Source organism: Micromonospora rosaria (genome assembly GCF_001567585.1).
Lineage (GTDB): Bacteria > Actinomycetota > Actinomycetes > Mycobacteriales > Micromonosporaceae > Micromonospora > Micromonospora rosaria.
Genome location: NZ_LRQV01000007.1, coordinates 1 through 57,671, shown reverse-complemented (window position 1 = coordinate 57,671; position 57,671 = coordinate 1). Strand labels below are relative to the sequence as shown.

The following is a 57,671-nucleotide window of genomic DNA, read 5'->3' as shown; positions in this document are numbered from 1 at the left end:
TCGCCCCGACCCTGCCGTACGTGACCGAGGAGGTGTGGTCCTGGTGGCGGTACGGCTCGGTGCACCGCGCCCCGTGGCCCACCACGTACGAGGTGGACCGGGCGATCCGGGGCACCGGTGACCCGGCCCTGTTCCGGCTCGCCGCCGACGCGCTCACCCAGGTCCGTCGGGCCAAGTCCGAGCGGAAGCTCTCCATGAGGGCGGAGGTCCCGCTGGCCGAGGCGCTCGGCCCGGCCGCCCTGCTCGACCAGCTCACCCTGGTCGTCGACGACCTGCGGGCGGCCGGTCGGATCGGCCGGCTCGACCTGCTCCCCGACCGCACCCCCGAACTCGTCGTCGCCTGCGCCTTCTGAGGTGTGAGGAGGGGCCCTTTGTTAACGCATTCTGCAGAGCAGGGGCCCCTTCCCAACACCCCGGCTCAGGTGGGCCGGGAACGCGGGGGGCGGGACGCGGGGTGGGCGGGACCACCAGCCGCGGGGCAGGTCAGCTCGTCTCACCGGCCACGCTGAACGAGCGGAGCCGGTCCACGGCGAGCACCGTGAAGCCGACGCTGACCAGCGCCGTCATCACCGCCGCCACCGGCACCGAGACCGTGGTGGAGAGCAGGTCGGTGGGGGCCAGCCGGTCGGCCAGCGCGATCACCCACTGCTGGATCGAGAGCACCCGGGTGCCGGTGACCAGGTTGCCGAGCAGCCCCTCCCAGATCAGCACGTAGACCAGGCCGAGCAGGACCGGCCGCCGGGTGACCAGGCTCAGCGCCAGGAACAACGCCGAGTACGCCAGCGCCCCCAGCGCCGCCGCCACGACCAGCCCCAGACCGAGGCGTACCGAGTGGGCGAGCACGGCCGCGACGTAGAGCGGGACGGCGACGGTGACCGCGGTGACCCCGGTCGCCACCGCCAGCTTCGGCAGCACGATCTGCCAGCGCGGCAGCGGCTTGGTCAGGATGTGCACCACCGTGCCGTCGTCGATCTCGGCGCCCAGCACGCCGGTGCCCACGATCAGCGCGACCACCGGCAGCACCACCGCCAGGCCGAGGCCGACCAGGATCGGCGGCCCCCACTGGCCCGGGTCCACCTTCAGCACGCGGGAGACCACCGCGAGCACCACCAACAGCAACGGCAGCGGAATCAGCAGCAGGAACCGCCGCCGGCCGAACAGCCCACGCGCGGTGATCCAGGAAACGGTCGACACCTCAGGCCTCCACCAGGTACGAGAAGACGCTCTCCAGGGACTCGTCCTCGGGCAGCAGCGCCCGGACCCGGACCCCCCGGGCCAGGGCGATCTTCGGCAGCACCCGGGTGAACGCGCCGTAGTCGCCGGCCCGCACGGTCAGGCCGGTGCGGTCCAGCTCCACGCCGGTGACCGAGGGCTCGGCCATCAGCGCGACGGCCAACGCCCGGTCGTCGGTGGACCGGATCGCGAAGACGTGCGGCCGGTTGGTCATCAGCCGCCGGATGGTCCGGAAGTCACCGGAGGCGGCCAGCCGGCCGGCGACCATCACCTGGACCGTCCCGGAGACCTGCTCGACCTCCTCCAGGATGTGCGAGCTGAACAGGATCGTCCGGCCGGCGTCGCCGAGCCGGTGCAGCAACTCCATCATGTGCAGCCGCTGCCGGGGGTCCATCCCGTTGAACGGCTCGTCGAGCAGGAGCACCTGCGGGTCGTGCACCAGCGCCGCGGCGACCCGGGTCCGCTGCCGCATCCCCTTCGAGTACGTGCCGATCCGCCGGTCCTGCGCGCCCTCCAGCTCGACCAGGCCGATCGCCCGGCGGGCTGCGGCGGCCGGGTCGGGCAGCCCGTGCAGCTTCGCGCTGGCCAGCACGAACTCGTACGCGCTGAGGAAGCTGTGCACCGCCTCCCGTTCGGTGACCAGCCCGAGCCGCCGGTACACCTGCGGGTTGCGCCAGATCCGCGTCCCGTCCAGGGTGACCGTGCCCCGGGACGGGGCGAGGAACCCGGCCATCATGTGCAGCAGGGTGGTCTTGCCGGCGCCGTTCGGGCCGAGCAGCCCGGTCACCCCGGCACCGAGGTCCATCGTGACGTCGTTGACCGCGACCACGTTGCCGTACCACTTGGAGACCCCGGCGAGGCTCAGCACGCTGGTCGCGCGGGCCGGCGGGGCGCCGGCCCCGGTCGTGTCCACCTGGTCGGTCACGCTCATCGGGTGGCCACCTTCCGGTATCGCAGCAGCAGCAACAGGACGGCGACGGCCACCAGGGCGACCGTGGCGACCGCGTAGAGCGGGCCGAAGCCGCCGATCGGCGGGCCGCTGGATCCCTCGAAGACCAGCAGGTCGCCCAGCGCCCACGCCCCGGTGGCGCCCACCAGCGTGGACGGGGAGGCGAGGAAGGCCAGCTCGTTGACCGTCTGGGACGGCATGATCGACAGGATGCCGACGATCGGGGTGGTCATCAGGAAGACCGCCACGATGCCGCCGGCGGCGAAGGCCCGCTTGCCGGTGAGCGAGGAGATCAGCAGCCCGATCGAGGCGAAGACCACCGCCCAGAGCCCGGCGTACAGCAGCCCCGGCAGCAGGTCCAGCAGCTCGTTCCAGACCCCGCGTATCCCGTCGTCGGTGGTGAACGCCGCACCGAGGAACATCACCAGCTGCGGGCCGCCGAGCAGCAGCCAGAGCGCGGTGACCAGGGCCAGCAGCTTGGCCAGCGCGTAGTCCTCGCGGGGCAGCGGGCGGGAGAAGTACAGCGGCAGCACCCCGCTGAGCAGGTCCCGGGAGACCAGCTCGGGGGCGACCACCGCGACGAAGAAGATGACCATCCAGCTCATCCGGTCGGCGAACTGGGCGTAGGTCATCACGACCTCGCCGATCTGGGTCCGCACGGCGGTGATCCCGGCCGCGGCGACGGCCACCACGCCCACCACCAGCCAGGGGAAGATCTTGGCCTTGGCGCTGCGGCCGAGGCCGAACGCGGTCCGCAGCCCGTGCAGGTAGAGCGCGCCGAAGACGTGCCGGCGGCCCAGCCGGGGCCCGGTGTACCGCTGGTAGCCGATGTCGTGGATGACGCCGGTCGGCTCAGGCATGGCTGGGCTCCCTCGGGGCGAACAGCTCGGCCACCCGGTGCCGGCGCTGGTCCAGCCGGTGCAGCGGCAGGTCCAGCTCGGCGACCGCGCCGAGGATCAGGTCGTAGGTGTCATCGTCGGCGAGCGGGACGAGCAGCATCCGCCCGTCCCGGCTCACCGGCAGTTCCAGCGCGGCGAGCCGGGCGGCCAGCAGGTCCGTACCCTCGCTGACCTCGACCGCGAGCACGTCGGTGGCGGAGGTCATCGCGGCGATGTGGTCGGCGCGCAGCAGCCGGCCGCCGTCGATGGCGACCAGCGTGTCGCAGATCCGTTCCACCTCGCCGAGCAGGTGCGAGCAGACCAGCACGGAGATGCCGAACTCGGTGCCGATCCGGTGGATCAGCGCGAGCATCGCGTCCCGGCCCGCCGGGTCCAGCCCGTTGGTCGGCTCGTCGAGCAGCAGCAGGTCCGGATCGTGCACCAGGGCCTGGGCCAGTTTCACCCGCTGTTTCATGCCGGTGGAGTAGCCGCCGACGGCGCGGTGCCGTTCCTCGTGCAGGCCCACGTGCCGCAGCGCCTCGGAGGCGCGTTCCCGGGCGACGGTGGGCGGCAGGCCGCTGATCCGGCCCAGGTGGGTGACCAGCTCGGCGGCGGAGAGATCCGGCGGCAGGGCGTCGTGCTCGGGCATGTACCCGACCCGGGCCCGCACGGCGGCGGGGTCGGTGGTCGGGTCGAGGCCGAGCACCCGGACCTGCCCGCTGGACGGTTCGAGCAGGCCGAGCAGGATCTTGATCAGTGTCGACTTCCCGGCGCCGTTGGCGCCGACCAGGCCGATGATCCCCGGCTCGACCGCGACGGTCAGGTCCGCCAGAGCGGTGACCCCACCCCCGTACGTCTTCGTCAGCGACTCGGTCGCGATCAGTGTCACGTCGCTCAGCGTAGGGACCCGGAGCCATCGGGGCATCGGGAAACACCCGGGGGAATCCCCCTGATTCCGCGCTCCGGCAGCTCGGGGTCACCACCCACCGCCCGGCGTGCCGGCGGCGACCGCGACGGACGGTGGCCGGCGGCGGTGGGGGTGCGGCCCGGGTGGGGAGTGGCGCTCTCGACCGATCGGCGGTCGGCTGAGAAACTGTGTGCCCGGCCGCGACGAGCCTGAGCGCCGGCCGGCGATCTGGGAGGGTGGCGGATGAGCAACGGGTGGGTGCTGCCCGACGAGGTGCTCCGGGACGCGCCGGCGTACACGCCGCGCCCGGGTGAGCTGGCCGACCTGGAGCTGCTGCTGACCGGGGCGTACGCACCGCTGACCGGCTTCATGACCCGCGCCGACCTGGTCTCGATCAGCCGTCGGGGCCGGCTGGCCGACGGTACGCCGTGGCCGGTGCCGGTGGCGTTGCAGATCCCGGCGGCGCTCGCCCAGGGGCTGGACGTCACCGACCCCGCGCGGCGGCTGCTGGTGCTCGCCGACGCGGAGGGCGCCCCGGTGGCGACGCTGGACGTCACCGACGTCTGGACGGTCCGCGACGGGATCGCCGGTGCCGGCGGGACGGTGCGCCGGCTCGGCGACGGCGGGCACGGCCCCTTCCAGCGGCTGCGCCGCGACCCCGAGGAGGTCCGCGCGCTGCTGCCCCCGGGCCGGGTGCTCGGCGTCGTCGCCGACCGGCCGCTGCACCGCCCCCAGCTCGCCCAGATCGCGCACGCGACGCGGACCCTCGGCGCGCACCTGCTGGTGCTGATCCCGGTCAGCGAGCAGCCCACCGGCGGGCTGCCGTCCGAGGCACTGGTGCGCAGCGTCTTCGCCGCCCGGGACCGGATGCCGCCGGCCACCATCGTCACGGTGCCGTTGGCCCGGCGGCGGGACGAGATCAGCGACGCCCTGCTACGCGCCCGGGTCGCCGCCGCGTACGGGGTCACCCACCTGCTCTCCACCGGCGAGTCGCTCTCCGGTGCCGGGCTGCGGGTGCTGGTCCCCCGGGAGCTGGCGTACGACAACCGGGACGGGCAGTGGCGCTGGCGCGACGACATCCCGCCGCGCAACCGGCGGCTGGCCTTCACCCAACAGGAGATCGACGACCACCTGGACCGGGGCTTCCCGCTGCCCGAGTGGCACACCCCACCGGCGGTGGCGAAGGAGCTGACCCGGGCCCGCCCGCCCCGGCGGTACCGGGGTCTGGTGGTCTTCTTCACCGGGTTCTCCGGCTCCGGGAAGTCGACCGTCGCCCGGGGGCTGGCCGACGTGCTGCGTGAGCAGGGCGACCGGACGATCACCCTGCTCGACGGGGACGTGGTGCGCCGGGAACTCTCCGCCGGGCTGACCTTCAGCAAGGCCGACCGGGACCTCAACGTCCGCCGGATCGGCTGGGTCGCCGCCGAGATCGCCCGGCACCGGGGCGTCGCCGTCTGCTGCCCGATCGCGCCGTACGCGCAGGCCCGCGCGACCGCCCGGGAGATGGCACTGGCGGCCGGCGCCGGTTTCCTGCTGGTCCACGTGGCTACCCCGATCGAGGTGTGCGAGCAGCGCGACCGCAAGGGCCTGTACGCGCGGGCACGGGCCGGTCTGCTCACCGGGATGACCGGCGTCGACGACCCGTACGAGGTGCCGACCGACGCGGAACTGGTCCTCGACACCTCCACCGGGACGGTGGACGAGGCGGTGGAGGCGGTCATGCACCTGCTGACCGAGACCGGCTGGGTGGAGCCGCGCCTGCAACCGGCCTGACCGCCGGAGCCCCACCCGGGGACCCCGGCGTCGGCCCGGCCGGCGGCCCCGGCTCTGCTCGCCTCGCACCCCCGGCGGCCCGGGGGCGCGGGGCGGTGCCCGGCGACCGGCCACGGATCGTCCGGCGGTCCGATGTGGACGCCGGAACACGCACCACCGGCCGACCACTCGGGGGCGCGGACCGGTCGTTCAGCCCACTACCACCCCCATCTCCTGCGCGCTACTGTTCGCACCTGTTGGAACGCGTCCGGGCGCGTGACATTCGTGGGGGTGTGGATGCTGGCACGGCAGCGGCAGAGCGCGATCCTGGACCGGGTCCGCACGGCGGGCGGGGTCCGGGTCGGCGAGTTGGCCGCCGCGTTCGGCGTCTCCGACATGACCATCAGGCGGGACCTGGAGACCCTGCACGAGCGGGGGCTGCTGGCGAAGGTGCACGGCGGCGCCACGGTGACCGGGGCCGGCTCGACCGACGAGCCCGGCTTCCGCGCCAAGTCGGTGCGCCAGCTCCCGGAGAAGGAGGCCATCGCGGCGCGGGCGGCCGGGCTGGTCCGGCCCGGCGCGGCGGTCGCGCTCTCCGCCGGTACGACCACCGCCGCGCTGGCCCGCCGGCTGGTCGACGTACCCGGGTTGACGGTGGTGACCAACTCGCTGCCGGCGGTGGAGATCCTGCACGCCGGGGGCCGACCGGACCAGACCGTGATCCTCACCGGCGGGGTGCGGACCCCGTCCGACGCCCTGGTCGGGCCGCTGGCCGTGACGGCGATCCGCTCGCTCCACCTCGACCTGCTCTTCCTCGGCGTGCACGGGATCAGCGAGCGAGCCGGGTTCACCACCCCCAACCTGATGGAGGCGGAGACCGACCGCGCCCTGGTCGCGGCGGCCGACCGCCTGGTGGTGCTCGCCGACCACACCAAGTGGGGGACGGTGGGCATCTCCTCCATCGTCCCGCTCTCCTCGGCGCACGTGCTGGTCAGCGACGACCGGCTGACGCCGGAGGCCCGCCGGCTGCTCAGCGACGAGGTGGGTGAGCTGATGATCGTGCCGGCCGGACCGGGCCGCACGGCGGACGGAGGGACGACCGGGTGAAGCGGACGAGCATCGAGCTGGCCGACGGCCGCGAGCTGATCTACTTCGACGAGCGCGACGACGCGGTCCGGGACCAGCCGGACCGGCGGGACCTGCCGCCCCCGTCCCCCGCCTCGCAGTTGCGGTACGACCCGCTGACCGACGAGTGGGTGGCGCTGGCGGTGCACCGGCAGACCCGGACCTTCCTGCCGCCGGCCGACCAGTGCCCGCTCTGTCCCGCCACCCCGTCCTGGGCCGGCGAGATCCCCGCACCGGCGTACGACGTGGCGGTCTTCGAGAACCGGTTCCCCGCGTTCGGCCAGCGGATCGCCGACGAGCCCACCGGGATCACCCCGTACACGCCGGTGCGGCCCGGCCGGGGGCGGTGTGAGGTGGTCTGCTTCACCGACGACCACCACACCTCCTTCGCCCAGTTGCCGCCACGGCGGGTCCGTACCGTGCTGGACGCCCTCGCCGACCGGACCGCCGCCCTGGGTGAGCTGCCCGGCGTGGAGCAGGTGTTCTGCTTCGAGAACCGGGGCGTGGAGATCGGCGTGACCCTGCACCACCCGCACGGGCAGGTCTACGGGTACCCGTTCCTGACCCCCCGGACCCGGAGCATGCTGGCCGCCGCCCGCCGGCACGCCGAGGCCACCGGCGGGGGCAATCTCCACGCCGACGTGCTCGCCGCCGAACGCGCCGCCGGGGACCGGGTGGTCGCCGCCAACGAGCACTGGACGGCGTACGTCCCGGCGGCGGCCCGCTGGCCGTTCGAGGTGCACCTCGCGCCGCACCGGGTGGTACCCGACCTGCCCGCGCTCACCGACGCCGAACGGGACGCCTTCGGGCCGCTCTACCTGGATCTGCTGGGCCGCTTCGACCGGCTCTTCGACGTGCCCATGCCGTACATCTCGGCCTGGTACCAGGCCCCGGTCCGGCTCGACCGCGAGCTGGCGTACCTGCACCTGCAGTTGTTCAGCATCCGGCGGGCGGCGGACAAGCTGAAGTACCTGGCCGGCTCGGAGTCGGCGATGGGCGTCTTCATCAACGACGTCGCCCCGGAACGCGCCGCCGACCTGCTCCGCGCCGCCGGCCGGTAAGGAAGGGCCCCCTGTTAACGCTTCCGGTAGAGCAGGGGCCCCTTGTTAACACCCAGGATGCCGGGCGCGGGGCCGGGCCGGGGGCGAGTGGCATGCGCGGACGCGGGCGCAGACAGGGCGAAGGGGCAGACAGGGCGCGGGGGGCCCGGGACAGGGCCCCCCGCAGGGAAGGGACGGCTGGCTGTGTGCTCGACAGCCGGGAAGGCTGGCTGATCGGCACTCGTGCCGCGAGGCGACCGCGGTCAACCTTCCTGGACGCGACTGGCATCACGTCCACCCAGCTCAACGATCCGTCAGCGGCACGGTGACGCCGACGGGCCCACCGGCACGGTGCGGCCGGTGGGCCCGTCGGGAGCGGTACGGAGATCAGGCGGCGAGCTTGCGCGCCAGGTTCTCGTCCAGGGTGTTCATGAACTCGTCGGTGGTCTGCCACGGGGCGTCCCGCGAGATGAGCAGCGCGAGGTCCTTGGTCATCTGGCCGCCCTCGACGGTGTCGACGATGACCTGCTCCAGGGTGGTGGCGAACTCGGTGACCGCCGGGGTGCCGTCCAGCTTGCCCCGGTGGGCCAGGCCCCGGGTCCAGGCGTAGATGGAGGCGATCGGGTTGGTCGAGGTCTTCTCGCCCTTCTGGTACTGCCGGTAGTGCCGGGTGACCGTGCCGTGGGCGGCCTCGGCCTCGACGGTCCGGCCGTCGGGGGAGAGCAGCACGGAGGTCATCAGGCCGAGCGAGCCGAAGCCCTGCGCGACGGTGTCGGACTGCACGTCACCGTCGTAGTTCTTGCAGGCCCAGACGTAGCCGCCCTCCCACTTCAGGGCGGCGGCGACCATGTCGTCGATCAGCCGGTGCTCGTAGGTGATGCCGGCGGCGTCGAACTCGGTCTTGAACTCGGTCTCGAAGACCTCGGCGAAGATGTCCTTGAACCGGCCGTCGTACGCCTTGAGGATGGTGTTCTTGGTCGACAGGTAGACCGGGTAGCCCCGGTCCAGGCCGTACCGGAACGAGGCGCGGGCGAAGTCCCGGATCGACTCGTCGAAGTTGTACATGCCCATCGCGATGCCGCCGCCGGGGAAGTTGGCGACCTCCAGCTCGACCGGCTGCGAGCCGTCGGCCGGGGTGTAGGTGATGGTGACCGTACCCGGGCCGGGGACCACGAAGTCGCTGGCCTTGTACTGGTCGCCGTGGGCGTGCCGGCCGATGATGATCGGCTTGGTCCAGCCCGGCACCAGGCGGGGCACGTTCGACATGATGATCGGCTCACGGAAGACGACACCGCCGAGGATGTTGCGGATGGTGCCGTTCGGCGACCGCCACATCTTCTTCAGGCCGAACTCCTCCACCCGGGCCTCGTCCGGCGTGATGGTGGCGCACTTGACGCCGACGCCGTGCTCCTTGATCGCGTTGGCGGCGTCGATGGTCACCTGGTCGTCGGTCGCGTCACGGTGCTGGATCGAGAGGTCGTAGTAGTGCAGGTCGACGTCGAGGTAGGGCAGGATCAGCTGCTCCCGGATCTGCTTCCAGATGATCCGGGTCATCTCGTCGCCGTCGAGCTCCACGACCGGGTTGTTTACCTTGATCTTCGCCATCGGCCGGCGCTCCTCTCGGGGGACACGTGCTCAAGCAGTACGAGCGTACTGGAAACGGGCCGGCACCCCCCACCCACCCTCACCACCGGGAGACACCGCCCCACCACCACCCTGCCCGCCACCCCCCTGCCCCGTCTCGTCGAGCAGGGGAATCGCGTCCGGAAACCGCGCCGCAGAACGCAGCTCCCCCGATCGACGAGGCGGGCCGGGGAAACCGCCGAGGGGCGGACCGGCTCAGCGCCGGCCCGCCCCTCGGCGGTGTACGTGGATCACATCGAGGCGACGTCGGCCTGCTTGGCGCGGACCGCCTCGGCGGCCTCCTTGAGGCTGGCCAACTCGTCGGCGTCCAGGTCGGTCTCGACGACCCGCTTGACGCCCTCGGCCCCGATCGCCGCCTCGACGCCCAGGTAGACGCCGGAGATGCCGTACTCGCCGTCGACCCAGGCGCAGACCGGCATGACCTCGCCGGAGTCCTCCGCGACGGCCTTCGCCATCCGGGCCGCGGCGGCCGACGGGGCGTAGTACGCCGAGCCGGTCTTGAGCAGCGCGACCACCTCGGCCCCGCCGTTGCGGGTCTTGACCACCAGCTCCTCGATCTGCTCGGCCGGCATGGCGTCGCGCAGCGGGGCGCCGTTCACCGTGCTCTGCGACGGCACCGGGACCATGGTGTCGCCGTGCGAGCCGAGGGTGAGCGTCTTCACCGACTTCACCGGCACGCTCAGCGCCTCGGCGACGAAGTTGGTGAACCGGGCGGTGTCCAGCATGCCGGCCTGGCCGAGCACCCGGTTGTGCGGGAACTGGGTGGCGATCTGGGCCAGCGCGGTCATCTCGTCGAGCGGGTTGGAGACCACGATGACGACCGCGTTCGGGGCGTACTTGGCGACGTTCTCGGAGACCTGGCGGACGATCTTGGCGTTGGTCTCCAGCAGGTCCATCCGGCTCATGCCCGGCTTACGGGGCAGACCGGCGGTGATCACCACGACGTCCGAGCCCTCGATGGCCTCGTAGCCCTCGCCGTTCGGGCCGGTGGTGGCACCGACGACCTTGGTCTCGAAGCCCTCGATCGCCCGCGACTGGTTGAGGTCCAGTGCGAGACCCGCGGGCTTGCCCTCCACGATGTCGGTGATGACGACGGTGTCGAAGACGTCGTACTCGGCCAGGCGCTGCGCGGTGGTGGAGCCGTAGAAGCCGGCCCCGACGACAGTGACCTTCTTACCCATGGTCGTCCCACTCCCTGATACCAGTCGGTTTTCCGGACCGTATCAGTCATCCTGGCACCGAGCAGGCCAGGGGCGGACGGATATGACGTCGCCGGCACCACTCTCGGTTAAGAAGGGGCCCCTGCTCTGCGGAATGCGTTAACAGGGGGCCCTTCCTTACCCGCCGGGCTTACCGCTGTTCGGCGCGCTCGACGACGTTGGTGAGGAGCATGGCCCGGGTCATCGGGCCGACCCCGCCGGGCATCGGGGCGAGCGCCCCGGCGACCTCGGCGACCTCCGGGTCCACGTCACCGGTGTACCGGCCCTTGCCGTCCGGGCCGATGACCCGGGTGATGCCGACGTCGACCACCACCGCGCCGGGCCGGATCATGTCGGCGGTGAGCAGGCCGGGCACCCCGGCCGCGACGATCACGATGTCCGCCGCCCGGGTGTGCGCGGCGAGGTCCAGGGTGCCGGTGTGGCAGAGGGTCACCGTGGCGTTCTCGCTGCGCCGGGTGAGCAGCAGGCCGAGCGGCCGGCCCACCGTGTTGCCCCGGCCGACCAGTGCCACCTTCGCGCCGCGCAGCGGCACGTCGTACCGGCGGAGCAGCTCGACGATGCCGCGCGGGGTGCAGGGCAGCGGGGCGTCGTACCCGAGCACCAGCCGGCCCAGGTTGACCGGGTGCAGCCCGTCGGCGTCCTTCTCCGGGTCGATCAGCTCCAGCGCCCGCTGGGTGTCCAGGTGCCCGGGAAGCGGCAACTGGACGATGTACCCGTGGCAGGCCGGGTCGGCGTTCAGCTCGGCCAGGACCGCGTCCACCTGCTCCTGGGTGGCGTCGGCGGGCAGCTCCCGGCGGATCGAGGCGATGCCCACCTCGGCGCAGTCACGGTGCTTGCCGTTGACGTACGCCTGGGAGCCGGGGTCGGCGCCCACCAGGACCGTACCCAGTCCCGGGGTGATGCCGCGCTCCGCCAGGGCCTTGACCCGGGTCCGCAGCTCGTCCTTGATCTCTGCCGCTGTCGCCTTGCCGTCCAGAACCGTCGCCGTCACGACTCCGATCGTCTCACGTCCGACGGGCACGCCCGCGACGACCCGGCAGACGGGACCGCCGCCGGCCAGGGCCACCGGGGCCGGCCGGACCAGCCGGCGGACCGACCGGCCGGCGGGGGCGGACCGGCCGGCAGATGACGGACCGCCCGGCACCCCGGGCGCGGTCGCGCGCCGTGCGGGTGCCGGGCGGTGTGGTCGTGCGCCGGGATCAGTGGAAGAAGTGCCGGGTGCCGGTGAGGTACATGGTGAGGCCGGCCTCCTTGGCGGCGGCGACGACCTCCTCGTCGCGGATCGAGCCGCCCGGCTGCACCACCGCGCGCACCCCGGCGTCGGCGAGGATCTTGAGGCCGTCGGCGAAGGGGAAGAACGCGTCCGAGGCGGCCACCGCGCCCCGGGCCCGGTCCGCACCGGCCCGGCTGACCGCCAGGTTCGCCGAGTCGACCCGGTTGACCTGGCCCATGCCCACCCCGACGGTCGCCCCGTCGGTGGCCAGCAGGATCGCGTTGCTCTTCACCGACCGCACCGCCCGCCAGGCGAAGACCAGGTCACGCAGGAGCGCCTCGTCGGCCGCCTCCCCGGTGGCCAGCCGCCAGGTGGCCGGGTCGTCGCCGGCCGCGTCCACCCGGTCGGCCATCTGCACCAGCACGCCGCCGCTGACCTGCCGCCACTCGGCCGGCGCCGGGCTCCAGGCCGGCGCGCGCAGCAGCCGCAGGTTCTTCTTGGCGCGCAGCACGTCCAGCGCGTCGGCCTCGAACTCCGGCGCCACCAGGACCTCGGTGAAGATCTCCGAGACCTGCTCGGCCAGCGCGACGGTGACCGGCCGGTTGACCGCGATCACCCCGCCGTAGGCGCTCACCGGGTCGCAGGCGTGCGCCTTGCGGTGCGCCTCGGCGACGTCCGCGCCGACCGCGATGCCGCACGGGTTGGCGTGCTTGATGATCGCCACGGCCGGCTGGTCGGCGAAGTCGTTCGCCGCCCGCCAGGCGGCGTCCGCGTCGACGTAGTTGTTGTACGACATCTCCTTGCCGTGCAACTGCTCCGCCTGGGCCAGCCCCACGGGGGAGCCCGGGTCGGTGTAGAGGGCCGCCGCCTGGTGCGGGTTCTCCCCGTACCGCAGGGCGCGGTCGGGACGCAGGGCCATCCCGGCGAAGCCCGGCCACTCCAGGTCGGCCGGGCCGAGCTGGACGGCGCACCAGTTCGCCACCGCGATGTCGTACTCAGCGATGTCGGCGAAGGCCCGCGCGGCCAGCGCCCGGCGCTGGGTCAGGGTGAACCCGCCGTCGCCGAGGGCGGCCAGCACCGCCGGGTACGCGGCCGGGTCGGTGACCACCGCGACGGAGGCGTGGTTCTTCGCGGCGGCCCGGACCATGGCGGGCCCGCCGATGTCGATCTGCTCCACGCACTCCTCCACGCCCGCGCCGGAGGCGACCGTGGCCTGGAACGGGTAGAGGTTGGAGACCAGCAGGTCGATGCCGGCGATGCCGTGCTCGTCGAGCTGGGTGGCGTGGCTCTCCTTGCGCAGGTCGGCGAGGAGGCCCCCGTGGATCTTCGGGTGCAGGGTCTTCACCCGGCCGTCGAGGATCTCCGGGAAACCAGTCACCGTCTCCACCGCGGTCACCGGCACCCCGGCCGCCGCGATCGTCGCCGCGGTGCTGCCGGTCGAGACGATCTCCACCCCGGCGTCGTGCAGGGCCGTGGCCAGCTCGACCAGACCGCTCTTGTCGTAGACGCTGACCAGCGCCCGCCGGATCGGGCGGCGCTGGTCCGCAGTGGCACTCACGGTACGGTGACCTTTCTTCCGGTGATCGTCCAACCACGGCGGACCAACCGACCGACCTGCTCGACGAGCTGACCGCGTTCGGCTTCCTTGATCCGCTCGGTGAGCGTCTCCTCGTCGTCGCCGTCGAGCACCGGCACCGCGACCTGCGCGACGATCGGACCGGTGTCCATCCCGGCATCGACGAAGAAGAGGGTGGCCCCGGTGACCTTGACGCCGTAGGCGAGCGCGTCGCGGGGGCCGTGGATGCCGGGGAACGCCGGCAGCAGCGTGTTGTGCGTGTTCAGGTACCGGTCGCCGAAGGCGGCCAGGAAGCGCGGCCCGACCAGCTTGAGGAAGCCGGCCGAGACGACCAGGTCCGGCTTGTGCTCGGCGACCTGCGCGGTGAGCGCGGCGTCCCAGTCCTCGCGGGTGGGGTGGTCCTTCACCCGCTCGACGAAGGTCGGCACCCCGACGGCGGCGGCCCGGTCCAGGCCGGCGATGCCGTCCCGGTCGGCGCCGACGGCGACCACCCGGGCTCCGTACGCCGGGTCGGCGCAGGCGTCCAGGAGCGCCTGGAGGTTGCTGCCGGAGCCGGAGACGAGGACGACGAGACGGGCGGCGGACGCGGGGTCGGTCACGCGGTCACCATATCGGGCGCGACGCGAGGTCCGTCGGCTGGGCGGACGACGTCGGTACCCCCCGAATGTCGCAACGACCAGGTACGCTGCCGGTCGCTCGGTATCCGACGTGGTGCGGTCCCGCTCCCGTGCTGCGCGCTCGGTGTCCTGGCGCGACCATGGTTCCGGTGGGGCCCACGTGATGGTCCCGGTGGGACCCACGTCATGGCTCCGGTGGAGCCCACGTACTGACAGTCACCAGCCAAGGAGCAGTCCGACATGCAGCCCGGCAACCCCGGTCAGGATCCGTACGGCCAGCAGCCCTCGTCGGGCCAGCCCTACGGCCAGCAGCCCACTTCAGGGCAGCCCTACGGCCAGCAGCCCACCTCGGGGCAACCGTACGGCCAGCAGCCCACCTCGGGGCAGCCCTACGGCCAGCAGCCCTACGGCCAGCCCGACCCGTACGCCCCGCCGCCGCAGGCGCCGTACGGCCAGCCCGACCCGTACGGGCAGCAGCCCGGGTACGGCGCCCCCACCTACCCGAACGCCGGGTACCCGCAGCCGGCCGGGCAGAACAACACCCTGGGCCTGCTGGCGATGATCCTCGGCATCGCGTCCATCCCGCTGGCCTGCTGCTACATGGGCATCCCGCTGGGCATCGCCGGCCTGGTGCTCGGCTTCCTCGGCAAGCAGAAGGCCGACCAGGGGCAGGCCGCCAACGGCGGTCAGGCCAAGGCCGGTCTGATCTGCGGCGGGATCGGCATCGTGCTCGGCATCCTCCAGATCATCGCGATCGTGGTGCTGAACGTGAACGCGCCGACCGGCGTCTGAGTCCACACCGACCGCGCGAGGGGCGTTCCGGCTCGTCCGGGGCGCCCCTGGCGCACGCCACCCCTGGGCACCCTCCCGCGCCACCGCTGGGCGCGGGGTCACCGCCGGGCTTGGGTCACCGCTGGGCGTCCTCGGCTCGGGGTGAGGGCGCGGGTGGCCGCGGCGCCGAGCACCGCGCCGACGGTGACGACGGCGGTGGTCACGGCGGCCACCTGCCAGGGCACCGGGCCGATCTCGGCGAGCCGGCCGGCCCCCAGCGAGCCGCCGGAGACCAGCGCCGCCGCCGCCAGCACCACGCCGGCCACCGGCCCGGCCAGCGCGGCCGGACCGAGCAGCGCCGGCCAGTCGAGCCGGTGCCGGTCCTCGGTGCCGGCCCGGCCGGAACCGAGCCGCTGTCCGGCCGTTCGCAGCAGCCGGCGGGCCAGCAGCCAGCCCGCCGCCATCGCGGCGAGGACCGGCACCGCGAGCAGCGCCGCGCCGAACCCGTCCACCGGGCCGCTGGGCAGCCCGGCCAGCAACGGGATGGCCGGCAGCCCGCCGACCGACACCTCACTGGTCCGGACCACGGTGCCGGTACCGACGGCGAAGCCGGGGCCGAGCAGGTAGCTGATGGACCAGACGGTGGCGTTCGGCGCGTAGCCGAGGCTGACCAGGGTGACCCCGGCCTGCCCGGCCACCCCGGTCCGGTAGGCCCCGATCATGTCGGCGGCGTCCCCGCCGCCGGTCGCCACCGCCAGTCCGGCCGCGCCGCCCCCCGCCGCGAGCAGCAGCAGCGCGGCGACCAGGCCGGTGCGGATCCCGTCGCGCAGCACCGGCGGCACGCGTTCGGCCAGCAGGGCGGTCACGTCCGTGGTCCGGGCCGCCCCGACCAGCGCCGCGAGGGTGCCGAAGGCGGCGAGGGTGAGCCCGGCCCGCACCGGTGACGCCCGCACCTCGCCGGTGCCGGCCAGCGCCGCCGCGAGCGCGCCGAGCAGGCCGTACCCGATGCCCACCGCGACGGCCACGGTGACCGTCCGGCGGGGCGAACGGCCGTTGCGGGCGCCGATCGCCCGGCTGACGTGCACCCCGGCCCGGACCAGCCGCCAGGCGGCGAGCGCGGTCAGCACCAGGGGGGCGAGGTGCAACGGGCCGGCCGGGGTGGTCAGCGGCACCCCGTGCCCGAGCAGCCAGCCGGCCAGCCCGGCGAGCAGCGCCCCGGCGACGGCGGCGGCGTCCTCGCTGAGCTGGGCCAGCCCGAGCACGAGCGCGACCGGCAGGTACGAGGTGAGCGCGGCCCAGCCGGCGGCGACTGCGGCGGCTAGGGCGAGCGGGGCCCGGCGGGGCGGCCGGGGCCCACCGGGCCGGGGCGCCGGCACCCGCCGTTCCCGCCCGGCAGGGTCGACCGGCCGGGCTCCGGCGTGCACGCCGGTGGAGCGGCGGGGCTGGTCAGGGGGGACGGAGGACATCGGCTCTACTCTGGCATGTCGCGCGCCGATCGGCAGTCCGGTATCTCCCGCGACGCCAACTCCCGCCCGAAAAGGCGGCGGTCCACCACCCGGCGGGCAGTTCCGCGATCTCCCCGCCCGGCGTACGGATCCGGTTTAGCCTCGGCCCAGGACGCGACCGTCACCGTCGCGGCACCGACCGCTCGGAGGAAGCCGTGAACGCTCCGTATCCGCCGTCGCCGCCACCGGCCGCGGGCCGGGACCGTACGACGCTCTGGGGTGTGCTGGGCATCGTCCTCGGCCTGCTCTGCTGCGGGGTCCTCGGCATCCTCTTCGGGTACCTGTCGGTCCGGGACGCCAAGCGGTTCGGGCAGTCGCCGGTCCTGGGCTACCTGGCGATCGCCTTCGGCGTGATCAACATTATCGGGAGCTGGGTCCTCCGGTCCACCGGCAACTACCCGTTCTGGAACCGCTGAGCAGGAGGCGAGCGGGCCGGACCGGGGTCAGGGAGGCCGGGGCCGACCGGGGCACGACGGTGGGCCGGAGACGACCGAGGGAGCCGACCACAGCGGTCGGCTCCCTCGCGGTGCGTCGTACCCGTTCAGCCGGCGGACATGATCTCCCGCATCAGCTTGGCGGTCTCGGTCGGCGTCTTGCCGACCTTCACCCCGACCGCCTCCAGCGCCTCCTTCTTCGCCTCGGCGGTGCCCGCCGAGCCGGAGATGATCGCGCCGGCGTGCCCCATGGTCTTGCCGGGGGGCGCGGTGAAGCCGGCGATGTAGCCGACCACCGGCTTGGTCACGTTGGCCTTGATGAAGTCGGCGGCCCGCTCCTCGGCGTCGCCGCCGATCTCACCGATCATCACGATGGCGTCGGTGTCCGGGTCCGCCTCGAACGCGGCCAGCGCGTCGATGTGGGTGGTGCCGATGATCGGGTCACCGCCGATGCCGACGCAGGTCGAGAAGCCGATGTCGCGCAGCTCGTACATCATCTGGTAGGTCAGCGTGCCGCTCTTGCTGACCAGGCCGATCCGGCCGGCGCCGGTGATGTCGGCCGGGATGATGCCGGCGTTGGAGGCCCCCGGGGAGGCGATGCCGGGGCAGTTCGGGCCGATGATCCGGGTCTGCTCGCCCTTGGCCACGTTGTACGCCCAGAAGGCGGCGGTGTCGTGCACCGGCACGCCCTCGGTGATCACCACGGCCAGCGGGATGCCGGCGTCGATCGCCTCGACCACCGCGCCCTTGGTGAACTGCGGCGGCACGAAGATGACCGTGACGTCGGCCCCGGTCTCCTTCATCGCGTCCGCCACCGAGGCGAAGACCGGCAGCTCGGTACCGTCGAAGTCGACGGTCTGCCCCGCCTTGCGCGGGTTGACCCCACCGACGACGGTGGTGCCGGCCGCGAGCATCCGCCGGGTGTGCTTGGACCCCTCGGAGCCGGTCATCCCCTGCACGATGACCTTCGAGTCCTTGGTCAGCCAGATAGCCATCTCAGTTCCCCGCAGCCGCCAGCTCGGCGGCCCGCTCGGCCGCGCCGTCCATGGTGTCGACCCGCTGCACCAGCGGGTTGTTCGCGCCGTCGAGGATCGCCCGACCGGCCTCGGCGTTGTTGCCGTCGAGCCGGACGACGAGGGGCTTGGTGACCTTCTCGCCCCGCTGCTCCAGCAGCGCCAGCGCCTGCACGATACCGTTGGCGACCTCGTCGCAGGCGGTGATCCCGCCGAAGACGTTGACGAAGACGCTGCGCACCGCCGGGTCGGAGAGCACGATCTCCAGACCGTTGGCCATCACCGCGGCGCTCGCGCCGCCGCCGATGTCGAGGAAGTTCGCCGGCTTGACGTCGCCGTGCCGCTCACCGGCGTACGCGACCACGTCGAGGGTGGACATGACCAGGCCCGCGCCGTTGCCGATGATGCCGACCTCGCCGTCGAGCTTGACGTAGTTGAGGTCCTTCTCCTTGGCGGCCTGCTCCAGCGGGTCCACGGCGGCCTGGTCGACCAGCGCCTCGTGGTCGGGGTGCCGGAACGCGGCGTTCTCGTCGAGGGTGACCTTGGCGTCGAGCAGCAACAGCCCGCCGTCCTTGGTCGTGGCCAGCGGGTTCACCTCGACCAGCGTGGCGTCCTCGGCGACGAAGGCCTGCCAGAGCTTGACCGCGACGTCGACCACCTGGTCGGCGACCTCGGCGGGGAAGCCGGCGGCGGTGACGATCTCCCGCGCCTTGGCCTCGTCCACGCCGGTGACCGCGTCGATCGGGGCCTTGACGACTCGCTCCGGGGTCTCGGCCGCGACCTGCTCGATGTCCATGCCGCCGGCGACGCTGGCGATGCAGAGGAAGGTGCGGTTCGCCCGGTCGAGCAGGTACGAGAAGTAGTACTCCTCGGCCACGTCCGCGGTCACGGTGATCATGACCTTGTGGACCGTGTGCCCCTTGATGTCCATGCCCAGGATGTCGGTGGCGCGGGCCACCGTCTCCTCGGCGCCCTCGGCGAGCTTGACGCCACCGGCCTTGCCCCGGCCGCCGACCTTCACCTGCGCCTTGACGACCACCCGACCGCCGAGGCGTTCGGCGATCGCGCGGGCCTCCTCCGGGGTCGTGGCGACGCCGCCGGCGAGCACGGGCAAGCCGTGCCGCTCGAACAGGTCCCGCCCCTGGTACTCGTACAGGTCCACGATTGCGCGTCCCGTCCCGTCTCCGCGGCGCGCCGTCGCGCCGCCACCAGCGTTGTGGAAAACATCCTGACGCCTGTCATCAGTTGAAGCAGGCCATTGGCGCAGCCTAGCGAGGCGGACGGCACCGGCAACCGAGCGGGTACACGGTGTGCCGTACTACACAGCGGCAATGTTCGGAACGGGTGCGTAACCCCCGGCCGGAGGCGTCGTTGAGTCAGATGTCGGAGCGCTGAGCACAGCGCGAGGACGGGAGCGGCCGATGCCCTGTCGGTCGAGGGGTGGCGGCGGGGCATCGTGCATAGAGGGGCCGGACGTGTGAGGGGTGCGTCCGGCCCCTCCCCCCTGTCCGTAAACCCCCGCCGGCTGTCCGGAGCCCGCCGGCTTCCCCACCCGGGCGTCGGGCCCGCCGGGCGTCAGGCGACCGGTTGCGCCACGTTCTGCCGTACCCACTCGACGATGGACGTGGTGGTCGCGCCCGGGGTGAAGATCTTGGCGACGCCGATCCGCGCCAACTCCGGCAGGTCGGCGTCGGGGATGATGCCGCCGCCGAAGACGACGATGTCGCGGGCGTCCCGCTCGTCGAGGAGTTCCAGCACCCGCCGGAAGAGCGTCATGTGCGCGCCGGAGAGCACGGAGAGGCCGACCGCGTCGGCGTCCTCCTGGATCGCGGTCTCGACGATCTGCTCCGGGGTCTGGTGCAGGCCGGTGTAGATGACCTCCATGCCGGCGTCCCGGAGGGCGCGGGCGACCACCTTGGCACCACGGTCGTGCCCGTCGAGGCCCGGCTTGGCGACGACGACCCGGATACGAGAGCTCATCAGCGCACACCCTTCCCGGTTCCGCGGCCGTCAGCCGGCCGAGCGGCCCTCACCTGAACGAACGGTAACCCGGCGGACCCGGTCCGGGGAATCCGGGAAGGGGCCACCGCGCCGGGAGCGGTCCGGCCCGACCCGCCGGGTACCGGGCGACGATTCGGACATCGACGTGGTCACGGTCACCGTGTGCGACATTCGAGCGGTAACGAGGCCCCCCAGTAAAGGTGACGAGATGCCACACTTAGGGGCGAATCTGGACATAACTGAACGGGGATTTCGGCGGTGCCGCTTGTGACTCCTGTGGCTGTTGGCTACCGTGTCCACGGTTGTCATCAGGTCTTAGGACGGGTGACGACGCGGCCCACCGACGTTCACCAGCGACACGAACCCGGGACGACCGCTTCGGATCCCCGACAACGGAGGGTGTGCGTGCGCCAGCGCCTGTCGTCTGAGCCGGATCGATATCGCGGTCGCCGCCGCGTACCCACCCCCCCGCGTAGCCGCTACGCAGCCGTCGTCACCACCGCCTTCGTCGGCGCCGGTGTGGTGGCCCTCGGCGCCGGCGCCCTGCCGGACGCCAAGAGCGTCAGCCCCTCCGTCCTGGACGAGCTGCGGCAGTCCTCGGCCCTCAGCGAGGACATCGCGGCCCGGGGCGAGTCCGCCGACCGGGCCTCCCGGGACAGCGGGCGCGGTGGCGCGGACGAGGCCAGCGAGGACGGCATCTGGCTGCTCCCGCTCCAGGGCTACGACTTCAACTCCCCGTACGGCATGCGCTGGGGGAAGCTGCACACCGGCGTCGACCTGGTCGCCCCGGAGGGCACCCCGTACGTCGCGATCCACGGCGGGAAGGTCACCAAGGCCGGCTGGTTCGGCGGCTACGGCAACGCCGTGATCGTCCAGCACCCCGACGGCAGCGAGGCCATCTACGGTCACTCCGCGGCGGTGAGCGTCAAGGAGGGCCAGCAGGTCAAGGCGGGCGACCAGCTCGGACTGGTCGGCAACACCGGCCACTCCTACGGCGTGCACCTGCACCTGGAGGTGCATGTCAACGGCAAGCCGCAGGACCCGGTGCCGTGGCTCCAGGAGCGCGGAGTGGACATCAAGCTGCAAGTCGAGGCATTTTACAGCGACGTAGCCGCCTCCTGACGCTCCGTACCGCCCGTCGACCGCCCGGATCAGCCGATCCGGGCGGTTTCTCGTGCGGACACCCGGACAGATATGTCGCTCGTCACAGCCGCAAAAGTGAGCAGCGCCACGTCGCATCATGATCACTTTTCGGGACGGAACGGTCTGACCTGGGACGTAACCGGACAGCAGTCACCGGCGTCACCGCCGGTGAGTCCCACACCCCTACCCGGTCCCGGTCCCGCCCACACCAGTATTTCCCGGGTCAGTGCCCCCGACCGGGAAGGTCAACCGTGCCGGACGAGAACCTCACCCCCCGCGAGCGGATCGGCAGCACCCCGGCCCGCCACCGGCGACCACTGCGGGTCGCCGGCCGTACTCCCTGGCTGGTCGCCGCAGCGGTCGCGCTGGTCGGCGTCGGCATCGGCGGTGTCGCCGTCACCGCCGGCGGCCCCGACGGGCCGGAGCCCGGCGCCGTCGTGCTGGACGCCGAGGCCCTGGCCGCCGAGCGCGCCGACGCCGTCGAGCGCGCCGACCGGGCCGCCCGTGAATCGGCCAGCCCCACCCCCACGCCGGCCCCGTCGACGGCGAGCCCGTCGGCCAGCCCGACCAGCGCGGCCCCGAGCAGCGCGGCCCCCACCCGCACCGCCACCGCCAAGGCCAGCACGAAGGCCGCGCCGAAGCCGGTGAAGACCACCAGCGCGCCGAAACCGGCCTGGGTCAACCCGATGCCCGGCGCGGCGGTCACCTCCTGCTACGGCCCCCGCTGGGGCACCCTGCACGCCGGCATCGACCTCGCGCTGCCCGCCGGCACCCCGGTCCGCGCCGCCGCCGCCGGCACCGTGGACAAGGCCGGCGACGTCGGCGACGGCTACGGCATCTCCGTCGTCGTCGACCACGGCAACGGGTACCTGACCCACTACGCCCACCTGAGCCAGGCGGCGGTCGACGTCGGCGCGAAGGTCACCGCCGGTCAGCGGATCGGCAGCGAGGGCTCCACCGGCGACTCCACCGGCCCGCACCTGCACTTCGAGGTGCACCAGGGCGCGATGTGGAACCAGATCGACCCGGCCCCGTTCATGCGCGCACGCGGCGTCGACCTGGGCTGCTGACCCCGGCCCGCGCCGGCCGGGGTCAGATCTTCTCGACCGGCGCGTGCCGCAGCACCAGCCACATGGTCTGGTCGCCGAAGTCGATCTGGGCGCGGGCACCGGGGCCGTGCCCCTCGACGGCGAGCACCCGACCGAGCCCGTACCGCTGGTGGTTGACCCGGTCGCCGGCCGCCACCTTCGGCCCCTGGGGCAGCTCGCTGGCCGTGGTCAGCCGGCTGCCGTCGACCCCGAGCCGCTTCGCCAACTGGGCGGCCTTCGGGGTCCCCCCGGTGAAGCCGCCGCGCCCGCCGGGCACCCGGTCCGCGCGCCCGCCGACGCCGCCGCCCCCGCCACCCCACGAGGTGTACGTCCCCTCGGTGCGCTCCCAGCGGACCAGCGCCGGAGGCAGCTCCTCCAGGAACCGCGAGGGCGGGTTGTAGGCGGGCTGCCCCCAGGCCGAGCGGGTCACCGCCCGGGACAGGTAGAGCCGCTGCCGGGCCCGGGTGATGCCGACGTACGCGAGCCGGCGCTCCTCCTCCAGCTCACGGGTGTCGCCGAGCGCGCGCAGGTGCGGGAAGACGCCGTCCTCCAGGCCGGTCAGGAACACCACCGGGAACTCCAGCCCCTTGGCGGTGTGCAGCGTCATCAGGGTGACCACGCCCTGGTATGGCGCCGGGTCGTCGGCCTCGGCACCGTCGGCTGCCGAGTCAGGCTGCGCAGGGATCTGGTCGGCGTCGGCGACCAGGGCGACCTGCTCCAGGAACCCGGCCAGGGTGGCCCGCTCCCCCTCTGCGCCGGTCGCCTCGATCCGCTCGGTGTACTCCCGGGCCACGCTGACCAGTTCCTGGAGGTTGTCCACCCGGCCGGCGTCCTGCGGGTCCAGGCTCTCCTCCAGCTCGCTGAGGTAGCCCGACCGGGTCAGCACCGCCTCCAGCACCTCCTCCGGGGTGCCGGTCTCGGCCACCTCCCGCACACCGTCGAGGAGCGCGACGAAGTCACCGATGCCGTTCGCGGCCCGGGTGGAGATGCCGGGGGCGTCCGTGGCCCGGCGCAGCGCCGCGCCGAAAGAGATCCGGTCCCGGCTGGCCAGCGCCTCCACGCAGGCCTCGGCCCGCTCGCCGATGCCCCGGCGCGGGGTGTTCAGGATCCGGCGCAGGTTGACCGTGTCGTCGTCGTTGACCACCGCGCGGAGGTACGCCAGCGCGTCGCGGACCTCCTTGCGCTCGTAGAAGCGCACCCCGCCGACCACCCTGTACGGCAGGCCGACCCGGATGAACACCTCCTCGAAGACCCGGGACTGGGCGTTGGTGCGGTAGAAGACCGCCACGTCACCGGGCCGGGCCGCGTCCTCGTCGACCAGCCGGTCGATCTCCCGGCCGACCCAGTCCGCCTCGGCGTGCTCGGTGTCGGCGACGTACCCGACGATCTGCTCGCCGGGGCCGGCGTCGCTCCACAGCCGCTTCGGCTTGCGCGAGGTGTTCCGGTCGATCACCGCGTTGGCCGCGTTGAGGATGGTCTGGGTGGAGCGGTAGTTCTGCTCCAGCAGGATCGTGCGGGCGTCGGTGAAGTCCCGCTCGAACTCCAGGATGTTGCGGATCGTGGCGCCCCGGAACGCGTAGATCGACTGGTCGGCGTCACCGACCACGCACAGCTCCGCCGGCTCGATCCCCTCGGTGCCGGAGACCAGCTCCTTGATCAGCACGTACTGGGCGTGGTTGGTGTCCTGGTACTCGTCGACCAGGACGTGCCGGAACCGACGGCGGTAACTCTCCGCGACGTGCGGGTGCGACTGGAACAGGTGCACCGTGGTCATGATCAGGTCGTCGAAGTCCAGCGCGTGCGCCTCGCGCAGCCGCCGCTGGTAGAGCGTGTACGCCTCGGCGAGGGCCCGCTCGTTGGGCCCGCTGGCCCGGCCGGCGAACGTCTCCGGGTCGACCAGCTCGTTCTTGAGGTTGGAGACCTGGGCGGCCAGCCCCCGGGCCGGGTACCGCTTCGGGTCCAGGTCCAGCTCCCGGGCGACGAGCTGCATCAGCCGGCGGGAGTCGTCCGCGTCGTAGATCGAGAAGGTCGACTTCAACCCGGCGTGCTCGTGCTCGGCGCGCAGGATCCGCACGCAGGCGGAGTGGAAGGTGGAGACCCACATCAGCCGGGCGCGCGGCCCGACCAGGTGGGTCACCCGCTCCTTCATCTCCCCGGCGGCCTTGTTGGTGAAGGTGATCGCGATGATCTCGCCGGGGTGCACGTCCCGTGCGGCCAGCAGGTACGCGATCCGGTGGGTGAGCACCCGGGTCTTGCCCGAGCCGGCCCCGGCCACGATCAGCAGCGGCGAGCCGGCGTGCGTGACCGCGTCACGCTGCGGCCCGTTGAGGCCCTCGACCAGGTCCTGTGGATCGAGGCGGACGGCGGGGCCGGGCCGGCGCGGCGGAGCCGGCGCGGGGTCGGGCGTGGACGGGGACGCGGGGATGTCGAAGAGAGGATGCATCGCACGGCGAGTCTATGCCGACCCCCGGACAGTTCCGGGGCAAGGCGGGTCGGCGACCCGGCGCGTGCCGACCATCACCCCGGCGACCTGGCCTTTTCCCGTCCCGCCCGGTGACCTGCCCGGCATGCGGGCGGTATCGGCGGTCTGCTTGCGCCCCGGAGACGGCGGCGGCATACTCGACGGCGTGTTCGGTCAGCGCCTCTACTTTTACTACGGCACCGGGAGTCCGGCAGCCGTGGGTCACGCCTGATCGACCAGACCTACGAAAAGCCCCGGGCTCGCAGGAGCCCGGGGCTTTTCCGTTCCGGGATCCGGGCACCCGGGCCCGACGTCCGAGGGGTACGACGATGATGACAGACGTGGTGGAGCAGAGCGGCGGCGTCGCGCGGTCCGACGCGGGGGCCGGCGCCGGGGGCGCGGGACCGGCGCCGACCGACCCGGCCCGGCCGGGCACCGGCACCGACGAACCCGAGGCGGCGGCGCGGATCAGCGCGATCCGGGAGCGGATCGACGAGATCGACCGGACCCTGATCGCGCTGTGGCAGGAGCGGGCCGGCCTGTCGCAGCAGGTCGGCGCGACCCGGATGGCCTCCGGCGGCACCCGGCTGGTGCTCTCCCGGGAACGCGAGATCCTGGAGCGGTTCCGCCGGGAACTCGGCGCCGACGGCACCCAGCTCGCGCTGCTGCTGCTCCGCGCCGGCCGAGGCCCCCTCTGAGAGGTAAGGAAGGGCCCCCTGTTAACGCTTCCGGTAGTAGAAGGGCCCCTTCCTAACACCCCGGCCCCGGCGCTCCGGCCACCGCACCCACCGCCGACGCCGACGAGCCGCCGTCCGGTGTCACGGGTGACGCCGGGCGGCGGCTCGGGGGTCGGGCGGGATCAGGCCTCGTGGGTGGCGACGATCTCGCGCTTCTCGGCGAAGTGGCAGGCGCTCGGGTGGTCCGAGCCGTCCCGGATCTCCAGCGCCGGCACCTGCTCGGCGCAGACGTCCTGCGCCTTCCAGCAGCGGGTCCGGAACCGGCAGCCCGAGGGCGGGCTGATCGGTGACGGCACGTCCCCGGTCAGCCGGATGATCGCCTTGCTCGACCGCAGCGTCGGGTCCGGCACCGGCACCGCCGACAGCAGCGCCTGGGTGTACGGGTGGGTCGGCCGCTCGTAGATCTCGTCCTCGGTCCCGATCTCCACGATCTTGCCGAGGTACATCACCGCGACCCGGTCGGAGAGGTGCCGCACGACCGACAGGTCGTGGGCGATGAAGACGTACGAGAGGCCGAACTCGTTCTGGAGCTTCTCCAGCAGGTTCATCACCTGGGCCTGGATCGACACGTCCAGCGCCGACACCGGCTCGTCGCAGACGATGATCTCCGGACGCAGGGCGAGCGCGCGGGCGATGCCGATCCGCTGCCGCTGGCCGCCGGAGAACTGGTGCGGATACCGGTTGATGTGCTCCGGGTTGAGGCCGACCAGGTCGAGCAGCTCCTTGACCTTGCCCTGCCGGCTGCCCTTCGGCGCCACCTCCGGGTGGATCTCGAACGGCTCACCGATCAGGTCACCCACCGTCATCCGGGGGTTGAGCGAGGTGTACGGGTCCTGCATGACGAGCTGGATCTGCCGCCGCAGCCGGCGCAGCGCCGCCCCGGTGAGCCGGGAGATGTCCTGGCCCTTGTAGACGACGCTACCGGCGGTCGGCTTCTCCAGGTTCATCAGGACCCGGGCCAGCGTCGACTTGCCGCAGCCCGACTCGCCGACCAGCCCCAGCGTCTCCCCGGCCTTGAGCTCGAAGGAGACGCCGTCGACCGCCTTGACCTGGCCGATGGTCTTCTTGAAGACCACGCCCCGGGTGACCGGGTAGTGCTTGACCAGGTCCCGGATCTCCAGAATGTTCTCAGTCACGGCTCACCAGCTCCTCGGCGAAGTGGCAGGCGCTGGCCCGGCCGGGGGCCACCTGCAACAGCGGCGGGATCTTCTCCCGGCACACCGGTTGCGCCATCGGGCACCGCGGGTTGAACGGGCAACCCGGCGGAATGTTCATCAGGTTCGGCGGCAGGCCCTTGATCGTCCGGAGTTCCTGCCCCTTCTCGTCGAGCCGGGGGATCGATTCGAGCAGACCGATGGTGTACGGGTGCGCCGGCTTGGCGTACAGCTCGTACACGTCGGCTTCCTCGACGATCCGACCGGCGTACATGACCGCGATCCGGTCCGCGACGTCGGCGACCACGCCGAGGTCGTGGGTGATCAGGATCAGCCCCATCTGCCGTTCCCGCTGGAGTTCCGCGAGCAGGTCCATGATCTGGGCCTGCACGGTGACGTCCAGCGCGGTGGTCGGCTCGTCGGCGATCAGCACCTCCGGGTCCAGCGCCAGCGACATCGCGATCATGGCGCGCTGCCGCATGCCGCCGGAGAACTGGTGGGGGTACTGGCTGAACCGGCTCTTCGCGTTCGGGATCTTGACCTGGTCGAGCATCTCGATCGCGCGCTTCTTGGCCTCGGCGCGGCCCATCCCCCGCCGGACGCGGAACTGCTCCGCGATCTGGAACCCGACGGTGAAGACCGGGTTCAGCGCGGAGAGCGCGTCCTGGAAGATCATCGCGATGCCCTCGCCACGGATCCGCCGGCGCTCCTCGTCGGACATGGTGAGCATGTCCTTGCCGTGGAAGCGGACCTGGCCGCCGGTGACGAACCCGGGCGGCGTGTCCAGGATGCCCATGACGGTCTGCGCGGTGACGCTCTTGCCGGAGCCGGACTCGCCGAGCACGGCGAGGGTCTCCCCCGCGTCGACGTGGTACGTCACCCCGTTGATGACCTTGGCGACGCCGTCCCGGGTACGGAACTCCACCCGGAGGTCCTCGACCTCCAGGAGACGCCCCGACGGGCGGCCGGATCCATCGGCACCCGGCGTGGACTGCTCGGACACGAGAATGTCGGACAACTGGATCTCCCCTAGCGGAGTTTCGGATCGAGGGCCTCGCGGACCGTCTCACCGAGCATCACGAAGCTCAGCACGGCGGTGACGAGGAACCCGGCGGGGAAGAAGAGCAGGAACGGCGAGACGCGGATGTAGTTCTGCGCCTCACTGATCATGATCCCCCAGGAGACCACCGGGCTCTTCAGGCCGACACCGAGGAAGGACAGCGTGGCCTCGGCGCCGATGAACGAGCCCACCATGATCGTCCCGTACACCAGCAGCGGAGCGAGACAGTTCGGCAGCAGGTGCTTGATGATGATCCGGCTGGTGCTGGCGCCCATGGCGCGGGCCGCGACGATGTAGTCGGCCTCCTTGGTGGCCAGCACCGAGGAGCGCATCAGCCGCATGGAGACCGGCCAGCTCAGCACCATCAGCGAGATGATCACCAGCCCCATGATCTCCCACTCGCTGTTGCTCGTCCCGGACCCGTTGAACGTGGTCAGGATGACGATCGCACCGAGGACGAACGGCAGGCCGAAGAAGACGTCGGCGATCCGGGACAGCAGGGCGTCCACCCAACCACCACGGTACCCGGCGATGATGCCGACCGTGCCGCCGAAGATCAGGGTGCCGAGCACGGCGACCACCGCGACCAGGATCGAGGCGCGGGCGCCGTAGATCACCCGGGCGAACACGTCCCGGCCCTGCACGTCGTAGCCGAACCAGGCGTCGCCCGAGGGCTCCACCCGGCTGTTGGCCAGCGCGCCGTTGACCGCGTCCTTCGAGGTGAACAGCCACGGGAAGGCCGCCATCAGCACGAAGACCAGGATCAGCGTCGCGGAGATCCAGAACAGCGGCTTGCGCCGCAGGTCGCGCCAGGCGTCACCGAGCAGGCCCCGGGGCTTGTCCCGGCGAGCGTTCTCCGGCAGGCCCGCGTCGGCGGGCGCCGTGGAACCGGCCTGGGTCGGCTGGTGCGAGGGCGGCGTGGAGACGATCGATGCGGACGTCGGGTCACTCATAGCGGATCCTCGGGTCGAGGGCGGCGTAGAGCAGGTCCACCAGCAGGTTCATGACCAGGTAGACCAGCACCAGGACCACCACGATGGAGACAACCGTAGCGCTCTCCTTGGTGACGATCGCCCGGTAGACCTCCCGGCCGATCCCGTTGACCGCGAAGATGCCCTCGGTGACGATCGCACCGCCCATCAGCGCACCCAGGTCGGTGCCGAGCAGGGTGACCACCGGGATGAGCGAGTTGCGCAGCAGGTGCACCCCGACCACCCGGCGCATCGGCAGGCCCTTGGCGATCGCGGTACGGACGTAGTCGGCCCGCCGGTTCTCCGCGATGCTGGTGCGGGCCAGCCGGGCCACGTACGCCATCGAGGCGCTGCCCAGCACGAACCCTGGCACGAGTAGTTCCGTCAGCCGCATCTCGCTGGAGACGGTCGGCCGGACGATGCCCCACTGCACCCCGAGCAGCCACTGGAGCACGAAGCCGATGACGAAGACCGGCAGCGCGATCAGGAACAGGGTGGAGACCAGGACCAGGTTGTCCAGGAAGCCGTTGCGCCGCAGGCCGGTCAGCACACCGGCGGTGATGCCGATGAGCGCCTCGATCGCCAGGGCCACCAGGGCCAGCTTCAGGGTGTTCGGGTACGCCGCGACGATGATGTCGTTGACCGACCGGCCACTGAACGTCTCGCCGAAGTCACCCTGGAAAAGGTTCTGCATGTAGTGGGCGTACTGCACCAGTACCGGCTGGTCGAGCTGGTACTTCTCGGTCATGAAGGCGACGTACTGCTCCGGGCAGCGTCGTTCGCCGCACTTGCCGGCGAACGGGTCACCGGGCACGGACCAGACGAGCCAGTAGATCAGGAACGTCGTGCCGATGAAGACCGGGACGAGTTGCAGCAGCCGCCTCAACAGATAACGGCCCATGGGGTGGTCCTCCAAGAAAGGGGCGCGTCGGACGGCCGACACGGGTGGTGGCTACGCGCGCAGCGGGGTGGTGCTCCGCGCGGAACGGCCCCGGGCCGGGCTCACGGGTATGTGAGCCCGGCCCGGGGCTTAACCGTTGTGGATCAGAGCTCGACGGAGGTGATGTCGAGCTCGCCGACGGCGGTCACCTCGAGCTTCTTGATCTTCTCGGAGTGACCCGCCTGGTTGGCGTAGTAGTAGATCGGCAGGGCGGGGACGTCCGCGTCGATCAGCTTCACGGCCTCGGCGAACTTGGCGTGCGAGGCGGCCAGGTCAGCCTGGGCGCCCGCCTCCTTGGCCAGCGCGTCCACCTGCGGGTTGCTGTAGCCACCGTCGTTGGAGGAACCACCGGTCACGTACAGCGGGTTGATCCAGTTCTCCACGTCCGGGTAGTCCTGCTGCCACGCGGCGCGGTACGGGCCCTTCATCTGCTTGGCGTTGATCGCCTGGCGGAACACCGCGAAGGTCGGCATGCCCTCGGCCCGAGCCTCGACACCCAGGGTGGTCTTGACCTGCTGGGCGACGGCCTCCATCCACTCCTTGTGGCTGGAGTCGGCGTTGTAGTAGAAGACCATCTCACCCTCGAAGCCACCGGCCTCGGCGTAGAGCTTCTTGGCCTCCTCCGGGTTGTACGTGCAGACGGTGCAGTTGCCGTCGACCGTACCCGGGGCCAGCGGGTTCGCCCAGCTCGTCGCCGGCGGGCGGGTGCCGAAGAAGATCTTGTCGACGACTTCCTGGCGGTTGATGGAGAGCGAGACCGCCTTGCGCAGCCGCACGTCCTGGTACCGCTTGTCGTAGACCGGGAACGCGATGATGCCGGTGATCGGGGTGGTCGTGGTGATCGCCCGGTCGCCCAGGTCCTGCTTCCACTTGTCGCCCGCCAGCGCGGAGACCGGGACCTGCTCGACCCAGTCCAGGTTGCCCGAGACCAGGTCGCTGTAGGCGGCCGACTCGTCCTGGTACAGCTTGACGTCGACGTCCTTGATCTTCATCTTGTCGCGCAGCGTGTAGTCGTCGAAGCGCGTCAGCTTGATGAGGACGTTGTCCTCCCAGGAAACGAACTTGACCGGGCCGTTACCGATCGGCTTACGGCCGAAGTCCTCGGGCTTCTGGGTGAAGAACGCGTCCGGCAGCGGCACGTAGGCGCTGTAGCCGAGCTTGGTCGGCCAGACGGCGGTCGGCGCCTCGAGGGTGACCTCGAAGGTCCAGTCGTCGACGACCTTCAGGCCGGACATCTTGTCGGTGGTCGGCTCGGGGGCCTGCTGCGGGCCCTCGCCGTCCGGGTCCGCCTTGTTGACGTCGTCGAAGCCCTGGATGTCGGCGAAGAAGCTGGCGCCCTGGACACCGTTCGGCGAGTACGCGGCCCAGTTCCAGGCGTCGACGAAGTTCTTCGCCTTGACGACGGTGCCGTCGTGGAACTTGGTGTCCTGCTTGATCTTGATCGTGAAGACCTTGGAGTCGGTGGTCTCGATCGACTCCGCGACGGCGTTGCGCGGGGCGCTGCCGTCGTTGGGGTACTCCACCAGGCCGGTCCACATCCAGTCGATGACCTTGCCGCCACCGGTCTCGGTGGTGTTCGCCGGAACCAGCGGGTTCTCCGGCTGGACGCCGTGGATGGTGATCGCGCCGTCGGCGCTGTTGCCGCCTTCGTTGCTCTCGCTGTCGCTCGAGCAGCCGGACGCGACGAGCGCGAACGCCGCGCCCACCGCGATGGCGCCGCTCGCCCGCTTCGAGACTCTCATTCCGAGGGGCCTCCTCTTTCTGACCTGGTTCCGCGTGGGTTTCACGCACGTCTTGGGGGGTATACCGTCCGGCGACCCTTTACCACACCGGTCGCCGGTTTCACCGCTGGAAATCGGGACACCCCTGATGCACCGATCCGCCGGGCCACCGACCCCGGTCACACTCGACGCCGCACAGGACAGACGGCCACGAAGCGCTTCGATCAGCAGCGCTCGCGGCCGGCGGGTCGAGCAGGGCGCCTCACGCGAGGGGGGCGAGGTGCTGCAACTGTGACACCTACCGACGGGTTCCGTGAAGGCGCCGTTATCAAGACGTTAGTTGGCTGCCACGTTGCCGATACCTGAAAAAAGATCATGAAATACCCCAGATCCAGCCCTCTGAGCTGGGAAAACTCGGTCAGATCGGTCTCACGAGGGGTGTCGGCAAACCTCCACGGACTGTGACCGACCCCCCAACGGGGAACCGGCAGGGCAGCCCCGAAAGGACTCGAACTCTGACCGTCCGGATGATAGCCGATTGGCCTGACCGGACATGATCCTCCTGCCGGGCAGGGGACGACGAACGCGCCGATCGGTCGCGCCGACCCACCCGGACATCCCGGGACCACCGGCCGGCTCGACCCCGGCCGCGAGGGACCCTACCGCCGAGCCGCCCCTGTCCCGGATCACCCCAGGTCAGCACGGCGCCAAGGGCGCCGATCGGCGGCCGGCGGCCGGTGACCGGTCGGTCCGGATGCGGCGCGCCCCGCCGCGCCGGACCCACCCAACGGCCTCACACCGAGCCGCCGACCAGCGCACCGGGCGCACAAAGGGTCATTCACCGCATAGCTCACCAAAGCAGGATGAACCAGTCGTACCGCGAACTGCGGCCCCGGTCCGGGCCCGGAGCCGGCCCGAGGGACGCGACGCCCGGCCAAGGGGCGCGCCGCCGACCGGCGGCAGGGCGCGCGGCCGTCCGCAGACGGAGCGCCGCCGCCCCGAAGACGGAGCGCGCGGCCTGCCGAAACGGAGCGCACCGCGGTCCGGAGACGGAAACGGTCCGGCCCCGGTACCGCGTTTCTGCGGTACCGGGGCCGGACCCTCGGATTCTTCCGGTGCTCAGTCGGCGGCCGTCCCGGAGGGGGATGGCCGCCGGCCGGGCTGCCGTCAGGCGGTGAAGCGGACCTTCCGGCGGCGGATCACCAGCATGGTGACCGCGCCCACGGCGAGCAGCAGCACGCCGACGGTCGCCGCCAGCGCGATCGGCGAGCCGGTCAGCGGCAGGTCACCGCCACCGCTGACCGGGGAGGTCGACGGCGCCGGGCTCTCCCCGGGGGTGGAGGCGGACGGCTGCGGGGTCTCGCTCGGGACCGGCGACTCCGACGGGACCGGGGACTCCGACGGCTCCGGCGACTCGGTCGGAGCCGGGGTGGTCGGGCTCGGCACCGTCACGGGGGTGAAGGTGGCGCCCGCCTCGGTGGTGACCTTCGAGCCGGTGCTGCCGCCCAGGATCAGCTTCTGGTACCGGTCCTTGTTGCCGGCGAAGAGGAACACCCGACCGAAGGAGACCGAGTCCTCGGCGGTGGCGGTGACGCTGACCTCACCGGCACCGTCGCGGGTCAGCCAGAACTGCCCCTCGTTGGTGGTCTTGGTGACCGGGTTGCCGTCGGCGTCGACGGCGCTGCCGCCCTCGACCGTCAGCTCGATGTCGCCCGCCGGGCCCTTCACCGTGAACGGGCCGGCCTTCTCGCCGGCGGCCGCCTCGGCGGTCTTCGGGTCGATGCTCAGCTCGGCCTTCGGCTCGGGCTCGTCGGTGGCGTTGGCGATCAGGTAGTCGTAGATCTTCTTGATCGCGGTGTACTCGACCGGCTTGGTCAGGTTCGGCCGGTTGGCCCGGGGGGCCAGCTCCACGCCGTCGCTGAAGTGCCAGATCGCGGTCTGGGTGCCGAAGTACAGCACGGTGTCCTTGCGGGCGCCGCGCTCGGGCAGCTCGACGCCGGCCGCCGCGAGCAGCGCGTCGGCGTCGGCGTTCGGGTACCCGTGGGTCAGCACCCACTGCACCTTGCCCAGGTTCTTCACCTGGGACTCGTCCCAGGTGCCCTCCTGGTAGTCCTTGTTGATCGCGACCGGGGTGTGGAAGTCGATGCAGAAGACCGGAACGGTCTTCTCGCCGATCGTCAGTTCCAGGGCACTGGTGGTCTGCGGCTTCTTGTTGAGCTGAAGGGTGACCTCGGTGCCCTTCACCGTCTTGGCCTGCCCGGTGACCGGCTCCTCGGCGGCGGCGGGGCCGGCCACGCCGAGCGCGAGCGCGCTGCCGACGACGGCCGCCGCGGCGATCCGGGCCCAGCGCCGTCCTCGTTGTCCGAACATCAGATTTGTGTACCTCTCCCCCAGGGGTGACCCGCTCCAGCGGGCTGGTGACGCCACAGTTCTCGCGGGGAAGCACGGCAACCCGCACACGAGAACGCGCCGAGGCATTATCAGCCGGGGAGTGGACGGTTGTCAGCCCCGGAAAAGGAGGTAACTCACCTTTGTCCGGTTGATGGTGAGAAAATTGATCAAACCAATCGCCGATCGGCGGCCCACCGTGACAGTTCGTAGCGGTTCGACATCTGAAGTTTGCGCAGCACGTTCGACACATGCGTCTCGACCGTCTTGATCGAGATGAACAGTTCCTTGGCGATTTCCTTGTACGCGTACCCCCGGGCGAGCAACCGCAGCACCTCGCGCTCGCGGTTGGTCAACTGGTCCAGCTCGGGGTCCGCGACCGGCGCGTCCGGCCGCGCGGCGAACGCGTCCAGCACGAAACCGGCCAGCCGGGGGCTGAACACCGCGTCGCCGTCGGCCACCCGGCGGATCGCCGCGGCCAGTTCGTCCGGCGAGATGGTCTTCGTGACGTAGCCCCGGGCACCGGCGCGGATCAGCCCGATCACGTCCTCCGCCGCGTCCGACACGCTCAGCGCGAGGAACCGCACCTGCGGATGGGTACGCCGCATCGCCTCCAGCACCGCCCGGCCACCGCCGTCGGGCATGTGCACGTCGAGCAGCACCACGTCCGGGAGCGTCCCGGCGATCCGGGTGACCGCCTCGGCCACCGTGCTCGCCTCGCCGACCACCTCGACGTGGGCGCCCAGCTCGGCCCGGACCCCGGCCCGGAACATCGCGTGGTCGTCGACCAGGAAAACCCGCAGCCGCTCGGCCCGGGTGCCCGCCTGCTCCGCCGGTTCCATCGACTGGTCGCCCATGCTCATCTCTCCCTCTCCGCCGTGGCCGAGTCCCGCGAGATCGGCATGATCAACCGGACCTCCGTGCCCTCCCCCGGCGCGGTGCGGATCTCCGCCCGGCCGCCGTGCCGTTTCATCCGCCCGAGGATCGAGCCCCGGACGCCGTGCCGGTGATTCTCCACCGTATCCAGGTCGAAGCCCGCTCCCCGGTCCCGGACGAAGGCGCTGACCTGTTCCGGCTCCACCTCCGCGTAGAGCGAGACGGTCCGTACCCCGGAGTGGCGGGCGGCGTTCACCAGCGCCTCGCGGGCCGCCGCCACCAGCGCGGCGACCCGCTCGTCGGTCTCCCGGTCCCCCACCACCACCGTCTCCACGGTGATCGCGAAGGTGTCCTCGACCTCGGCGGCGGCCTGCTCCAGCGCGGCGGCGAACCGTTCGTTGGGGGACGCGGTGGGCTTGTAGAGCCAGTTGCGCAGCGACCGCTCCTGACCCCGGGCCAGCCGCTGCACCATCGTGGTGTCGGCCGCGTTGCGCTGGATCAGCGCGAGGGTGTGCAGCACCTGGTCGTGCACCATGGCGGCCAGCTCGGCCCGCTCCTGCTCCCGGATCCGGCCCTCCCGCTCCGAGCGGAGCTGGTTGAACGTCCGCCACAGCACGGGCGCGGCGACGACGCCGACCCCGGCCAGGCCGACCAGCGCGAAGATCACGCCGTTGAGCACGGCGTCGAAGTTCTGCGCGGGCGAGTAGACCGCCGCCACGCCGATGATGCCGACCGCGACCAGCACCCCGCCGCCGATGAACCGGAGGACGAACGCCCGCCGGTCACTCTCCTCCACCACCGCGCCGAGCCAGGGCACCGGCATCGACTCGCCCCACTGCCACCGCCGCTCCGGCGCCGACTGGTGCCAGATGACCCCGGCGCCGACCGCGATGATCGCCACCAGCCAGCCGGCGGTACCCGCCGCGCCGACGGAGTTGAAGACCATCATCTGGACGAGCAGCACGACAAGGCCGATCGCGACGAACGGCAGGAGCTGGGCCAGGTCCCGCCGGGGTGGCACCGAGGTGTCCCCCGGCCGCAGCGGCACCACCGCCCAGAACGCGGCGTACAGCAGCAGGCCGAGCCCGCTCAGCCCGAGCAGGACCATGAAGGCGATCCGGACCCGTACCACCGAGATGCCCAGGTGGTCGGCGATCCCGGCGGCCACCCCGGCGGCCATCCGGTTCTCCGGGTCCCGGTAGAGACGCGGCGGCTGGGTCACGGTACTGATCGGAAACTCCCTGTTCACGGGGTACGGCACCGGGCCGCTGACGGCTCGTGCTCCGATCGTCACACGGGCGGCCGGGCGGTGGCCACGGGGACCTCCCGGACATTCGCCGGCCGGGATCTCAGGGTGGGGTCAGGGTCGGGTCCGGAGGACGCCCGGCGCGGGGTGACGCAGGATCGGGGTATGACGGAGCACCCTGCGACGTCGCCCTCTCCCGGTCCCGTACCGGGCGGGTCCGCGACGCCACCACCCGGGGCCGCCGGACCCACCGGGTACGGCCCGCCGCCGGGTGCCACCACCGGCTCGCCCCACACCGCCACCGGCGGCTCGCCCTTCGGGGCCACCGACAGTCCACCCCACGGGGCCACCACCGGCTCGCCGTTCGGGGCGACCGACGGCCCGCCGTTCGGGCAGCCCGGACCGGTCCCCGGCGGGCCGCCGCCACCCGGCGGGGCCGGGTTCACCTCCCGGTACGGCCTGGTCCGGCCGCACGACGGGCGGTACCTCGCCGGGGTCTGCGCGGCGATCGGCCGGGCCACCAACACCGACCCGGTGCTCTGGCGGGTCCTGCTGGCCGTCCTCGGCTTCTTCGGCGGGATCGGCATCCTGATCTACGTCAGCGCCTGGCTGATCATCCCCGGCGAGGGGGACACCGCCTCCCCGGTCGAGTCGATGCTGGGCCGGGGCCGCTCCAGCATGTCCCCGGTGACCGTGATCGTGCTGAGCATCCTGGTCGCGATCAGCTTCGGGTACATCGTCACCGACGCGTTCCGTGCCGTACTGCTCGGCGCGGCCATCCTGGCCGGCGGGGCATTGCTGCTCAACCGCGAGTACGGAAGCGGCGCGGGGCGCGGGGCCCCCGCCCCGGGCGGCGGGCCGCCGGGGGCGGCCGGTGTCCCCGTGCCGGGTCCGGTGCCGTCGGCGGGGCCGTCGAGCGCCGCCCCGTACGCGCCGCCGGCGGCCCCGACCGTCGCCGCCGCGTACCACCCGGGCCCGGCCGGCCCGGCTCCGCTCGGTGGCGCACCGGCGGCGGACGCGCCGGGCTGGCCTGCCGGGAGTGTCGCCCCCCGGCCCTGGCCACCGGCCGACCCCTGGTCGCCGACCGGCTCCTGGCCTTCGACCGTTTCCGGACCGTCGACCGGCCCCTGGCCGTCGACCGGGGCTGAGCCCTCGACCGGAGCCGGGTCCTCGACCGGGGCTGAGCCCTCGACCGGAGTCGGGTCCTCGACCGGGTCCTGGCCCTGGACCGGGTCCGGGCCGTCGTCGGGGGCGCCGGTGTCGGGGGCGCATCCGGCCGGGGCCGGCGGGGCCGCGCCGGGTGGGACTCCTTCGGGTGACCTCACGCCGGGTGGGGCGACCCCCGGGGCATCGTCCGGAGCCGCCGGGGCGTCCCTCCCCAGCCCGCCGGCTCCGTCCGGACCAGGCGACACAGGCGACACGGGCGACACGGAGCCGACCGTCGGGTACGCCACCGGCACCCCGTCGGCCCGGTCCGGGCTCGCGTACGCCGCTGCTGCCGGCAGCACCGCCCGGCTCCCCGGACCCCCGGTCACCGCGCCGGTACCGCCGGTACCGCCGGGCGGGTATCGGGCACCGTTCGCGCCGCGCGGTCCGTACGCCGGGCCGCCGCTGCCCCCGGTCCCGCCCCGCCCGCCGCAGTGGGCACCCCGTCCACCGAAACGACCCCGGGAGCGCTCGCCGCTGGGCGCGGTGACGTTCTCCCTGGTCTTCGTGGCGCTGGGCGTGGTGGCCGTGCTGCACCTGCTCGGTGTGGTGGCCGTCGGCGCGTCGGCGTACTTCGCGGCGGCGCTGGCGACCATCGGCCTCGGGCTGCTGGTCGGCGCCTGGTTCGGCCGCGCCCGGTGGCTGATCGCGCTGGGCCTGGTCACCACGGCCGCGCTCGGGATGGTCACGGTGGTCGAGTCCTGGGAGCGGGTCCGCTCGTACGAGGGCAACGTCACCTGGGCGCCGACCGCCCACGAGGACCTCCTCGACCGGTACGAGCACTTCTTCGGCGACGCCGTGCTGGACCTGCGCGCCGTCGACTTCGACGGCCGGAACACCCAGGTCAGCGTCATGATCAACTTTGGGCAGGCGACCGTGTACCTGCCCCCGGACGTCGACGTCACGGTGGTGTCCGACATCAAGGCCGGCGACGCCGACGTCTTCGGGCACCGCACCGGCGGCGTCGACAGCGGCACCCGCCGGCAGACCGACCTGGGCGCGGACGGCCCCGGGGGCGGCACCCTGACCCTCAAGATCCACGTCAAGGCCGGCCACCTGGAGGTGACCCGGTGAGAGCCCACCGCACCGACCTGCTCTCGCTCGCCTTCGGGCTGATCTTCCTCGGCGTCGCCGGCTGGTGGCTGGGCGCCCAGCTCTTCGGGTTCGTGGCGCCCGCGGCGGGCTGGTTCGTCGCCGGCGCGCTGCTGCTGGTCGGTCTGCTGGGCCTGGTCGGGGCGTTCCGGTCCGGACACTCCCGCGCGACCACCACCGACCCGACCGGCCCCGTCCGGCCGACCGGCCCCACCACCGACACCGGCCCGGTCCCCACCGCGCCGACCGCGCCCGGCACCGCGACGCCGGCCGAGACCGGCACCGGTACGCCGGTCGAGCTGACCTCCCCGGCCTGGTGGGAGCCGTCGGCCGGGACGACCGCCGAGGTCGACCGGCCGAGGCGGGCCGACGAGTGGCCGGACGTGGTCACCGACGTGCCGGTCCGGGCGGTCGAGGACGGTACCGCCGAGTTGCCCGGGGTCACCCGCCCCGACGACGGCCCGGCCGGGCGGGAGCGTGCCGGTGGCTGACCACGGCGGTGCCGCCGTGGGCCGGCGCATATGCTGGCCGGCGGAGCCCTCACCTCCGCCCGCCGGTCCGCGGCATCGGGCCGGACCGCCGCGACCGCCGTTCGCCACCCCGTCAGGAGCCCGTCCGAGATGACCCAGTCCCCCGCCGTGCGTACCCCCGGCCGGTCCGGCCCGGTGCGCATCGGCGAGCGCGCCGCCCGTACCCTCGTCACCGAGCTGGCCCGCCGCAACGACCCGAAGCCCGCGCTGCTGGTCGGCGCGGCCCCGGGCGACGCGGTCCTCGCCGCCGCCTTCGACGCGCTGCTCCCCGGCGACGTGCTCACCGTCGTCCCCGCCGCCGACTGCACCGCCGCCGAGCTGCGCGAGCACGTCACCGCCCAGGGCCAGTGGATCGCCGACCGGGTACGCGTCGTGGACTCCCTCGCTACGGCCGACCCCGCCGAGGTGGTCGTCGTGGCGGAGCCGTTCACCGGCACCGCCGAGGAGACCCGGGCGACGATCGACGGCCTGGCCAAGCACCTGGCCGACGGCGCGGTGCTCGCCGTGGCCACCCCCGCCACGCCGGGTCGCACCGAGGGCGCGGCGGCCGAGCTGGAGCGACAGGGCGCGCTGTTCGGCGTCGGCACCGACCTGGTGCTGCGCAACAAGCCGCCGGTACGGGTGTACCGGCTGCGCCTCACCCCGGCCCCGGTGAGCCTGGCCGCCCGGCTCGCCCCGGCGTACCGGCCGTCGAGCGTGCCGCTGACCCGGGGCATGCACATCGACTCCAACGGCGTGGCCGCCGCCGGGATCGCCCTCGGGCTGGCCGGGCTGGCCCGGGTGGTCCGGCCGAAGTCCCGGCTGTGGCTGCTGCCGGCGCTCGCCGCCGCACCGGTGGCCGCGTTCTTCCGCGACCCCGAGCGGGACGTGCCCGAGGACCCGTCCGCCGTGGTCGCCGCCGCCGACGGGGAGGTCCTCTCCGTGCAGCGGCTGCACGACGAGCGCTTCGGCGACGGCGAGTGGCTGCGCGTCGCGGTCTTCCTGTCGGTGCTGGACGTGCACGTCAACCGCGCGCCGGTGGCCGGCAAGGTGGTCGACTACTTCGTCGCCGACGGCGGGTTCGCCAACGCCATGAAGCCGGAGGCCGAGCACAACGTCGCCGCGTACACGGTGCTGGACACCGACCACGGCACGGTGGTGGTGGCACAGCGGACCGGCCTGATCGCGCGACGGATCGTGCAGCGGGCGCCGATCGGCGCGCTGCTGGCCCGGGGCGAGCGGTTCGGCCTGATCCGGTTCGGCTCGCGGACCGACGTCTACCTGCCGGCGGAGGCGGCCGAGCCGCTGGTCGGGCCCGGGGAGCGGGTGGTCGGCGGCAGCACCGTCATCGCGCGCTGGCGGTAGCGGCGACGCCCGCCGGTGGCGGGTCCGTACGACGACGAAGGGGGTGCCACCCGCACGGGTGGCACCCCCTTCCAGGCTTCGGCGGCCGGGTCAGGCGGCCCGGCGCTGGTGCAGCCAGAGCAGCGGCCCGCTGACCAGGTACCCCACCACGACCAGCGCGAAGGTGAGCCGGACGTCGATCAGCGCGCCGGTCACCGGCACCAGCCACACCCACGGCGGCAGCTTGACCAGCCGGGCGAGCTTGGCGTACGGGAAGCTGGAGACCATCGTGAAGGCCAGCAGCGCCACCCCGGCGACCTGCACCGTGGCGGGCAGTTGCAGGCCGAGGGCGACCCCGAGGGCGAGCACGGCGGCGGCCATCGTGGTGGGCACGCCGCAGAAGAAGCGGCCGTCCTTGGGCGAGACGTTGAACCGGGCCAGCCGGATCGCCGCGCAGGCGGCGACGAGCGCGGCGGCCACCGCGGCGGCCGGCGTCGGCGCCTCACCGGCGAGCGAGGCGTAGACCACGACCGGGGCGGCGAGGCCGAACGAGCACATGTCGGCCAGCGAGTCCATCTGCGCGCCGAACGGGCTGGCCACGCCGAGCCGGCGGGCGAGCAGTCCGTCGAGCCCGTCGAACGCCACGCAGGCGATCAGCAGCAGCGCGGCGATCCGCACCTCGCCGTGCATGGCGACGAAGATGGCGTTGATGCCGAGCACCAGGCTGGCCAGGGTGCAGGCGTTGACCAGCGCGAACTTCATCCGCCGCTGGACCGTGCGCTCACCGGGGAGCAGCGGCACGGCCCCGACCGGGGACTCCTCGGCCGGCAGACTGGGCGCGAGCGCCGGGCTGACCGGCGCGACGGCCGCCACCTCGGCGACGCCGGGCCGACCCAGGCGGTACCGGCGCAGCGGCCGGTCGGCGTGCCGGGGCTCGGGCACCACGTCGGTGGCGGGCGACAGGTCGGTGCCGTTCTGGCGACCCACCCGGACCAGCAGCACCTGGCGGGCGAACGTGCTGCTGCGGCGCAACCGGCCCGCCCAGCGACGCCCTGCGGGGCGCGGACTGTCAGTCGTACGACGCCGGCGCCATGGGGCTCTCGGCACGGTTCCTCCATCACCGGATCAGCTCACCGCCGCCTGGGGCGGGGGCCCGGCTCTCTCGTGCCGGGCCGCTTCTGGCCCGGCAGCCGTTTTCGCGGAGTACACAATTGCACAGGGGAACGGGGCTTGGCGATAGCTGCCGGCGGTCCTTATATCTCCCGTGAACCGCGCAAACCGCCCTCTTGTTCCCAGCTACGGCCCTTGCCGTCATCTGTGACGACTGCGCCTCTTCCCATATCAACCGCTCATTGGCGCGCTAACACCCACTTCGCGCACCAACTTCACCTACCGACTCTACCGGAGTCGGACCGGAGCGGCCTGTCGGGTGTGCGCTATGCCCGGTACCGTCCGGTCATGTCGGCCGCGACCTCGGTCAATGGCAGCTCGGCGACCCGGTCGGGCGCGAACCAGGCGGCCTGGGCGGTGGAGCCGCCCGCCGCCTCGGTCACCACCGCCTCCGTCGCCACGTCCACCAGCACCCGGTAGACCACCCGGACGTTGTGCCAGTCCATCGGTCGCCCCTCCGGGCCCAGCGCCGCCGGGTTGTGCAGGTTGTCCACGCCCAGCAGGTCCACCACCCGACCGAGTTGTCCGGTCTCCTCGACCAGTTCCCGCAGCAGGCCGGCGACCGGCTGTTCACCAGGGTCGGTCCCGCCGCCGGGCAGGTGCCACCGCCCGCCCCCGGGGTACCCCTCGGCGATCCGGGTGAGCAGCAGCCGCCCGGCCGGGTCGGTGACCAGCCCGTACGCCGCGAACCGCTGTCCCCGGTCGGCCGACGCCGGGCCACCCGCCGGCGTCGCGCCGCCACCCGGCACCCCGGCCACGCCGGGGGTCACCCCGGCCCCGGTGGGCAACGTCTCAGCCGCACGCGGTGACGCTCCGGTCGCGGCCGGTGCCGGCCCGGCGTCGGGCGGGCCGCCCGCCGGGGGTGCCGGCACCGTGGCGGGCGGCGGCGTGACCGGCAGCCCGAGCGCCTCGGCGGTGAAGGGCGTCAGCGGCAGTCGGGCCGCCTCGGCCAGGCTCAGCCAGGCCACCTCGTCGGTGCCGCCGTCCGCCTCGGCCCGGAGCGCACCGGAACGGACCGCGACGTCGAAGACCAGCCGGTCGGTGTGCAGGGTGTCACCGGCCAGGTGCGACACGTCCGCGACGGCGGCCCGCAGGCCGGTCGGCTCGACGGCGAGCCCGGTCTCGGCGGCGAACCTGCGCGCCATCGCGTGCGCCGGGTGCTCGGCGTGCCGCAGCCCGCCGCCGGGAAGCTGCCAGGCACCGGGGAGGGCCGACCGCGCCGACCCACGCACCAGGAGCACCCGGTCACCGTCCCGACACAGTCCGTACGCCCCGATTCGCCGCCGCGTAACCACGATGTGACCCTCCCCGCCCGTCCCGCCTCGTCGATCATGAGGCTAACCAGAGTCGGGCTGGTACGCCGGCCGGTCGGCCCCCTGCCCGACGAGCGGGGAGGGTGGGGACGGGCGGGGAGGGAGGCCAGGGTCAGGCGAGGTGGGCCGCCTGCACCGCCTCGGCGGTGACCTCGGTGAGCCGGTCGGTCGGCAGGGCGCCCAACTCCTCGCGGGCGAACCAGCGTGCCTCACAGGTGGAGCCGCCGACGTCGGCGACGGTGGGCGGGGCCGGCTGGTCGACCATCACCCGGTAGAAGGCCCGGACACCGTGCCAGTCGATCGGGTACCCCTCCGGGCCGAGCGAGGCGGCGTCCCGGTGGCTGGCCACGCCGAGCAGTTCGACCAGGCGCCCGGTCTGTCCGGTCTCCTCGACCAGTTCCCGGATCAGGGCGGCACCCGGCTGCTCGCCGTAGTCGGTACCGCCGCCGGGCAGATGCCAGCAGCCCGCGCCGGGGTAGCCGTCGGAGACCCGGGTGAGCAGCACCCGGCCCTCCGGATCGGTGGCCACCGCGTACGCGGCGAAGCGCTGCGCCCGGTGCAGCCCGTCCGGGCCGGGAACGGCGTAGAAGGAGGGGAACTCGGGGGCCTCGTCGGGCACCACGTCGGCCGAGGAGGTGGGCAGCCCGAGGGCCCGGGCGGTGAACGAGCGCAGCGGCAGGGCACGCGCCTCGTCGAGGGTGTACCAGCGGGCCAGGTCGGTCGGCCGGTCCACCCGGTCGGTGAGCGTGCCGCCGCGTACCGAGACCCGGTAGATGAGCCGGTCGGTGTGGATGGTGATCCCGCGCTCGGCCAGGGCCCGCATGTCGGCCAGCACGTCGGCCAGTCCGGAGACGGCCACCGAGAGGCCGGTCTCCGCCGCCGTCTCGCGGACGACGGTGTGGTTGGGGTCCTCGCCGTGGTCGACGGCGCCGCCGGGCAACGACCACGTGCCGGGGGTGCCGGAGCGCTCCGATGCGCGGACCAGCAACACCCGGCCGACTGAATCAGCACAAACTGCGTATGCCGCGATCCTGCGAAGCGGCTCCAGCATGGTGGTCACGGGGGGAAATTCTCCCCGGATGGCGTTACTGCGGCGGAAAAGAGTCGGATTCCTGACTCAAGGCTCGGCAGGCGAGATCATTCAGGGTAAGCGCCGAGGTGTCCGGGTCGGGGCGAGGCGTCCGGGTCGGGTCAGGGTCGGAATCCGGGCGGTCACCGAGGCCGGACCGGCCCCGGTCCGCGCACCGTGGAGACATGACGTCCCCGTACCCCTCTCAGGCCCCGTACAAGCAACTCCGCCGCCCGACCACCGACCGGATGGTCGCCGGGGTGGCCAGCGGCCTCGGCCGCTACTTCGCCGTGGACCCGACGCTGGTCCGGGTGGTCTTCGCCGTGGCGACGATCCTCACCGGCGGTCTCGCCGCCCTCGCGTACCCGGTGCTCTGGTTCCTCATGCCCGAGGAACCGGCCGGCGCCCCGGCCTGGCCGCATCCACCGCACCCGGGACAGCACCCCTCGGGGTACCCCCCGGCCTCGCCCCACCCGGCCTGGCCGACGAACCTGTCCACCGGGCCCACCCCGCCGGCCGGCCCGACCACGCCGAGCCAGCCCGGCGGAGCGGTCCCACCGGCCGAGCCGACCGCACCGATCCCGCACGCCGGGCCGACCGCACCCATCTCGCAGCCCACGCCGGCCCCGCAGCCCGAGCCGGCAGCGCCGGCCCCGCAGCCCGAGCCGATCCCGCACGCTGGGGCGACCGCACCCGCTGGGCCGGCCGGGCCGGATTCGCCGGTCGAGCCGACCGGGCCGGATCCGCAGGTCGAGCCGACCGCACCCGTTCCGCAGGTCGAGCCGACCGTTTTCGTTCCGCAGGTCGAGCCGACCGGACCCGCTGCGCAGGTCGGGCCGGATTCGGCGGGGCCGGGCGCGCCCGGCGGGGAGCGGGGGGCGGCGGGGCCGGTCGCCGGCTGAGCCGGACGGCCGGCGTCACTCCCACTCGATGGTGCCCGGCGGCTTGCTGGTCACGTCCAGGACGACCCGGTTGACCTCGGCGACCTCGTTGGTGATCCGGGTGGAGATCCGGGCGATCACCTCGTAGGGCAGCCGGGACCAGTCGGCGGTCATCGCGTCCTCGCTGGAGACCGGGCGCAGCACCACGGGATGCCCGTAGCTGCGCCCGTCACCCTGCACCCCGACGCTGCGCACGTCGGCCAGGAGCACCACCGGGAACTGCCAGACGCCCCGGTCCAGGCCGGCGGCGGTCAGCTCCTCCCGGGCGATCAGGTCGGCCTTGCGGAGCAGGTCGAGCCGCTCCCGGTCGACCGCGCCGATGATCCGGATGGCCAGCCCGGGGCCGGGGAACGGGTGCCGCCAGACCATCGCCTCGGGCAGACCCAACTGGAGGCCGAGCGTGCGGACCTCGTCCTTGAAGAGCGTGCGCAGCGGCTCGACCAGGGCGAACTTCAGGTCCTCCGGGAGCCCGCCGACGTTGTGGTGGCTCTTGATGTTGGCGGTGCCGGTGCCGCCGCCGGACTCCACCACGTCCGGGTAGAGGGTGCCCTGCACCAGGAACTCGACGTCGCCGTGCGCGGCGATCTCCCGGGCGGCGGCCTCGAAGACCCGGATGAACTCCCGGCCGATGATCTTCCGCTTCTGCTCCGGGTCGGTCACCCCGGCCAGCGCGTCGAGGAAGCGGTCGGCCGCGTCGACCACCTTCAGCTTGATCCCGGTGGCCGCGACGTAGTCCTTCTCCACCTGCTCGGCCTCGCCGGCCCGCAGCAGGCCGTGGTCGACGAAGACACAGGTGAGCTGGTCACCGACCGCCTTGTGCACCAGCGCGGCGGCGACCGCGGAGTCCACCCCGCCGGAGAGGCCGCAGATGACCTCCTTGTCGCCGACCTGCGCCCGGATGCGCTCGACCTGCTCGTCGATGATGTTCTCCGGCGTCCAGGTCGGCTCGATGCCCGCGATGTCGTACAGGAAGCGGGTCAGCATCTCCTGGCCGTGCGCGGTGTGCCCGACCTCGGGGTGGAACTGCACCCCGGCCCGGCGACCGGCGACGTCCTCGAAGGCGGCGACCGGGGCACCGGCCGACTCGGCGGTCACCGTGAACCCCGCCGGGGCCTCGGTGACGCAGTCGCCGTGGCTCATCCAGACCGGCAGGTCGGCCGGGAGATCGCGGAGCAGCACCCCGGCCTCGGCGCGCGGGTGCAGCGGGGTGCCGCCGTACTCCCGGTTCCCGGTGCGGGCGACCGTGCCGCCGAGCGCCAGGGCCATCGCCTGGAAGCCGTAGCAGATGCCGAAGACCGGCACGTCGGCGGTGAACATCCCGGCGTCGATCTGCGGGGCGCCGGGCGCGTAGACGCTGGACGGCCCGCCGGAGAGGATGATCGCGGCCGGCTCCTTGGCCAGCATCTCGGCGACCGGCATGGTGTGCGGGACGATCTCCGAGTAGACCTTCGCCTCACGTACCCGGCGCGCGATGAGCTGGGCGTACTGGGCTCCGAAGTCCACCACGAGGACGGGACGAGGCGTGCTCATGTGCAGAAAGCCTACCCACAGTCACGCCGGCGGCCGGGCGCGGGTGGCGTACCCGGCGCGCCCCGGTGAGAGGGGAACCTTTCTCTACTCCAGGCGTTAACAAGGGGCCCCTCCTTTCACGGGTACGGGGGCAGGCGGGATCATCGATGCGTACGGGGGAAGGGGTCGAGGTGGTCGACACGGAGTGGTCGGCCCGCCGGCGATGGCTGGTGGGCGTCTCGGCGCTGGCCGTGGTGGCGCTGCTCGCGACGGGGACGGTGGTCACCGCGCGGCTCGCCGGGCCGGGAAGCGGGGTGAGCGCCCCGCCGTCGGCCACCCCGACCGCCAGCGTCCCGGCCGCCCCGGTGGTCACGCCCGGTCCCACCCCGCCACCGGTGGCCACCCTCACCGGGCCGCTGACCTTCCTGCTCGTCGGGGTGGACACCCGGGTCAGCGTGCCGGGCTGGGAGCCGCACGCCGACGCGGTGCTGATCCTGCACGTCACCCGGGCACTGGACCGGGCGTACCTGTTCTCCCTCCCCCGCGACCTGCTGGTCGACATCCCGGCCTACCCGGCGGCCGGGTACCGGGGCGGGCACACGAAACTGACCCACGCGATGAGCTACGGCAGCCGGGTACCGGGGCGGCGCGAGCAGCCCAGCACCGCCCAGGGGTACGAGTTGCTGCGCCGGACCGTGACCGACTACACCGGCCTGCCGATCGACGCCGGGGCGGTGCTCACCTTCGGCGGGTTCGACGAGCTGGTGGACGCCGTCGGCGGGGTCGACCTGCACGTCGACCAGCGGACCGCCTCGCTGCACCGACGCCCGGACGGCAGCCACCGTGACCCCGGGCCGGGCGGGTACGTCGGGCCGCAGATGGTGTACGAGAAGGGACGCCGGCACTTCACCGGCTGGCAGGCGCTCGACTACGCCCGGCAGCGGTACCTGCGCGGTGGCGACTACACCCGGCAGCGCCACCAGCAGCAACTCGTCCGGGCGCTGGTCGGCAAGATCCTCGACCGGGACCTGGCCCGCCAGCCGGAGCGGGTGCAGCAGGTCGTCGCCGCCCTCGGCGAGATGCTCGTCTACTCGGGCGGCCCCCGGATCGTCGACGTCGCGTACGCCCTCGGGGGCCTGCGGGTGACGGACCTGACCCTGGTCGGCCTGCCCGGCGCCTCGGTGGGCCGGGGCCGCGGGTACCGGGGCGAGCAGCTCACCTCCGTGGGCCGGCGGTTCGTCACGGAGCTGCGCGCCGGCCGGGCCGAGGCGTGGCTCGCCGACCACCCCAAACTCCGCGTCGACCCCTGACTCGGCGACGAGCGCGCCCCGCGGGGCGCGCTCGTCGCCGGTGAGAAGGGAGCCCTTCTCTACCGTATGCGTTAAGAGGGGGCCCTTCCTTACAGGCGTCGGGGGGTGGGGGGCTTGTCGGTGCCGTAGAGCCAGGCGTCGAAGAGGGCGTTGAGCTGCTTGCCGGAGGTCTTCTCGGCCAGCGCCACGAAGTCCGCGGTGGTGCCGTTGGCGTCGCGCTTCTGCTCCGGCCACGCCTTGAGGATCCGGAAGAACGCCTCGTCGCCGACGGCCAGCCGCAGCGCGTGCACGGTCATCCCGCCCCGCTGGTACACCGACGTGCTGAACAGGTTCTGCGGGCCCGGCCGCCCCGGCGGCGTCCGCCAGACCTCGGCGGCCACCCCGGCGTAGTGGGTGTCGAACGCCTGCTGGACGCTGGGCCCGCCGTCGTGCTCGTTCCAGAGCCACTCGGCGTACGTGGCGAAGCCCTCGTTGAGCCAGATGTCCTCCCACGTCGTCAGCGCCACGCTGTTGCCGAACCACTGGTGGGCCAGTTCGTGCGCGACGACCTCGGTGTTCACCCCGCTGCTGAAGAAGCTCGCCCCGTACACCGGGCGGCTCTGCGTCTCCAGCGCGTACCGGATGCGGTCGTCGGCGATGGCCACCCCGCCGTACGCCTCGACGGGGTACGGACCGAAGACGGTCTCCAGGTAGTCGGCGACCCGGACGGTGGCGGCGATCGACTCGTCGGCCGGTCCCTTCGGCAGGTCGGTGCTGATCGCGTGGTACACCGGCCGGCCCTTGTGTTCACCGGTGCTCACCCGGAACCTGCCGATCACCACGGTGCTCAGGTAGCTGGCCATCGGCACCCGCTCGGCCCACTTCCAGGTGGTCCAGCCGTCGGCGCTGCCGCTGCCCTGCGGCACCCCGTTGCTGACCGCGGTCAGCCCCTCCGGCACGGTGATCTCGAAGTCGTACGTCGCCTTGTCAGAGGGGTGGTCGTTGACCGGGAACCAGGTGCTGGCCGACTCCGGCTGGCCGAGCGCGATGGCCCCGTCGGCGGTGTGCAGCCACCCGCCCTCGCCGAGGATCTCGGTGCCGGTCGGCTCCGGCTTCCCGGCGTACGTGATCTCGGCGACGAAGCCGTTGCCGTCGGCCAGCCCGGTGGCGGGGGTGACCGTCAGTTCGCCGTCGGTGTGGCGGTGTTTGGCCTCGGCACCGTCCACGGTGACCGTCCGGACGGTCAGGCCGGCCAGGTCCAGATTGAACGACGAGAGGTTGGCGGTGGCCGTGGCCTGCACGGTGGTGACGCCGCTGAGCTGGTCGGTCGCCGGGTCGTAGCGGACCTTCACGGTGTACTTCCCGACGTCGTAGCCCCCGTTGCCGTAGGTGGGGAAGTAGTCGTCGCCGGCGCCGGGGGCACCGGGCCCGAACTCGCGCGACGGGGCCGGTGTCGCCGACCGCTGCGCGTCCCGCTCCGGTGCCGCGTCGCAGCCGCCGAGCACCAGGGCCCCGGCCAGCAGCAGGGTGACACCGAGCCGGACGTCGGGCCGCGCAAAACCCATGGATCCTCCCGTGACAGCACACAACGGCGCCATGCGCCCGTACCGGGTCAGCCTAGGCGACCGGCGGGCCGCGCCAGGGCCGCGCCGCCGGTGGTCACGAGGTCGAGTCCGACGACGACACTCCCGGTGCCGGCCGCCGGGGCCGCGCCCGCCGGTGACCGGGGCGTCACGCCCGCCGACGCGCCGGTCCGATTCGCCGCACTCATCCGCATCCACCTTCTCCGCCACCAGGCTTTCGTCGAGAAAGACAAAAGTTTGCGCCGAGGGATGCTTTCTTTTGACGTCACCCCGAAGTTAAGGTCTGTCCCCAAGATGTAACGCGGACGCAACAGTCCCCCCGTACGCGCTACGACGACCTTGGCCCAGCGACCCGGTCGCCCCTCCCCCCAGGGGGGCGGCACGCGTCCACCCGTGGCGGCGGCGTGGACCAGACCACCACCTCTGACCCGTTCCACGGACCACCGGTCCTCACCGGATCTCCGGGGGATCGCGACGGCGCTTCGGCGGCGCCACCGTGTCCGTCGTAACACCTGGTGTTCACCCTCGACGGCACCCGCCGTCACGGACGCTCGACGGCGTACGCCGTCTGGAAGGTGCAGCAATGCCGGAGCCCCAACTCTCCCACGACCCCCTCACCCAGACCCCCGACGGGCGGCTCAGCCGGCGCAAGCTGCTCGCGGCCTCGGCCGGTGCCGCCGCCGCGATCGGCGCGGTCGGCCTGCCGGTGCTCGGCACCGCCGCGCCCGCCCTCGGCGCCGCCAAGGCCGGCAGCGACCCGGACGCCGGCAGCAGCAACCTGCGCGTCGCCCCGCTGATCCCCGAGCAGAACCGGGGCATCATCCTCTACTCGGTCCGGGACCGGATCTCCGCCGCGCCCGACGACAGCGGCGTGCCGTACGGCTTCGAGCGGGTCCTCGCCCGCCTCGCCGAGATCGGCTACAAGGAGATCGAGTTCGCCGGCTTCACCCAGAGCACCGAGATCCTGGGCCGGCAGATCACCCCGGCCGAGATCCGCAAGATCCTGGACGACAACGGCCTGGTCGCCAACGGCTGCCACGTCACCATCAACCCCAGCACCTTCCAGCAGCAGCTCGACATCGCCGAGACGCTGGGCATGAAGAACCTCGGCACCGGCAGCGCCCCGACCAACAGCGCCTACAAGTCCGACTGGGACGCCGCCGCCGACATCTGGAACGAGCTGGGTCGCCAGGCCCGCTCCCGGGGGATGCGGCTGTACACGCACAACCACGACGCGGAGTACAACTTCCTCATCGACTCGGGCCCCCGCAACGCGGCCGGCCAGCAGACCCGCTCCTCCGGTATCCGCCGGCTGGAGTACTTCTTCGGGCAGACCGACCCCCGGTACGTCTTCTTCGAGATGGACATCTACTGGGCCTACGTGGCCCGGTTCCGGCACCAGAAGTTCATCAACCCGAACGGGGTCGAGAAGACCAGCCTCTTCGACCCGATCCTCACCGTGGCCGACCGGTCCCGCCGGTTCCCGCTGTTCCACGCCAAGGACGGCGCCCGCCGCCCCGACCTGACCAACGGGCACGAGATGACCCCGTTCGGCGAGGGTGACATCAACTTCCAGCAGTTCTTCCAGACCATCGGCGAGCGGCACTTCCGCAGCGCCAACTGGGAGATGGACACCGCCCCCGGCGGCAACGAGAACCGGGGCCAGTCCCTCGCCATCGCGGCGCAGAGCTACCAGAACCTCTCGGACCTCACCATCTACCTGCCCAAGTGACTTCCCGACGGGGGCCGGCACCCGCCGGCCCCCGTCCGGGTAGACCGGCCGGCACCCACCGGCCGGTGAATGCCCGCGCGCCGATCGGCGGCCACGCGCGCGGGCACCGACCCGTTTCCGCACGGCGGCGGCCCGGGTCGCCCTTCCAGGTTCACCCCCTCGCACCCGCGCCACCGGCATGACGCCCGGTGCTCACGCGCGCCTGCCGACCACCGGAGGAACCATGAAACTCAAGACCGGCCGACGATGGCTCGCCATCGCCGCTGGCCTGACGCTCGCCGTCTCGCTCGTACCCCCCACCGCTGCCGCCGCCAACCCGGAGCTGGACACCCCGGCCGAGGACATGGTCGCCGCCGAGAACGGCCCGGCAGCCCTGCGCTCCGACGTCCGGGAGCCGGAGAACTTCGACGTCCTGGTCTTCACCAAGACCGCCGGTGAGCGCCGCGCCTCCATCAAGGACGGCTCCCTGCTGCTGCGGAACCTGGCCAAGAACAACGGCTTCACGGTCACCGTGAGCGAGGACGCCGCCCTCTTCACCGCCGACGAGCTGGTGAAGTACCGGGCGATCGTCTTCCTCAACACCAGCGGCGACATCCTCAACTCGGCCCAGGAGGCCGCCTTCGAGGAGTACATCAAGACCGGCGGTGGTTTCGTCGGCATCCACTCCGCCGCCGAGACCGAGCCGGACTGGCAGTTCTACCAGGACCTGATCGGGGCGAAGGCCACCGGCAAGTCCTCGGTGACCGAGGCCATCATCGACGTGGCGGACCGGGCCCACCCGGCCACCGAGACCCTGCCGCGTCAGCTCCAGCACACCGACCAGTGGTACAACTTCTCCACCAACGTCCGGGGCAAGGCGCACGTGCTGGCCACCCTGGACGAGAAGAGCTACACCGGTGGCTCGATGGGCTTCGACCACCCGATCACCTGGTGCCAGGACTACCAGGGCGGGCGGTCCTTCTACACCGGCCTGGGCCACACCGGGGACACCTTCCGGTACAACCCCTTCCGCAAGCAGATCCTCGGCGGCATCCGCTGGGCTGCCGGTGTGGTCGAGGGCGACTGCGGCGCCACCGTGTGGGCCAACTACGAGAAGGTCACCCTCAACGACGAGCCCGGCGAGCCGATGAACCTCTCGGTGCTCCCGGACGGCCGGGTGCTGCACAGCACCCGGGGCGGTGAGGTCCGGCTCTACGACCCGGCCACCGGCGCCAGCCCGGTGATCACCACCGTCCCGGTGTACACCCACGACGAGGACGGCCTCCAGTACGTCACCATCGGCCCGGACTTCGCCACGGACAAGTGGGTCTACATCTACTACGCCCCGAAGATCCCGGGCACCAACGAGGGCACCGCGCCGGCCACCTCGAACGACCCCACCACCTGGGACGCCTACAAGGGCTGGAACCAGCTCTCCCGGGTGAAGTTCGTCGAGGACCCGACCCCCCGCCTGGACCTCACCACCGAGCAGCAGATCCTGCGGGTGGACGTCGACCGGGGCGCCTGCTGCCACGTGGCCGGTGAGATCCGGTTCGACGGCAAGGGCCTGCTCTACCTGGTCACCGGTGACGACACCAACGCCAGCGGCTCGGACCAGTACAGCCCGATCCTGGAGATGCCCACCCAGGGCCCGGCGTACGACGCCCAGCGCTCCTCGGCCAACACCAACGACCTGCGGGGCAAGGTCCTGCGGATCAAGATGAAGGACGACGGGACGTACAGCATCCCGCGCGGCAACCTCTTCCCCGAGGGCACCGAGAAGACCCGCCCGGAGATCTTCCTGATGGGTCTGCGCAACCCCTTCCGGTTCGACGTCTCCGACGAGGGCTTCGTCTACATCGGTGACTACTCGCCGGACGCCCGGCTCCCCCACCCGGACCGTGGCCCGGAGGGCACCGGCCGGTGGATCGCCACCAACAAGGCGGGCAACTACGGCTGGCCGTACTGCAACACCCCGGACATGCCGTACATCGACTTCGACTTCGCCACCCGTACCCCCAAGGGCGCCTTCGACTGCGCCGCGCCGATCAACGACTCGCCGCGCAACACGGGTCTGCGGGAGCTGCCGAAGGTCGAGCCGGTGCAGTTCTGGTACACCTTCAACGGCACCACCCCGTGCCCCGAGGCGTACCTGCAGACCCCGGCCCAGGCCTGTGACTTCACCTGGCCGGTGATCGGCACCGGCGGCGTCGGCCCGATGGGCGGCCCGATCTACAAGTACGACAAGGACCTGGAGTCCGAGGTCAAGTTCCCCGAGTACTACGACAACGCCGTGGTCTTCGGTGAGTTCACCCGCGACAAGTTCTTCATGATGCGGACCAACGGGCGGGACCGGCTCTTCGACGTCGAGTCCTTCGTCCCGAACACCCCCTTCAGCAGCCCGATGGACATGGAGTTCGGCCCGGACGGGTCCCTCTACGTCCTGGAGTACGGCAAGGGCTTCTTCCGGGCCAACCCGGAGGCCCAGCTCTCGGTGATCCGGTACGTCAAGGGCACCCGGGCCCCGGTGGCCGACCTGCAGGCCAGCCCGACCTCGGGCCAGGCCCCGCTGACGGTCAACTTCGACGCGACCGCCAGCTACGACCCGGACCCGGGGGAGTCGATCTCCTTCGCCTGGGACTTCACCAGCGACGGCACCGTCGACTCGGCCGACCCGGTCACCTCGTTCACCTACACCGAGAACGGCACCTACACCGCCCGGTTGACGGTGACCGACTCCAGCGGCAAGACCGCGGTGCTGACCCGGCAGATCACGGTCGGCAACACCGCCCCGACGGTGACCGTCACCTCGCCGATCCCGGGCACCCTGTTCAACTGGGGTGACGAGGTCCCGTACGTGGTCACCGTGACCGACCCCGAGGACGGGACGATCGACTGCTCGCGGGTCACCGTCACCTTCGTCCTCGGCCACGACGACCACGGCCACCCGGACGGCTCGGTGACCGGCTGCACCGGCACCATCCCGACCCCGGCCGACGGGGCCGACCACGCCGGTAGCTACCTCTACGGCGGGCTCAGCGCCTCCTACACCGACCTCGGTGGCGGCGGCCAGGGCCCCCTGACCGGCACCGGCCAGACGGTCATCCAGCTCTTCCGTCAGCAGGCCGAGTTCGCCCAGATCAAGCAGGGCGTGACCGTGGCCAACACCGCCGACACCGGTGGCGGCCAGCACGTCAACGGCATCGACCCGGGTGACTACATCGCGATGGACCCGATCAACCTGGGTGGGGTCACCTCGGTCACCCTGCGGCACTCCGGTGGGTCGGCCGCCACGGCCGGTCAGCCCCGGGCCCAGGTCGAGCTGCGACTGGACGCGCCCGACGGCCCCCTGGTGGGCACGGCGACCCTGAACGCCACCGCTGGTAACAACGCGTTCGTCAGCACGGACGTCGCGGTGAACCAGCCGGCCGGCTCGCACAAGCTCTACTTCGTCTTCCGGGGCGTCGAGGGCGGGCCGACCAGCGCCCTGTTCAACTTCAACTGGGTCAACTTCAACACCAACTGACCCCCGAGGTACGACGAGAACCGGCCCCCGCCGATCGGCGGGGGCCGGTTCCTTTCGTCGTGGGGAGTGCCGGGTCAGCGGTCCAGGACCAGGCCCACCCGCTGGAACTCCTTGAGGTCCCGGTACCCGCACTTGGCCATCGCCCGGCGCAGCGCGCCGAAGAGGTTGAGCTGGCCGTCGGGCTCGTCGGCCGGGCCGAAGAGCACCTGCTCCATCGAGCCGAGCGGCTCGCCGGCCACCTCGAACGCACCCCGGGGCAGCGACGGGTGGCTGGCCGCCGAGTGCCACCAGGCCCCACCGGCCGGTGCCTCCTCGCACAGCGACAGCGGCTCGCCGAGCATCACCGCGTCCGCGCCGCAGCCCAGCGCCTTGGCAAGGTCGCCGGAGGTCCGGATGTCCCCGTCGGCGATCAGATGCACGTACCGGCCCCCGGTCTCGTCCAGGTAGTCCCGGCGGGCCGCCGCCGCGTCGGCGATGGCGGTGGCCATCGGCACCCGGATGCCGAGCACCGACTCGGTGGTGGACCACTCGTCCCCGCCGATGCCGACGATCACCCCGGCCGCCCCGGTCCGCATCAGGTGCAGCGCGGTCTTGTAGTCGGTGCAGCCGCCGACGATGACCGGCAGGTCCAGGTCGGCGATGAACTCCTTGAGGTTCAGCGGCTCGTCGGTGGTGGAGACGTGCTCGGCGGAGACGATCGTGCCCTGGATGACCAGGATGTCCACCCCGGCGTCCAGGATCACCGGGGCCAGCGCCAGGGTGTGCTGCGGGGAGACCCGCACCGCCACCGTGCCGCCACCGGCGCGCAGCTCGCGGACCCGCTCGGCGATCAGGTCGGGGCGGATCGGCTCGGCGTACACCTCCTGGAGGCGCTTGGTGGCGCGGGCGTCCTCGCCGAGGGAGGCCAGTTCCTCCAGCACCTTGGTCGGGTTCTCGTACCGGGTCCAGAGCCCCTCGACGTTGAGCACGCCGAGGCCGCCGAGCTGACCGAGCCGGACGGCCGAGGCCGGGCTCATCGTGGCGTCCGAGGGGTGCCCGACACAGGGGATGCCGAAGGGGTAGGCGTCGAGCTGCCAGGCGGTGGAGACGTCGTCGACGTCCCGGGTGCGCCGGCTCGGCACGATGGCGATGTCGTCCAGGTGGTAACCGCGCTGCGCGGTCTTACCCAGCCCGATCTCGACCACGTCACGCATGGGGACTCCAGGTGTAGTGGGGGTGGGGTGGCGGGTCAGCGGGTGTGGTAGTTGGGCGCCTCGACGGTCATCTGGATGTCGTGCGGGTGGCTCTCCTTGAGCCCGGCCGCGGTGATCCGGATGAGCTGGCCGCGCTGGTGCAGCTCGGCGATGCTCTCCGCACCGGCGTACCCCATGGCCAGCCGCAGCCCGCCGACGAGCTGGTGGGCGACCCGGGACAGCGGGCCCCGGTAGGGCACCTGACCCTCCACGCCCTCCGGGACCAGCTTCTCGTCGCTGGTCACGTCCTGCTGGAAGTACCGGTCCTTGGAGTACGACTTGGCCTGCCCGCGGGACTGCATCGCGCCGAGCGACCCCATCCCCCGGTACGCCTTGAACTGCTTGCCGTTGACGAAGATCAGCTCGCCGGGGCTCTCCTCGCAGCCGGCCAGCAGGCTGCCGAGCATCACCGTGTCGGCCCCGGCCACCAGGGCCTTGGCGATGTCGCCGGAGTACTGGATGCCGCCGTCGCCGATGACCGGCACGCCGGCCGGGCGGGCGGCGCGGGCCGCCTCCATGATCGCGGTGATCTGCGGCACGCCGACCCCGGCGACGATCCGGGTGGTGCAGATCGCACCCGGGCCCACCCCGACCTTGACCCCGTCGACACCCGCGTCGACCAGGGCCTTCGCCCCGGCGTAGGTGGCCACGTTGCCGCCGACGATGTCGATCGCGACGTCCTTCTTGAGCTGGCGGACCATGTCGATCACGGCCCGCTGGTGGCCGTGCGCGGTGTCCACGATCAGCACGTCGACGCCCGCGTCGACCAGGAGCCGGGCCCGCTTGTACGCGTCCTCGCCCACCCCGATCGCGGCGGCCACCCGCAGCCGGCCGGCGTCGTCCTTGGTGGCGGTGGGGTACTGCTCGCTCTTGGTGAAGTCCTTGACGGTGATCAGGCCGCGCAGCTTGCCGGCGTCGTCCACGATCGGCAGCTTCTCCACCTTGTGCTGGCGGAGCAGGCCGAGCGCGTCGTCCTTGCTCACCCCGACCGGGGCGGTGACCAGCGGGGCGTGCGTCATGATCTGCCGGACCGGGGTGGCCGGGTCGGAGACGAAGCGCATGTCCCGGTTGGTGACGATGCCGACGAGCTGGCCGTCGCCGTCGACCACCGGCACCCCGGAGATCCGGTACCGCCCGCAGAGCTGGTCGACCTCGGAGAGGGTGTCGTCCGGGCTGGCCGTCACCGGGTTGGTGATCATGCCCGACTCGGAGCGCTTGACCAGGTCCACCTGGAGCGCCTGGTCCTCGGCGGAGAGGTTGCGGTGCAGCACGCCGATGCCGCCCATCCGGGCCATCGCGATCGCCATCCGCGCCTCGGTGACCGTGTCCATCGCGCTGGAGAGCAGCGGCACGGTGAGCTGGACGTTACGGGTGAGCCGGGTGACCGTGGCGACCCGGCTGGGCACCACGTCCGACTCGCCCGGCTGCAACAACACGTCGTCGAAGGTCAGACCGAGCGGCACCACCCGGGCCGACCCGGCGGGCAGCTCAGGGAGGTGGCCGCCCAGCTCGCCGTGGTCGGCGCCGGCCGGAATATCGGTGCTGGGCGAATTCTCCACGATTGCTCTCCTGAGCTGGTCGAACGGGCTTCAGTGAGGAACGCGCGGGCGGCGGACCGGGCCACCGCGACGGCGCGTGGCTTCATCGTACCCAGTGAGCTGCGCGCCCTCCGTCGGCGGCGGGTGTCCGCACGGAGCCGGAGCCCGACCGAGCGGGGGGCGGGCGTCGGGTCGGCGTTGGGTCTACGGTGAGGGGGTGCACGACGAGCCCATCGACCCGTTCAACGGCGACCCGGCCGATCCGGCAGCCGGCCTGCACGATCCGGGCGACGACGCCCCGCTCGACCCGCTGACCGAGGTCGAGCGGCAGGACGTCCTGGAGGATCTGGCCGACCTGGAGATCTACCAGGCCCTGCTGTCGCCGATCGGGGTGCGCGGGCTGGTGATCGAGTGCGAGGACTGCCGCGAGCCGCACTACTTCGACTGGGACCTGCTCCGGGGCAACCTCCGGCACCTGCTCAACTCCGGTCGCCCCCGGGTGCACGAGCCGGCCTACGACCCCGACCCGGACCACTACGTCACCTGGGACTACGCCCGGGGCTACGCCGACGGGGTGCACGACACCCTGACCGAGGGCACCGACGAGGAGCCGACCGACGGACCCACCGCCGGCTGACCGGCCGGTCCGTCGGACCCGGCGGGTGAACCTTCCGGCCGGGTCGGGGTCGTCAGGCGACCAGGCCGGCGCGGAAGCCGGCGGCCACCGCGTGTGCGCGGTCCCGGGCGCCGAGCTTGCGGAACAGCCGGCGGGCGTGGGTCTTCACGGTGTCCTCCGAGACGAACAGCTCCCGCCCGATCTCGGCGTTGCTCTTCCCCTCGGCCATGCCGAGCAACACCTGCAACTCGCGCTCGGTGAGCCCGACCGCGTTGCGGCCGGCGGGGCGCGGCCGGGTCGGCCGCTCGGCCTCGGCCCCGCCCGGCTCCTCGGCCGCCTCGGCCTCGTCGTCACCGCGCT

46 protein-coding genes and 1 pseudogene (1 of these 47 running past the window's edge) are annotated in these 57,671 nt (G+C 72.6%); 17 read left to right on the top strand and 30 right to left on the bottom strand.

What is annotated here, in order from left to right; genetic code table 11:
• A protein-coding gene (gene valS / locus AWW66_RS03960) for a valine--tRNA ligase (protein ID WP_067359987.1) crosses the window boundary here: on the top strand, positions 1-353 show its 3' end. 2,212 nt of this gene lie to the left of the window's left edge; only the last 353 of its 2,565 coding nucleotides appear in the window; the start codon falls outside the window, past its left edge; its stop codon occupies positions 351-353.
• A 130-nt stretch (positions 354-483) separates the two neighbouring features.
• On the opposite strand, the gene AWW66_RS03955 is transcribed toward valS, so the two are convergent.
• From AWW66_RS03955 to AWW66_RS03940, 4 genes are read right to left on the bottom strand one after another with little or no spacing between them, the layout of a single operon-like run.
• Entirely contained in the window at positions 484-1,194 is a 711-nt protein-coding gene (locus AWW66_RS03955; protein ID WP_067359986.1) for an ABC transporter permease, read from the bottom strand.
• Position 1,195: 1 nt separating this feature from the next.
• Positions 1,196-2,164, bottom strand: coding sequence for an ABC transporter ATP-binding protein (locus AWW66_RS03950; protein WP_067359984.1), 969 nt, complete (start codon positions 2,162-2,164; stop codon positions 1,196-1,198).
• Positions 2,161-3,042, bottom strand: a complete 882-nt coding sequence (locus tag AWW66_RS03945; protein WP_067359983.1) for an ABC transporter permease — start codon at positions 3,040-3,042, stop codon at positions 2,161-2,163. Before AWW66_RS03945 ends, AWW66_RS03950 begins: the two co-directional genes overlap by 4 nt.
• Positions 3,035-3,949, bottom strand: coding sequence for an ABC transporter ATP-binding protein (locus AWW66_RS03940; RefSeq protein WP_067359981.1), 915 nt, complete (start codon positions 3,947-3,949; stop codon positions 3,035-3,037). Before AWW66_RS03940 ends, AWW66_RS03945 begins: the two co-directional genes overlap by 8 nt.
• A 261-nt stretch (positions 3,950-4,210) precedes the next feature.
• On the opposite strand from AWW66_RS03940, the gene cysC reads away from it, so the two are divergent.
• From cysC to galT, 3 genes are all read left to right on the top strand, one after another.
• A complete protein-coding gene (cysC, locus tag AWW66_RS03935; protein ID WP_067359980.1) occupies positions 4,211-5,740 on the top strand; it encodes an adenylyl-sulfate kinase in 1,530 nt (509 codons plus the stop codon).
• 276 nt (positions 5,741-6,016) lie between these two features.
• Positions 6,017-6,826, top strand: coding sequence for a DeoR/GlpR family DNA-binding transcription regulator (locus AWW66_RS03930; protein WP_067360055.1), 810 nt, complete (start codon positions 6,017-6,019; stop codon positions 6,824-6,826).
• Complete coding sequence (gene galT / locus AWW66_RS03925) at positions 6,823-7,905, top strand: galactose-1-phosphate uridylyltransferase (RefSeq protein ID WP_067359978.1); 1,083 nt, start codon at positions 6,823-6,825, stop codon at positions 7,903-7,905. Before AWW66_RS03930 ends, galT begins: the two co-directional genes overlap by 4 nt.
• A 366-nt stretch (positions 7,906-8,271) precedes the next feature.
• Here galT and AWW66_RS03920 read toward each other — a convergent pair whose 3' ends face one another.
• The 5 genes from AWW66_RS03920 to purN form a co-directional block, all read right to left on the bottom strand.
• Positions 8,272-9,489, bottom strand: coding sequence for an NADP-dependent isocitrate dehydrogenase (locus tag AWW66_RS03920; RefSeq protein WP_067359976.1), 1,218 nt, complete (start codon positions 9,487-9,489; stop codon positions 8,272-8,274).
• A gap of 269 nt (positions 9,490-9,758) precedes the next feature.
• The gene (locus AWW66_RS03915; RefSeq protein ID WP_067359974.1) at positions 9,759-10,709 is read right to left on the bottom strand and encodes a malate dehydrogenase; all 951 of its coding nucleotides are present in this window, start codon (positions 10,707-10,709) and stop codon (positions 9,759-9,761) included.
• 169 nt (positions 10,710-10,878) lie between these two features.
• Positions 10,879-11,739: a bifunctional methylenetetrahydrofolate dehydrogenase/methenyltetrahydrofolate cyclohydrolase gene (locus AWW66_RS03910; protein WP_067360053.1), complete on the bottom strand. Its 861-nt coding sequence runs from the start codon at positions 11,737-11,739 to the stop codon at positions 10,879-10,881.
• Positions 11,740-11,947: 208 nt separating this feature from the next.
• Positions 11,948-13,519: a bifunctional phosphoribosylaminoimidazolecarboxamide formyltransferase/IMP cyclohydrolase gene (gene purH, locus AWW66_RS03905; RefSeq protein WP_067359972.1), complete on the bottom strand. Its 1,572-nt coding sequence runs from the start codon at positions 13,517-13,519 to the stop codon at positions 11,948-11,950.
• On the bottom strand, positions 13,516-14,136 hold the full coding sequence (gene purN / locus AWW66_RS03900) for a phosphoribosylglycinamide formyltransferase (protein ID WP_067359970.1): 621 nt from the start codon (positions 14,134-14,136) through the stop codon (positions 13,516-13,518). Before purN ends, purH begins: the two co-directional genes overlap by 4 nt.
• Positions 14,137-14,394: 258 nt before the next feature.
• Here purN and AWW66_RS03895 point away from each other — a divergent pair, with 258 nt between their 5' ends.
• Positions 14,395-14,946, top strand: coding sequence for a DUF4190 domain-containing protein (locus AWW66_RS03895; protein WP_067359968.1), 552 nt, complete (start codon positions 14,395-14,397; stop codon positions 14,944-14,946).
• Positions 14,947-15,044: 98 nt separating this feature from the next.
• Here AWW66_RS03895 and AWW66_RS03890 read toward each other — a convergent pair whose 3' ends face one another.
• Positions 15,045-16,391: a cell division protein PerM gene (locus tag AWW66_RS03890; protein ID WP_067359966.1), complete on the bottom strand. Its 1,347-nt coding sequence runs from the start codon at positions 16,389-16,391 to the stop codon at positions 15,045-15,047.
• 194 nt (positions 16,392-16,585) lie between these two features.
• Here AWW66_RS03890 and AWW66_RS03885 point away from each other — a divergent pair, with 194 nt between their 5' ends.
• On the top strand, positions 16,586-16,846 hold the full coding sequence (locus tag AWW66_RS03885; RefSeq protein WP_067359964.1) for a hypothetical protein: 261 nt from the start codon (positions 16,586-16,588) through the stop codon (positions 16,844-16,846).
• A gap of 125 nt (positions 16,847-16,971) precedes the next feature.
• On the opposite strand, the gene sucD is transcribed toward AWW66_RS03885, so the two are convergent.
• The 3 genes from sucD to icmB form a co-directional block, all read right to left on the bottom strand.
• The gene (sucD, locus tag AWW66_RS03880; RefSeq protein ID WP_067359962.1) at positions 16,972-17,859 is read right to left on the bottom strand and encodes a succinate--CoA ligase subunit alpha; all 888 of its coding nucleotides are present in this window, start codon (positions 17,857-17,859) and stop codon (positions 16,972-16,974) included.
• A 1-nt stretch (position 17,860) separates the two neighbouring features.
• Positions 17,861-19,039, bottom strand: coding sequence for an ADP-forming succinate--CoA ligase subunit beta (gene sucC, locus AWW66_RS03875; protein WP_067359960.1), 1,179 nt, complete (start codon positions 19,037-19,039; stop codon positions 17,861-17,863).
• Between the two features lie 413 nt (positions 19,040-19,452).
• The gene (gene icmB / locus AWW66_RS03870; RefSeq protein WP_067359958.1) at positions 19,453-19,857 is read right to left on the bottom strand and encodes a coenzyme B12-dependent isobutyryl CoA mutase small subunit; all 405 of its coding nucleotides are present in this window, start codon (positions 19,855-19,857) and stop codon (positions 19,453-19,455) included.
• A gap of 426 nt (positions 19,858-20,283) precedes the next feature.
• Here icmB and AWW66_RS03865 point away from each other — a divergent pair, with 426 nt between their 5' ends.
• Positions 20,284-21,000, top strand: coding sequence for a M23 family metallopeptidase (locus AWW66_RS03865; RefSeq protein WP_067359957.1), 717 nt, complete (start codon positions 20,284-20,286; stop codon positions 20,998-21,000).
• 272 nt (positions 21,001-21,272) lie between these two features.
• On the top strand, positions 21,273-22,091 hold the full coding sequence (locus tag AWW66_RS03860; protein WP_067359955.1) for a M23 family metallopeptidase: 819 nt from the start codon (positions 21,273-21,275) through the stop codon (positions 22,089-22,091).
• Positions 22,092-22,113: 22 nt separating this feature from the next.
• Here AWW66_RS03860 and pcrA read toward each other — a convergent pair whose 3' ends face one another.
• A complete protein-coding gene (gene pcrA, locus AWW66_RS03855) occupies positions 22,114-24,552 on the bottom strand; it encodes a DNA helicase PcrA (RefSeq protein ID WP_067359953.1) in 2,439 nt (812 codons plus the stop codon).
• 350 nt (positions 24,553-24,902) lie between these two features.
• Here pcrA and AWW66_RS03850 point away from each other — a divergent pair, with 350 nt between their 5' ends.
• The gene (locus tag AWW66_RS03850) at positions 24,903-25,268 is read left to right on the top strand and encodes a chorismate mutase (RefSeq protein WP_425413268.1); all 366 of its coding nucleotides are present in this window, start codon (positions 24,903-24,905) and stop codon (positions 25,266-25,268) included.
• A 161-nt stretch (positions 25,269-25,429) separates the two neighbouring features.
• On the opposite strand, the gene AWW66_RS03845 is transcribed toward AWW66_RS03850, so the two are convergent.
• The 8 genes from AWW66_RS03845 to AWW66_RS03810 form a co-directional block, all read right to left on the bottom strand.
• A complete protein-coding gene (locus AWW66_RS03845) occupies positions 25,430-26,443 on the bottom strand; it encodes an ABC transporter ATP-binding protein (RefSeq protein ID WP_067359949.1) in 1,014 nt (337 codons plus the stop codon).
• The gene (locus AWW66_RS03840; protein WP_067359947.1) at positions 26,436-27,464 is read right to left on the bottom strand and encodes an ABC transporter ATP-binding protein; all 1,029 of its coding nucleotides are present in this window, start codon (positions 27,462-27,464) and stop codon (positions 26,436-26,438) included. Before AWW66_RS03840 ends, AWW66_RS03845 begins: the two co-directional genes overlap by 8 nt.
• A 26-nt stretch (positions 27,465-27,490) precedes the next feature.
• On the bottom strand, positions 27,491-28,474 hold the full coding sequence (locus tag AWW66_RS03835) for an ABC transporter permease (RefSeq protein ID WP_067359946.1): 984 nt from the start codon (positions 28,472-28,474) through the stop codon (positions 27,491-27,493).
• Positions 28,467-29,393: an ABC transporter permease gene (locus tag AWW66_RS03830; protein WP_067359944.1), complete on the bottom strand. Its 927-nt coding sequence runs from the start codon at positions 29,391-29,393 to the stop codon at positions 28,467-28,469. The genes AWW66_RS03835 and AWW66_RS03830 overlap by 8 nt, the downstream gene beginning before the upstream one ends.
• 143 nt (positions 29,394-29,536) lie before the next feature.
• Positions 29,537-31,174: a peptide ABC transporter substrate-binding protein gene (locus AWW66_RS03825; RefSeq protein WP_067359942.1), complete on the bottom strand. Its 1,638-nt coding sequence runs from the start codon at positions 31,172-31,174 to the stop codon at positions 29,537-29,539.
• A gap of 1,146 nt (positions 31,175-32,320) precedes the next feature.
• Positions 32,321-33,523: a Cys-Gln thioester bond-forming surface protein gene (locus tag AWW66_RS03820; protein ID WP_067359940.1), complete on the bottom strand. Its 1,203-nt coding sequence runs from the start codon at positions 33,521-33,523 to the stop codon at positions 32,321-32,323.
• 188 nt (positions 33,524-33,711) lie between these two features.
• Positions 33,712-34,398: a response regulator gene (locus AWW66_RS03815; RefSeq protein WP_067359938.1), complete on the bottom strand. Its 687-nt coding sequence runs from the start codon at positions 34,396-34,398 to the stop codon at positions 33,712-33,714.
• Between the two features lie 2 nt (positions 34,399-34,400).
• Entirely contained in the window at positions 34,401-35,639 is a 1,239-nt protein-coding gene (locus AWW66_RS03810; protein WP_211271827.1) for an ATP-binding protein, read from the bottom strand.
• 189 nt (positions 35,640-35,828) lie between these two features.
• Between AWW66_RS03810 and AWW66_RS32360 the strand changes: the two genes are divergently transcribed.
• The 3 genes and pseudogenes from AWW66_RS32360 (at position 35,829) to AWW66_RS03795 (ending at position 39,835) form a co-directional block, all read left to right on the top strand.
• Positions 35,829-37,943 (top strand): PspC domain-containing protein, encoded by a 2,115-nt coding sequence (locus AWW66_RS32360; protein ID WP_083978194.1) that lies wholly within the window; start codon positions 35,829-35,831, stop codon positions 37,941-37,943.
• Positions 37,940-38,191, top strand: a pseudogene (locus AWW66_RS36305) (hypothetical protein); the annotation flags it as partial. The gene AWW66_RS32360 and the pseudogene AWW66_RS36305, both read left to right, overlap by 4 nt.
• Before the next feature lie 390 nt (positions 38,192-38,581).
• Entirely contained in the window at positions 38,582-39,835 is a 1,254-nt protein-coding gene (locus AWW66_RS03795) for a phosphatidylserine decarboxylase (protein ID WP_067360050.1), read from the top strand.
• Between the two features lie 90 nt (positions 39,836-39,925).
• Here AWW66_RS03795 and AWW66_RS03790 read toward each other — a convergent pair whose 3' ends face one another.
• From AWW66_RS03790 to AWW66_RS03780, 3 genes are all read right to left on the bottom strand, one after another.
• Complete coding sequence (locus AWW66_RS03790; protein ID WP_067359934.1) at positions 39,926-40,846, bottom strand: CDP-alcohol phosphatidyltransferase family protein; 921 nt, start codon at positions 40,844-40,846, stop codon at positions 39,926-39,928.
• A gap of 404 nt (positions 40,847-41,250) precedes the next feature.
• Entirely contained in the window at positions 41,251-42,279 is a 1,029-nt protein-coding gene (locus AWW66_RS03785) for an NUDIX hydrolase (protein WP_067359933.1), read from the bottom strand.
• Between the two features lie 130 nt (positions 42,280-42,409).
• Positions 42,410-43,357 (bottom strand): NUDIX hydrolase, encoded by a 948-nt coding sequence (locus AWW66_RS03780; RefSeq protein ID WP_067359931.1) that lies wholly within the window; start codon positions 43,355-43,357, stop codon positions 42,410-42,412.
• A gap of 194 nt (positions 43,358-43,551) precedes the next feature.
• Between AWW66_RS03780 and AWW66_RS36300 the strand changes: the two genes are divergently transcribed.
• Positions 43,552-44,268 (top strand): PspC domain-containing protein, encoded by a 717-nt coding sequence (locus tag AWW66_RS36300; protein ID WP_396890335.1) that lies wholly within the window; start codon positions 43,552-43,554, stop codon positions 44,266-44,268.
• Between the two features lie 15 nt (positions 44,269-44,283).
• On the opposite strand, the gene guaA is transcribed toward AWW66_RS36300, so the two are convergent.
• Positions 44,284-45,837 carry a glutamine-hydrolyzing GMP synthase gene (gene guaA / locus AWW66_RS03770; RefSeq protein WP_067359929.1) on the bottom strand — a complete coding sequence of 518 codons (1,554 nt, stop codon included), beginning with the start codon at positions 45,835-45,837 and terminating at the stop codon, positions 44,284-44,286.
• A gap of 146 nt (positions 45,838-45,983) precedes the next feature.
• On the opposite strand from guaA, the gene AWW66_RS03765 reads away from it, so the two are divergent.
• Complete coding sequence (locus tag AWW66_RS03765; RefSeq protein ID WP_067359927.1) at positions 45,984-47,126, top strand: LCP family protein; 1,143 nt, start codon at positions 45,984-45,986, stop codon at positions 47,124-47,126.
• Between the two features lie 89 nt (positions 47,127-47,215).
• Here the strand turns inward: AWW66_RS03765 and AWW66_RS03760 are convergent, their stop codons facing one another.
• Positions 47,216-48,670 (bottom strand): M1 family metallopeptidase, encoded by a 1,455-nt coding sequence (locus tag AWW66_RS03760; protein ID WP_067359925.1) that lies wholly within the window; start codon positions 48,668-48,670, stop codon positions 47,216-47,218.
• Positions 48,671-49,271: 601 nt separating this feature from the next.
• Between AWW66_RS03760 and AWW66_RS03750 the strand changes: the two genes are divergently transcribed.
• Entirely contained in the window at positions 49,272-50,420 is a 1,149-nt protein-coding gene (locus AWW66_RS03750; protein WP_067359922.1) for a sugar phosphate isomerase/epimerase family protein, read from the top strand.
• A 223-nt stretch (positions 50,421-50,643) separates the two neighbouring features.
• Complete coding sequence (locus AWW66_RS03745) at positions 50,644-53,925, top strand: ThuA domain-containing protein (RefSeq protein WP_067359920.1); 3,282 nt, start codon at positions 50,644-50,646, stop codon at positions 53,923-53,925.
• A 74-nt stretch (positions 53,926-53,999) separates the two neighbouring features.
• Here the strand turns inward: AWW66_RS03745 and AWW66_RS03740 are convergent, their stop codons facing one another.
• The gene (locus tag AWW66_RS03740) at positions 54,000-55,118 is read right to left on the bottom strand and encodes a GuaB3 family IMP dehydrogenase-related protein (protein WP_067359918.1); all 1,119 of its coding nucleotides are present in this window, start codon (positions 55,116-55,118) and stop codon (positions 54,000-54,002) included.
• A gap of 35 nt (positions 55,119-55,153) precedes the next feature.
• Positions 55,154-56,716 carry an IMP dehydrogenase gene (gene guaB, locus AWW66_RS03735; RefSeq protein ID WP_067359917.1) on the bottom strand — a complete coding sequence of 521 codons (1,563 nt, stop codon included), beginning with the start codon at positions 56,714-56,716 and terminating at the stop codon, positions 55,154-55,156.
• A gap of 196 nt (positions 56,717-56,912) precedes the next feature.
• On the opposite strand from guaB, the gene AWW66_RS03730 reads away from it, so the two are divergent.
• Positions 56,913-57,332: a DUF5319 domain-containing protein gene (locus AWW66_RS03730; RefSeq protein WP_067359915.1), complete on the top strand. Its 420-nt coding sequence runs from the start codon at positions 56,913-56,915 to the stop codon at positions 57,330-57,332.
• Between the two features lie 52 nt (positions 57,333-57,384).
• Here AWW66_RS03730 and AWW66_RS03725 read toward each other — a convergent pair.
• Positions 57,385-57,671 (bottom strand): response regulator transcription factor (locus AWW66_RS03725; protein WP_245647884.1); only part of this gene is annotated, 287 nt, incomplete at its 5' end.

Excerpts from the sequence above, each read along its gene's own strand:
- AWW66_RS03950 (WP_067359984.1), bottom strand. The coding sequence starts at position 2,164 with ATGAGCGTGACCGACCAGGTGGACACGACCGGGGCCGGCGCCCCGCCG.
- AWW66_RS03945 (WP_067359983.1), bottom strand. The coding sequence starts at position 3,042 with ATGCCTGAGCCGACCGGCGTCATCCACGACATCGGCTACCAGCGGTAC.
- cysC (WP_067359980.1), top strand. The coding sequence starts at position 4,211 with ATGAGCAACGGGTGGGTGCTGCCCGACGAGGTGCTCCGGGACGCGCCG.
- AWW66_RS03930 (WP_067360055.1), top strand. The coding sequence starts at position 6,017 with ATGCTGGCACGGCAGCGGCAGAGCGCGATCCTGGACCGGGTCCGCACG.
- AWW66_RS03920 (WP_067359976.1), bottom strand. The coding sequence starts at position 9,489 with ATGGCGAAGATCAAGGTAAACAACCCGGTCGTGGAGCTCGACGGCGAC.
- AWW66_RS03915 (WP_067359974.1), bottom strand. The coding sequence starts at position 10,709 with ATGGGTAAGAAGGTCACTGTCGTCGGGGCCGGCTTCTACGGCTCCACC.
- AWW66_RS03895 (WP_067359968.1), top strand. The coding sequence starts at position 14,395 with ATGCAGCCCGGCAACCCCGGTCAGGATCCGTACGGCCAGCAGCCCTCG.
- AWW66_RS03890 (WP_067359966.1), bottom strand. The coding sequence starts at position 16,391 with ATGTCCTCCGTCCCCCCTGACCAGCCCCGCCGCTCCACCGGCGTGCAC.
- sucD (WP_067359962.1), bottom strand. The coding sequence starts at position 17,859 with ATGGCTATCTGGCTGACCAAGGACTCGAAGGTCATCGTGCAGGGGATG.
- icmB (WP_067359958.1), bottom strand. The coding sequence starts at position 19,857 with ATGAGCTCTCGTATCCGGGTCGTCGTCGCCAAGCCGGGCCTCGACGGG.
- pcrA (WP_067359953.1), bottom strand. The coding sequence starts at position 24,552 with ATGCATCCTCTCTTCGACATCCCCGCGTCCCCGTCCACGCCCGACCCC.
- AWW66_RS03850 (WP_425413268.1), top strand. The coding sequence starts at position 24,903 with ATGACAGACGTGGTGGAGCAGAGCGGCGGCGTCGCGCGGTCCGACGCG.
- AWW66_RS03835 (WP_067359946.1), bottom strand. The coding sequence starts at position 28,474 with ATGAGTGACCCGACGTCCGCATCGATCGTCTCCACGCCGCCCTCGCAC.
- AWW66_RS03830 (WP_067359944.1), bottom strand. The coding sequence starts at position 29,393 with ATGGGCCGTTATCTGTTGAGGCGGCTGCTGCAACTCGTCCCGGTCTTC.
- AWW66_RS03825 (WP_067359942.1), bottom strand. The coding sequence starts at position 31,174 with ATGAGAGTCTCGAAGCGGGCGAGCGGCGCCATCGCGGTGGGCGCGGCG.
- AWW66_RS03820 (WP_067359940.1), bottom strand. The coding sequence starts at position 33,523 with ATGTTCGGACAACGAGGACGGCGCTGGGCCCGGATCGCCGCGGCGGCC.
- AWW66_RS03815 (WP_067359938.1), bottom strand. The coding sequence starts at position 34,398 with ATGGGCGACCAGTCGATGGAACCGGCGGAGCAGGCGGGCACCCGGGCC.
- AWW66_RS32360 (WP_083978194.1), top strand. The coding sequence starts at position 35,829 with ATGACGGAGCACCCTGCGACGTCGCCCTCTCCCGGTCCCGTACCGGGC.
- AWW66_RS03795 (WP_067360050.1), top strand. The coding sequence starts at position 38,582 with ATGACCCAGTCCCCCGCCGTGCGTACCCCCGGCCGGTCCGGCCCGGTG.
- AWW66_RS36300 (WP_396890335.1), top strand. The coding sequence starts at position 43,552 with ATGACGTCCCCGTACCCCTCTCAGGCCCCGTACAAGCAACTCCGCCGC.
- guaA (WP_067359929.1), bottom strand. The coding sequence starts at position 45,837 with ATGAGCACGCCTCGTCCCGTCCTCGTGGTGGACTTCGGAGCCCAGTAC.
- AWW66_RS03765 (WP_067359927.1), top strand. The coding sequence starts at position 45,984 with ATGCGTACGGGGGAAGGGGTCGAGGTGGTCGACACGGAGTGGTCGGCC.
- AWW66_RS03760 (WP_067359925.1), bottom strand. The coding sequence starts at position 48,670 with ATGGGTTTTGCGCGGCCCGACGTCCGGCTCGGTGTCACCCTGCTGCTG.
- AWW66_RS03750 (WP_067359922.1), top strand. The coding sequence starts at position 49,272 with ATGCCGGAGCCCCAACTCTCCCACGACCCCCTCACCCAGACCCCCGAC.
- AWW66_RS03745 (WP_067359920.1), top strand. The coding sequence starts at position 50,644 with ATGAAACTCAAGACCGGCCGACGATGGCTCGCCATCGCCGCTGGCCTG.
- AWW66_RS03740 (WP_067359918.1), bottom strand. The coding sequence starts at position 55,118 with ATGCGTGACGTGGTCGAGATCGGGCTGGGTAAGACCGCGCAGCGCGGT.